General features: G+C 59.1%; 49 protein-coding genes, 2 tRNA genes and 1 pseudogene (1 of these 52 running past the window's edge). 33 read left to right on the top strand and 19 right to left on the bottom strand.

Annotated features, from left to right (window positions below):
• The 3 genes in view from carB to G7025_RS15425 are tightly spaced (at most 28 nt apart) and all read left to right on the top strand, a layout consistent with a single transcriptional unit that may run on beyond the window.
• Nucleotides 1-2,125 carry the 3' portion of a carbamoyl-phosphate synthase large subunit gene (gene carB, locus G7025_RS15435; protein ID WP_181080023.1) on the top strand. Its footprint begins 1,097 nt before the window's first position, so only the last 2,125 of its 3,222 coding nucleotides appear in the window; its start codon lies off the left edge, out of view; the stop codon is at nucleotides 2,123-2,125.
• A gap of 2 nt (nucleotides 2,126-2,127) precedes the next feature.
• Nucleotides 2,128-2,604: a transcription elongation factor GreA gene (greA, locus tag G7025_RS15430; protein ID WP_181080061.1), complete on the top strand. Its 477-nt coding sequence runs from the start codon at nucleotides 2,128-2,130 to the stop codon at nucleotides 2,602-2,604.
• Nucleotides 2,605-2,632: 28 nt separating this feature from the next.
• On the top strand, nucleotides 2,633-3,037 hold the full coding sequence (locus tag G7025_RS15425) for an MFS transporter (protein ID WP_181080022.1): 405 nt from the start codon (nucleotides 2,633-2,635) through the stop codon (nucleotides 3,035-3,037).
• Between the two features lie 9 nt (nucleotides 3,038-3,046).
• Here G7025_RS15425 and G7025_RS15420 read toward each other — a convergent pair whose 3' ends face one another.
• The gene (locus tag G7025_RS15420; protein WP_049711487.1) at nucleotides 3,047-3,355 is read right to left on the bottom strand and encodes a YhbY family RNA-binding protein; all 309 of its coding nucleotides are present in this window, start codon (nucleotides 3,353-3,355) and stop codon (nucleotides 3,047-3,049) included.
• Between the two features lie 105 nt (nucleotides 3,356-3,460).
• Between G7025_RS15420 and rlmE the strand changes: the two genes are divergently transcribed.
• The 16 genes from rlmE to G7025_RS15340 all read left to right on the top strand — a co-directional run bounded on the left by rlmE (nucleotide 3,461) and on the right by G7025_RS15340 (nucleotide 19,656).
• Entirely contained in the window at nucleotides 3,461-4,111 is a 651-nt protein-coding gene (rlmE, locus tag G7025_RS15415; protein WP_010206606.1) for a 23S rRNA (uridine(2552)-2'-O)-methyltransferase RlmE, read from the top strand.
• A 200-nt stretch (nucleotides 4,112-4,311) separates the two neighbouring features.
• A complete protein-coding gene (gene ftsH / locus G7025_RS15410) occupies nucleotides 4,312-6,222 on the top strand; it encodes an ATP-dependent zinc metalloprotease FtsH (RefSeq protein ID WP_181080021.1) in 1,911 nt (636 codons plus the stop codon).
• Nucleotides 6,223-6,230: 8 nt separating this feature from the next.
• A complete protein-coding gene (folP, locus tag G7025_RS15405; protein ID WP_181080020.1) occupies nucleotides 6,231-7,082 on the top strand; it encodes a dihydropteroate synthase in 852 nt (283 codons plus the stop codon).
• A 16-nt stretch (nucleotides 7,083-7,098) separates the two neighbouring features.
• Nucleotides 7,099-8,436 carry a phosphoglucosamine mutase gene (gene glmM / locus G7025_RS15400; RefSeq protein ID WP_181080019.1) on the top strand — a complete coding sequence of 446 codons (1,338 nt, stop codon included), beginning with the start codon at nucleotides 7,099-7,101 and terminating at the stop codon, nucleotides 8,434-8,436.
• 66 nt (nucleotides 8,437-8,502) lie between these two features.
• Complete coding sequence (gene tpiA, locus G7025_RS15395; protein WP_181080018.1) at nucleotides 8,503-9,258, top strand: triose-phosphate isomerase; 756 nt, start codon at nucleotides 8,503-8,505, stop codon at nucleotides 9,256-9,258.
• A 4-nt stretch (nucleotides 9,259-9,262) separates the two neighbouring features.
• Nucleotides 9,263-9,646: a preprotein translocase subunit SecG gene (secG, locus tag G7025_RS15390; protein WP_181080017.1), complete on the top strand. Its 384-nt coding sequence runs from the start codon at nucleotides 9,263-9,265 to the stop codon at nucleotides 9,644-9,646.
• A gap of 22 nt (nucleotides 9,647-9,668) precedes the next feature.
• Nucleotides 9,669-9,754, top strand: a tRNA-Leu gene (locus tag G7025_RS15385).
• Between the two features lie 96 nt (nucleotides 9,755-9,850).
• A tRNA-Met gene (locus G7025_RS15380) sits at nucleotides 9,851-9,927 on the top strand.
• Nucleotides 9,928-10,067: 140 nt separating this feature from the next.
• Entirely contained in the window at nucleotides 10,068-10,526 is a 459-nt protein-coding gene (gene rimP / locus G7025_RS15375) for a ribosome maturation factor RimP (protein WP_181080016.1), read from the top strand.
• 47 nt (nucleotides 10,527-10,573) lie between these two features.
• The gene (nusA, locus tag G7025_RS15370; protein WP_181080015.1) at nucleotides 10,574-12,055 is read left to right on the top strand and encodes a transcription termination factor NusA; all 1,482 of its coding nucleotides are present in this window, start codon (nucleotides 10,574-10,576) and stop codon (nucleotides 12,053-12,055) included.
• A 27-nt stretch (nucleotides 12,056-12,082) separates the two neighbouring features.
• On the top strand, nucleotides 12,083-14,599 hold the full coding sequence (gene infB / locus G7025_RS15365) for a translation initiation factor IF-2 (RefSeq protein ID WP_181080014.1): 2,517 nt from the start codon (nucleotides 12,083-12,085) through the stop codon (nucleotides 14,597-14,599).
• Between the two features lie 159 nt (nucleotides 14,600-14,758).
• Nucleotides 14,759-15,154, top strand: coding sequence for a 30S ribosome-binding factor RbfA (gene rbfA / locus G7025_RS15360; protein ID WP_065883945.1), 396 nt, complete (start codon nucleotides 14,759-14,761; stop codon nucleotides 15,152-15,154).
• Nucleotides 15,155-15,157: 3 nt separating this feature from the next.
• Nucleotides 15,158-16,075 (top strand): tRNA pseudouridine(55) synthase TruB, encoded by a 918-nt coding sequence (gene truB / locus G7025_RS15355; RefSeq protein ID WP_181080013.1) that lies wholly within the window; start codon nucleotides 15,158-15,160, stop codon nucleotides 16,073-16,075.
• Between the two features lie 115 nt (nucleotides 16,076-16,190).
• The gene (gene rpsO / locus G7025_RS15350; protein ID WP_003176135.1) at nucleotides 16,191-16,460 is read left to right on the top strand and encodes a 30S ribosomal protein S15; all 270 of its coding nucleotides are present in this window, start codon (nucleotides 16,191-16,193) and stop codon (nucleotides 16,458-16,460) included.
• Between the two features lie 193 nt (nucleotides 16,461-16,653).
• Nucleotides 16,654-18,759, top strand: coding sequence for a polyribonucleotide nucleotidyltransferase (gene pnp, locus G7025_RS15345; RefSeq protein WP_181080012.1), 2,106 nt, complete (start codon nucleotides 16,654-16,656; stop codon nucleotides 18,757-18,759).
• Between the two features lie 294 nt (nucleotides 18,760-19,053).
• Entirely contained in the window at nucleotides 19,054-19,656 is a 603-nt protein-coding gene (locus G7025_RS15340) for a BON domain-containing protein (protein WP_181080011.1), read from the top strand.
• Nucleotides 19,657-19,925: 269 nt separating this feature from the next.
• On the opposite strand, the gene G7025_RS15335 is transcribed toward G7025_RS15340, so the two are convergent.
• The 14 genes from G7025_RS15335 to dksA form a co-directional block, all read right to left on the bottom strand.
• On the bottom strand, nucleotides 19,926-22,859 hold the full coding sequence (locus tag G7025_RS15335) for a DUF748 domain-containing protein (protein WP_181080010.1): 2,934 nt from the start codon (nucleotides 22,857-22,859) through the stop codon (nucleotides 19,926-19,928).
• An 87-nt stretch (nucleotides 22,860-22,946) separates the two neighbouring features.
• Entirely contained in the window at nucleotides 22,947-23,963 is a 1,017-nt protein-coding gene (locus G7025_RS15330; protein WP_181080009.1) for a class I SAM-dependent rRNA methyltransferase, read from the bottom strand.
• A 65-nt stretch (nucleotides 23,964-24,028) separates the two neighbouring features.
• Nucleotides 24,029-24,898, bottom strand: a complete 870-nt coding sequence (locus G7025_RS15325; protein WP_181080008.1) for an oxygenase MpaB family protein — start codon at nucleotides 24,896-24,898, stop codon at nucleotides 24,029-24,031.
• 16 nt (nucleotides 24,899-24,914) lie between these two features.
• Complete coding sequence (gene acs, locus G7025_RS15320; protein ID WP_181080007.1) at nucleotides 24,915-26,852, bottom strand: acetate--CoA ligase; 1,938 nt, start codon at nucleotides 26,850-26,852, stop codon at nucleotides 24,915-24,917.
• A gap of 105 nt (nucleotides 26,853-26,957) precedes the next feature.
• On the bottom strand, nucleotides 26,958-28,622 hold the full coding sequence (gene pgi, locus G7025_RS15315) for a glucose-6-phosphate isomerase (RefSeq protein ID WP_181080006.1): 1,665 nt from the start codon (nucleotides 28,620-28,622) through the stop codon (nucleotides 26,958-26,960).
• A 222-nt stretch (nucleotides 28,623-28,844) separates the two neighbouring features.
• A complete protein-coding gene (panC, locus tag G7025_RS15310; protein ID WP_181080005.1) occupies nucleotides 28,845-29,696 on the bottom strand; it encodes a pantoate--beta-alanine ligase in 852 nt (283 codons plus the stop codon).
• Nucleotides 29,693-30,493: a 3-methyl-2-oxobutanoate hydroxymethyltransferase gene (gene panB, locus G7025_RS15305; RefSeq protein ID WP_181080004.1), complete on the bottom strand. Its 801-nt coding sequence runs from the start codon at nucleotides 30,491-30,493 to the stop codon at nucleotides 29,693-29,695. The genes panC and panB overlap by 4 nt, the downstream gene beginning before the upstream one ends.
• A 214-nt stretch (nucleotides 30,494-30,707) precedes the next feature.
• Entirely contained in the window at nucleotides 30,708-31,205 is a 498-nt protein-coding gene (gene folK / locus G7025_RS15300) for a 2-amino-4-hydroxy-6-hydroxymethyldihydropteridine diphosphokinase (RefSeq protein ID WP_181080003.1), read from the bottom strand.
• Nucleotides 31,206-31,207: 2 nt separating this feature from the next.
• A complete protein-coding gene (locus G7025_RS15295; RefSeq protein WP_181080002.1) occupies nucleotides 31,208-32,611 on the bottom strand; it encodes a polynucleotide adenylyltransferase PcnB in 1,404 nt (467 codons plus the stop codon).
• 692 nt (nucleotides 32,612-33,303) lie between these two features.
• Nucleotides 33,304-34,743: a sigma-54-dependent transcriptional regulator gene (locus tag G7025_RS15290; protein ID WP_181080001.1), complete on the bottom strand. Its 1,440-nt coding sequence runs from the start codon at nucleotides 34,741-34,743 to the stop codon at nucleotides 33,304-33,306.
• Nucleotides 34,744-34,765: 22 nt separating this feature from the next.
• Nucleotides 34,766-37,720, bottom strand: a complete 2,955-nt coding sequence (locus G7025_RS15285; protein ID WP_181080000.1) for a sensor histidine kinase — start codon at nucleotides 37,718-37,720, stop codon at nucleotides 34,766-34,768.
• Entirely contained in the window at nucleotides 37,704-37,880 is a 177-nt protein-coding gene (locus G7025_RS15280) for a hypothetical protein (RefSeq protein ID WP_003176118.1), read from the bottom strand. The genes G7025_RS15285 and G7025_RS15280 overlap by 17 nt, the downstream gene beginning before the upstream one ends.
• Before the next feature lie 62 nt (nucleotides 37,881-37,942).
• Nucleotides 37,943-38,830, bottom strand: a complete 888-nt coding sequence (gluQRS, locus tag G7025_RS15275; protein WP_181079999.1) for a tRNA glutamyl-Q(34) synthetase GluQRS — start codon at nucleotides 38,828-38,830, stop codon at nucleotides 37,943-37,945.
• A gap of 83 nt (nucleotides 38,831-38,913) precedes the next feature.
• Complete coding sequence (gene dksA, locus G7025_RS15270; protein ID WP_034100675.1) at nucleotides 38,914-39,354, bottom strand: RNA polymerase-binding protein DksA; 441 nt, start codon at nucleotides 39,352-39,354, stop codon at nucleotides 38,914-38,916.
• A 320-nt stretch (nucleotides 39,355-39,674) separates the two neighbouring features.
• Here dksA and G7025_RS15265 point away from each other — a divergent pair, with 320 nt between their 5' ends.
• On the top strand, nucleotides 39,675-40,847 hold the full coding sequence (locus G7025_RS15265) for a pyridoxal phosphate-dependent aminotransferase (protein WP_181079998.1): 1,173 nt from the start codon (nucleotides 39,675-39,677) through the stop codon (nucleotides 40,845-40,847).
• The gene (gene sfsA, locus G7025_RS15260; RefSeq protein ID WP_181079997.1) at nucleotides 40,847-41,557 is read left to right on the top strand and encodes a DNA/RNA nuclease SfsA; all 711 of its coding nucleotides are present in this window, start codon (nucleotides 40,847-40,849) and stop codon (nucleotides 41,555-41,557) included. Before G7025_RS15265 ends, sfsA begins: the two co-directional genes overlap by 1 nt.
• Here sfsA and G7025_RS15255 read toward each other — a convergent pair.
• The gene (locus tag G7025_RS15255) at nucleotides 41,554-41,871 is read right to left on the bottom strand and encodes a Rieske (2Fe-2S) protein (RefSeq protein ID WP_181079996.1); all 318 of its coding nucleotides are present in this window, start codon (nucleotides 41,869-41,871) and stop codon (nucleotides 41,554-41,556) included. The two genes, sfsA and G7025_RS15255, sit on opposite strands and share 4 nt — an antisense overlap.
• Nucleotides 41,872-42,026: 155 nt before the next feature.
• On the opposite strand from G7025_RS15255, the gene G7025_RS15250 reads away from it, so the two are divergent.
• From G7025_RS15250 to G7025_RS15240, 3 genes and pseudogenes are all read left to right on the top strand, one after another.
• A complete protein-coding gene (locus G7025_RS15250; RefSeq protein ID WP_181079995.1) occupies nucleotides 42,027-42,905 on the top strand; it encodes a heme/hemin ABC transporter substrate-binding protein in 879 nt (292 codons plus the stop codon).
• Nucleotides 42,902-43,939 carry a FecCD family ABC transporter permease gene (locus G7025_RS15245; protein ID WP_258197694.1) on the top strand — a complete coding sequence of 346 codons (1,038 nt, stop codon included), beginning with the start codon at nucleotides 42,902-42,904 and terminating at the stop codon, nucleotides 43,937-43,939. Before G7025_RS15250 ends, G7025_RS15245 begins: the two co-directional genes overlap by 4 nt.
• Nucleotides 43,940-43,977: 38 nt before the next feature.
• Nucleotides 43,978-44,706 (top strand): annotated as a pseudogene (locus G7025_RS15240) (heme ABC transporter ATP-binding protein); the annotation flags it as partial.
• Between the two features lie 235 nt (nucleotides 44,707-44,941).
• On the opposite strand, the gene G7025_RS15235 reads toward G7025_RS15240, so the two are convergent.
• The 3 genes from G7025_RS15235 to G7025_RS15225 all read right to left on the bottom strand — a co-directional run bounded on the left by G7025_RS15235 (nucleotide 44,942) and on the right by G7025_RS15225 (nucleotide 47,411).
• Complete coding sequence (locus tag G7025_RS15235) at nucleotides 44,942-45,214, bottom strand: TfoX/Sxy family protein (RefSeq protein ID WP_181079993.1); 273 nt, start codon at nucleotides 45,212-45,214, stop codon at nucleotides 44,942-44,944.
• 203 nt (nucleotides 45,215-45,417) lie between these two features.
• Complete coding sequence (locus tag G7025_RS15230; protein WP_181079992.1) at nucleotides 45,418-45,762, bottom strand: pentapeptide repeat-containing protein; 345 nt, start codon at nucleotides 45,760-45,762, stop codon at nucleotides 45,418-45,420.
• A gap of 92 nt (nucleotides 45,763-45,854) precedes the next feature.
• Nucleotides 45,855-47,411 carry a bifunctional aminoglycoside phosphotransferase/ATP-binding protein gene (locus G7025_RS15225; protein ID WP_181079991.1) on the bottom strand — a complete coding sequence of 519 codons (1,557 nt, stop codon included), beginning with the start codon at nucleotides 47,409-47,411 and terminating at the stop codon, nucleotides 45,855-45,857.
• Between the two features lie 118 nt (nucleotides 47,412-47,529).
• Between G7025_RS15225 and mrcB the strand changes: the two genes are divergently transcribed.
• The 9 genes from mrcB (at nucleotide 47,530) to msrQ (ending at nucleotide 57,346) form a co-directional block, all read left to right on the top strand.
• A complete protein-coding gene (mrcB, locus tag G7025_RS15220; RefSeq protein WP_181079990.1) occupies nucleotides 47,530-49,854 on the top strand; it encodes a penicillin-binding protein 1B in 2,325 nt (774 codons plus the stop codon).
• Between the two features lie 16 nt (nucleotides 49,855-49,870).
• Nucleotides 49,871-50,605, top strand: a complete 735-nt coding sequence (locus G7025_RS15215) for a tetratricopeptide repeat protein (protein WP_181079989.1) — start codon at nucleotides 49,871-49,873, stop codon at nucleotides 50,603-50,605.
• On the top strand, nucleotides 50,605-50,934 hold the full coding sequence (locus G7025_RS15210; RefSeq protein ID WP_181079988.1) for a YqcC family protein: 330 nt from the start codon (nucleotides 50,605-50,607) through the stop codon (nucleotides 50,932-50,934). The genes G7025_RS15215 and G7025_RS15210 overlap by 1 nt, the downstream gene beginning before the upstream one ends.
• 431 nt (nucleotides 50,935-51,365) lie before the next feature.
• Nucleotides 51,366-53,090, top strand: coding sequence for an acetolactate synthase 3 large subunit (locus G7025_RS15205; RefSeq protein ID WP_181079987.1), 1,725 nt, complete (start codon nucleotides 51,366-51,368; stop codon nucleotides 53,088-53,090).
• A 2-nt stretch (nucleotides 53,091-53,092) separates the two neighbouring features.
• Nucleotides 53,093-53,584 carry an acetolactate synthase small subunit gene (gene ilvN / locus G7025_RS15200; RefSeq protein ID WP_003176102.1) on the top strand — a complete coding sequence of 164 codons (492 nt, stop codon included), beginning with the start codon at nucleotides 53,093-53,095 and terminating at the stop codon, nucleotides 53,582-53,584.
• Between the two features lie 47 nt (nucleotides 53,585-53,631).
• On the top strand, nucleotides 53,632-54,648 hold the full coding sequence (gene ilvC / locus G7025_RS15195; RefSeq protein WP_003194132.1) for a ketol-acid reductoisomerase: 1,017 nt from the start codon (nucleotides 53,632-53,634) through the stop codon (nucleotides 54,646-54,648).
• 143 nt (nucleotides 54,649-54,791) lie between these two features.
• Nucleotides 54,792-55,649 (top strand): CDP-diacylglycerol--serine O-phosphatidyltransferase, encoded by an 858-nt coding sequence (gene pssA / locus G7025_RS15190; RefSeq protein ID WP_181079986.1) that lies wholly within the window; start codon nucleotides 54,792-54,794, stop codon nucleotides 55,647-55,649.
• 63 nt (nucleotides 55,650-55,712) lie between these two features.
• Nucleotides 55,713-56,726 carry a protein-methionine-sulfoxide reductase catalytic subunit MsrP gene (msrP, locus tag G7025_RS15185; protein ID WP_181079985.1) on the top strand — a complete coding sequence of 338 codons (1,014 nt, stop codon included), beginning with the start codon at nucleotides 55,713-55,715 and terminating at the stop codon, nucleotides 56,724-56,726.
• The gene (gene msrQ, locus G7025_RS15180) at nucleotides 56,726-57,346 is read left to right on the top strand and encodes a protein-methionine-sulfoxide reductase heme-binding subunit MsrQ (RefSeq protein WP_181079984.1); all 621 of its coding nucleotides are present in this window, start codon (nucleotides 56,726-56,728) and stop codon (nucleotides 57,344-57,346) included. Before msrP ends, msrQ begins: the two co-directional genes overlap by 1 nt.
• The last annotated feature ends 325 nt before the right edge of the window (nucleotides 57,347-57,671 follow it).

The raw sequence follows: 57,671 nt of genomic DNA, 5'->3' as shown, positions 1-57,671 counted from the left end.
GTTCGCCAAGGCGGATGCGCGCCTGACCACCCAGATGAAGTCGGTGGGTGAAGTGATGGCCATCGGCCGGACGTTCCAGGAATCTCTGCAGAAAGCCTTGCGAGGCCTGGAAGTCGGCGTTTGCGGTCTGGACGAGAAACTCGACCTGAGCAATCCGGAAAGCATGAGCGTGCTCAAGCGCGAACTGACCGTGCCGGGTGCCGAGCGTATCTGGTACGTGGCGGACGCGTTCCGTGCCGGCATGACTGTCGAAGACATCTTTGGCATGAACATGATCGATCCGTGGTTCCTGGTACAGATCGAAGATTTGATCAAGGAAGAAGAGAAGGTCAAGACCCTGGGCCTGGCCAGCATCGACCGCGACATGATGTTCCGCCTCAAGCGCAAGGGCTTCTCCGACCAGCGTCTGGCCAAGTTGCTGGGTGTGACCGAGAAGAACCTGCGTACTCATCGTCACAAGTTGGAAATCTTTCCGGTCTACAAGCGCGTCGACACCTGCGCGGCGGAGTTTTCCACCGACACCGCGTACCTGTACTCCACCTATGAGGAAGAGTGCGAAGCGGCGCCGTCGGGTCGCGACAAGATCATGATCCTGGGCGGCGGGCCAAACCGTATCGGCCAGGGTATCGAGTTTGACTACTGCTGCGTACACGCCGCCCTCGCTCTGCGCGAGGACGGGTACGAAACCATCATGGTCAACTGCAACCCGGAAACCGTTTCCACCGACTACGACACCTCCGATCGCCTGTATTTCGAGCCGGTGACCCTGGAAGACGTGCTGGAAATCGTGCGCGTCGAGAAGCCTAAAGGTGTGATCGTTCAGTACGGCGGCCAAACCCCGCTGAAACTGGCGCGCGCCCTCGAAGCGGCGGGTGTACCGATTATCGGCACCAGCCCGGACGCTATCGACCGTGCCGAAGACCGTGAGCGCTTCCAGCAAATGGTTGAGCGCCTGAACCTGCGTCAGCCGCCGAATGCCACTGTGCGCAGCGAAGATGAAGCGATTCGCGCAGCCAGCAAGATCGGCTACCCGCTGGTGGTGCGTCCGTCCTATGTGCTGGGCGGCCGTGCGATGGAAATCGTCTACGAAGAAGAAGAACTCAAGCGTTACCTGCGCGACGCGGTGAAAGTCTCCAATGACAGCCCGGTGCTGCTGGACCACTTCCTTAACTGCGCCATCGAAATGGACGTGGATGCGGTCTGCGACGGCACCGACGTGGTGATCGGCGCAATCATGCAGCATATCGAGCAGGCCGGCGTTCACTCCGGTGACTCCGCATGCTCGCTGCCGCCTTACTCGCTGCCGGCCCACATCCAGGACGAGATGCGCGAGCAGGTCAAGAAAATGGCCCTCGAACTGGGTGTGGTCGGCCTGATGAACGTGCAGTTGGCTTTGCAGGGCGAAGACATCTACGTCATCGAAGTCAACCCGCGCGCGTCGCGTACCGTGCCATTCGTTTCCAAGTGCATCGGCGTATCGCTGGCCATGATCGCTGCGCGTGTGATGGCTGGTAAGACCCTGAAGGAGATCGGCTTCACCAAGGAAATCATCCCGAACTTCTACAGCGTGAAAGAGGCGGTGTTCCCGTTCGCCAAATTCCCTGGCGTGGACCCGATCCTGGGCCCGGAAATGAAGTCCACCGGTGAAGTGATGGGCGTGGGCGATACCTTCGGTGAAGCTTTTGCCAAGGCGCAGATGGGCGCCAGCGAAGTGCTGCCGACCGGCGGTACGGCGTTCATCAGCGTACGCGATGACGACAAGCCGCTGGTTGCAGGTGTGGCCCGTGATCTGATCAACTTGGGTTTCGAAGTCGTGGCCACCGCCGGGACCGCTAAGCTGATCGAGGCTGCCGGCCTGAAAGTGCGTCGCGTGAACAAGGTAACGGAAGGTCGTCCGCACGTGGTCGACATGATCAAGAATGACGAAGTCACTTTGATCATCAACACCACCGAAGGTCGTCAATCGATCGCGGATTCCTACTCCATTCGTCGTAACGCCTTGCAGCACAAGATTTACTGCACCACCACCATTGCTGCTGGCGAAGCTATCTGCGAAGCGCTCAAATTCGGTCCGGAAAAGACCGTGCGTCGCTTGCAGGATCTACACGCAGGATTGAAGGCATGAGCATTACCAAATACCCAATGACCGTCCAGGGTGCCAAGGCCCTGGAAGAGGAGCACGCCCACCTGACCAAGGTCGTACGTCCAAAGCTGAGCCAGGACATCGGTACGGCCCGCGAGCTGGGTGACTTGAAGGAAAACGCCGAATACCATGCTGCTCGCGAGCAGCAAGGTATGGTCGAGGCGCGGATCCGCGATATCGAAGGCCGCATGCAGAATGCTGTGATCATCGATGTGACCACTATTCCGCACACCGGCAAGGTGATTTTCGGTACGACCGTTGAAATTGCCAACGTCGAGACTGATGAGAGCGTGACTTACCACATCGTGGGTGAGGATGAAGCTGACATCAAGCAAGGCAAGATCTCTGTCGGCTCGCCGATCGCACGCGCCTTGATCGCCAAGGAAGAAGGCGACGTGGTCGCCGTGAAAACACCAAGCGGTGTGATCGAGTACGAGATTGTCGAAGTTCGTCACGTCTGAAAGACGGCGCCCGCTCCAGGCGGGCGCAATGCTCTGGCAGCTCACCCAGATGCTCTGGGTGGGTGGCTTGTGGCTGTTGCACCTTGGCGTTTTGCCGGCGTTGGGCCTGATTGGGCTGGCGCCGTTGCTGATCGATGAGCTCGATGGATTACTGAGTGCGTTGCTGGTGGGTTTTGCGGCGGCGTGCGTGATACTTCAAGTGTTGGTGCTGGTAAGGACCGAGGGCTTGGAGAGTCTATGGCGGGATATTCGCGGGCAATTACTGTTGATGGCGCTGTATGGCTGTTCGATGTATTTCGTCGTGCATGTCTGGCTGCCGCAAGCGTTGCGCTGGCAACTATTCAGCTATCTTGTGCTAGGGTTCTCAGGCCTCGTGCTGGTGATACAGCCGGCACCGGGTTGGAGTGGCAGGGCGCGCGAAGCACGCCCTTGACCCTTGCTATCATTTGAAGCGGTGAACATTCGACAATTGCTTGTTGGCGCTGAAGTTCTTGCGATACAGCAGCGCCATCTTGCCGATAACCTGAACCAGGTCCGCTTTGCCCACCTTGCACAGTTCTGCAATGGCGGCCAGGCGTGCTTCGCGGTCAAGGATATTAACCTTGATCTTGATCAGCTCGTGATCGTTGAGTGCGCGTTCGAATTCGGCTAACACACCCTCAGTCAAACCGTTGTCTGCCACAATCAGAACTGGTTTCAGATGGTGGCCAATGGATTTGTATTGTTTCTTCTGCTCTTGAGTGAGCGGCATAATCTGACCCCTGCGTCTGATCTTGTAAAAAGCGGCGGCCAGTTTACCCGAGCGAGTCCGGGACCGCCCAGTTAATCACGACCCGTTTTATTTTCGAGGTGCCCAGTGGCCCGTTCCAAAACCAGCCTTAAGTGGCTACAAGAGCATTTCAACGACCCTTACGTCAAAAAGGCGCAGAAGGACGGCTACCGCTCCCGGGCCAGCTACAAGCTGCTGGAGTTGCAGGACAAGGACAAACTATTCCGCCCCGGCATGAGTGTGATCGACCTCGGAGCGGCGCCTGGCGGCTGGTCACAGGTTGCCAGTCGTCTGATTGGTGGGCAGGGGCGGTTGATCGCTTCCGACATTCTGGAGATGGACAGCATTCCGGATGTAACCTTTGTACATGGGGATTTCACTCAGGATGCGGTACTGGCCGAGATTCTTGAAGCCGTGGGAAATTCGCAGGTAGACCTTGTGATTTCCGACATGGCCCCCAATATGAGTGGATTACCGGCTGTTGATATGCCGCGCGCCATGTTCCTGTGCGAATTGGCGCTGGATCTGGCGGGCCGGGTATTGCGTCCGGGGGGTGATTTCCTGGTCAAGGTCTTCCAGGGGGAAGGTTTCGACGAGTATCACAAGAACATCCGTAAGCTATTCGACAAGGTTCAGATGCGCAAACCGGACTCTTCCCGGGATCGGTCCCGCGAGCAATACCTGTTGGCGCGTGGGTTCCGTGGCATTGAAGGCGCTGCCAGCGATGAGCGTCTTTAAAGGTTTGAAGGGAGTCGATAGGTTTTTTTATATCGCTTTCGTCATGAAGCTTTACGAATATTGTGTAGTCAAAGTTTCACAAAGGGTTACAGACGGCGCCTGCCAGAGTTGTAGGTAATGTAGTAAGTTAGGCCGGTGAATATCATGCGAAGCGCGCGCCAGCAGCGGAGCTTGCTTCAGAGGGTAGTTAATTGAACGATATGGCAAAGAATCTGATCCTGTGGTTGATCATCGCGGCTGTCCTTGTGACGGTGATGAACAACTTCTCCAGCCCTAACGAGCCGCAGACCCTCAACTATTCCGACTTCATCCAGCAAGTCAAGGATGGCAAAGTCGAGCGCGTAGCGGTAGATGGCTATGTGATCACCGGCAAGCGCAACGATGGCGACAGCTTCAAGACCATTCGTCCGGCAATCCAGGATAACGGTCTGATCGGCGATCTGGTCGATAACCACGTGGTGGTTGAAGGCAAGCAGCCTGAACAGCAGAGCATCTGGACCCAGCTTCTGGTGGCCAGTTTCCCTATTCTGGTGATCATTGCAGTCTTCATGTTCTTCATGCGCCAGATGCAGGGCGGTGCGGGGGGCAAGGGTGGACCGATGAGTTTCGGTAAGAGCAAGGCGCGCCTGCTGTCCGAGGATCAGGTGAAAACCACGCTGGCTGATGTTGCCGGCTGCGATGAGGCCAAAGAAGAAGTCGGTGAGCTGGTCGAATTCCTGCGCGATCCGGGCAAATTCCAGCGTCTTGGCGGTCGTATTCCGCGCGGCGTGCTGATGGTCGGCCCTCCGGGTACGGGTAAAACCTTGCTGGCCAAGGCAATTGCCGGTGAAGCCAAGGTGCCGTTTTTTACCATTTCCGGTTCTGACTTCGTCGAGATGTTCGTCGGTGTCGGTGCCAGCCGTGTTCGCGATATGTTCGAGCAGGCCAAGAAACATGCGCCGTGCATTATCTTCATCGATGAAATCGACGCTGTTGGTCGTCATCGTGGTGCTGGCATGGGCGGTGGTCATGATGAACGCGAACAGACGCTCAACCAGCTGCTGGTAGAGATGGACGGCTTCGAGATGAATGACGGCATCATCGTCATCGCCGCGACCAACCGTCCTGACGTGCTTGACCCGGCCTTGCTGCGTCCAGGCCGTTTTGACCGCCAGGTGGTGGTTGGCTTGCCTGATATTCGCGGGCGCGAACAGATTCTGAAAGTGCACATGCGTAAAGTGCCGATGGGTGACGATGTGGCTCCGGCCGTGATTGCCCGTGGTACTCCTGGTTTCTCCGGTGCTGACCTTGCCAACCTGGTGAACGAGGCATCGCTGTTTGCCGCGCGTACCGGCAAGCGCATTGTAGAAATGAAAGAGTTCGAGCTGGCTAAAGACAAGATCATGATGGGCGCCGAGCGCAAGTCCATGGTCATGTCCGAAAAAGAGAAGCAGAACACTGCCTATCACGAAGCCGGTCACGCGATCGTGGGGCGCGTCGTGCCTGAGCACGACCCGGTGTACAAGGTTTCGATCATTCCGCGAGGTCGCGCACTTGGCGTGACCATGTTCCTGCCAGAAGAGGATCGCTACAGCCTCTCCAAGCGTGCGCTGATCAGCCAGATCTGCTCGCTTTATGGTGGACGGATTGCCGAAGAGATGACCTTGGGCTTTGACGGTGTGACCACCGGCGCTTCCAACGACATTATGCGAGCCAGTCAGATAGCGCGAAACATGGTGACCAAGTGGGGCTTGTCTGAAAAACTCGGTCCTTTGATGTATGCCGAGGAAGATGGCGAGGTGTTCCTGGGTCGTGGTGGTGGCGGTCAAAGTGCCAGTTTTTCGGGTGAGACTGCCAAGCTGATCGATTCCGAGGTTCGCAGCATCATTGACCAGTGCTACGGTACGGCCAAGCAGATCCTGACCGATAACCGCGACAAGCTGGATGCCATGGCCGATGCGCTGATGAAATACGAAACCATTGATGCCGATCAGATCGACGACATCATGGCAGGTCGTCCGCCGCGCGAACCTCGCGACTGGGAAGGCGGTTCAGGCACCTCGGGCACTCCGCCCGTGGTTCAGAATGAACGCCCTGAAACCCCGATCGGCGGTCCTGCAGCCGAACACTAAGGTTTGAAATGACTTCTGTGTTGCCCTCCACCCGGTTGCCTTGCGGCAGCCGGGTTCTTGATTTGGCCCATACACACGTCATGGGTATCCTCAATGTAACCCCCGATTCCTTTTCTGATGGCGGCCGATTCAGTCAGCAGGACGCTGCGTTGCGTCATGCCGAGGCGATGGTGGCGGCTGGCGCGACGTTGATCGATGTCGGTGGTGAGTCGACTCGGCCTGGTGCCCGTGTGGTTTCTCCTCTTGAGGAGTTGGAGCGGGTCGCTCCGGTTGTCGAGCGTATTGCCCGGGAGTTGGACGTCATCATCTCCGTTGATACTTCGACCCCCGCAGTGATGCGCGAAACTGCTCGTTTGGGGGCTGGCTTGATCAATGATGTGCGGTCACTGCGGCGCGATGGCGCGTTGGACGCAGCTGCCGCTACCGGGTTGCCGGTGTGCCTCATGCACATGTTGGGCGAGCCCGGCACTATGCAGGACAACCCGCATTACGACGATTTGGTGGGAGAGGTGACAGGCTTTCTCGCTGAGCGGATTGCCCAATGTGCTGCCGTGGGTATTGCGCCGGAGCAGATCATCCTTGATCCGGGTTTTGGATTCGCCAAAACCCTGCAACATAATTTAAGCCTGTTCAAGCACCTGGAGTCCTTGCATGCCCTTGGTCGGCCCCTGTTGGTAGGGGTGTCGCGCAAGAGCATGATAGGGCTGGCGTTGAATCGTCCGGTGGGTGAGCGTCTGTATGGCGGACTTGCACTGGCGGCACTCGCCTTGACCAAAGGCGCGCGAATTCTGCGCGTGCACGATGTCGCCGAGACAGTGGACGTGGTGCGTATGATTGCCGCTGTAGAATCAGCCGAATAAGAATGATGGAGCACTTATGACTAAAAAATATTTTGGCACCGACGGAATCCGTGGTCGGGTCGGCGAGTTCCCGATTACCCCTGACTTTATGCTCAAGTTGGGATGGGCGGCGGGCATGGCGTTCCGCAGCATGGGCGCGTGTCGCATCCTGGTGGGCAAGGACACTCGAATTTCGGGGTATATGTTCGAGTCTGCGCTGGAGGCCGGGTTGTCTGCGGCTGGGGCCGATGTGATGCTGCTGGGGCCAATGCCCACGCCCGCTATCGCCTACCTGACGCGTACCTTCCATGCCGAGGCGGGCATTGTTATCAGTGCTTCGCATAACCCTCATGATGACAACGGTATCAAGTTTTTCTCGGGTCAAGGTACCAAGCTGCCCGATGAGATTGAGCTGATGATCGAGGAGTTGCTGGATGCGCCGATGACAGTGGTCGAATCCAGCAAGTTGGGCAAGGTCTCGCGTATTAACGACGCGTCCGGCCGTTACATTGAGTTCTGCAAGAGCAGCGTGCCAAGCAGCACCAATTTCGCCGGGTTGAAGATCGTTGTCGATTGCGCCCACGGTGCAACCTATAAGGTGGCGCCGAGCGTGTTCAAGGAGTTGGGTGCACAGGTTACTGTGTTGTCGGCCCAGCCTAACGGCTTGAACATCAACGACAACTGCGGCTCTACCCATATGGAGCAGTTGCAGGCCGCAGTATTGGCCGAGCATGCAGACCTGGGTATCGCTTTCGATGGCGACGGCGACCGTGTTCTGATGGTGGATCACACAGGTACCATCGTGGATGGTGATGACTTGTTGTTCATTATTGCTCGCGACCTGCATGAGCGTAACAAGTTGCAAGGGGGTGTGGTCGGCACCTTGATGAGCAATCTCGGGCTCGAGCTCGCCCTGGCAGATCTGGGCATTCCTTTTATTCGCGCCAATGTCGGTGATCGTTATGTCATCGCAGAGCTGCTCGAGCGTAATTGGCAGATAGGTGGTGAGAACTCGGGCCATATCGTGTGCTTCCAGCACACCACGACCGGTGATGCGATTATCGCCGCGCTGCAGGTGCTGCTTGCCTTGCGTCGTCGCGAGGAAAGCTTGGCTCAGGCGCGGCAGGCGTTGCGTAAGTGTCCGCAAGTGCTGCTGAACGTGCGGTTCGGTGGAGGCGAAAACCCGATTGAGCACCCTGCGGTCAAGGACGCTTGTGAGCGCGTAACCCTGGCGATGGAAGGGCGTGGGCGGGTATTGCTGCGCAAGTCGGGCACGGAGCCTCTGGTGCGTGTCATGGTCGAGGGTGAAGATGAAACACAGGTTCGCGGCCACGCTGAAGACCTGGCAAAACTGGTAACTGAAGTTTGCGCCTGAATTCGGCTTGCCAGTGATGAAAGGGTTGGGTAACATCTGCGCCCACTTTGACCGACGAGGTACAGCATGCGTCGCACTATGGTAGCTGGTAACTGGAAGATGCACGGTACCCGCGCCAGTGTCGCTGAGCTGATCAATGGCCTTCGTCACTTGGCCTTGCCTGGCGGTGTCGATGTTGCGGTTTTCCCGCCTTGCCTGCATATCGCCCAAGTGGTTGATGGCTTGAAGGGTAAGTCGATCCAGGTCGGCGCGCAGAATTCTGCGGTGGAAGCCATGCAAGGTGCGTTGACCGGCGAAATTGCGCCGAGTCAGCTGGTAGATGCGGGATGTTCCTTTGTGCTTGTCGGGCACTCCGAGCGCCGTCAGATGATGGGTGAGCGCGATGGGATGCTCAATCGCAAGTTCGCAGCGGCACAGGCATGCGGTCTGATCCCAGTGTTGTGCATAGGGGAAACCCTGGAGCAGCGCGAATCGGGCAAGACTCTTGAGGTTGTCTCGCGTCAGCTGGGCAGCATCATCGAAGAGTTGGGTGTTGGTGCGTTTGCAAAAGCGGTCATCGCATACGAGCCGGTCTGGGCCATTGGCACCGGGCTGACTGCTACACCGCAACAGGCGCAGGATGTGCACGCAGCCATCCGCGCGCAGTTGGCGGCAGAGAATTCTGAAGTCGCACAAGGTGTGCGTCTTCTATACGGCGGCAGCGTGAAGGCGGCCAATGCGGTCGAACTGTTCGGCATGCCGGATATCGATGGGGGGCTCATTGGTGGAGCTTCCCTGAATGCAGATGAGTTCGGTGCGATCTGTCGCGCCGCGGGAAACTGAAAAAATGCTGGAAACAGTCGTGGTCGTTTTTCATCTGTTGGCTGCACTGGGCGTAGTTGCCCTGGTTTTGCTGCAACAGGGTAAAGGTGCGGATGCTGGTGCGTCTTTCGGTGCAGGTGCTTCAAATACTGTATTCGGAAGCCAAGGTTCCTCTACCTTTCTTAGTAAGTTTACTGCTATGCTTGCCGCCGGTTTCTTCATAACCAGCTTGGGGTTAGGTTACTTTGCTAAAGAGAAAGCTCATGTGCTGACTCAAGTAGGTTTGCCAGATCCAGCAGTGTTGGAAGTACCAAAAGCAAAACCGGCTTCTGATGATGTTCCGGTGCTTCAAGAGCAAAAGTCGGCTACTCCAGCGACTGACGTACCTCCAGCTCAAGAGCAGAAGTAAGAAGGGTTGTAAACGTTGTATTGCCGAGGTGGTGGAATTGGTAGACACGCAACCTTGAGGTGGTTGTGCCCATAGGGTGTAGGGGTTCGAGTCCCCTTCTCGGTACCAATTATCAGGAGAGCCCGCTGTTGCGGGCTTTCTTGTAGGTGGAAGGTTACATTGACCCTGCAAGGGATCGGTCGTATACTTCCGCCCCAGCTTTGTCGCGGGGTGGAGCAGTCTGGTAGCTCGTCGGGCTCATAACCCGAAGGTCGTCGGTTCAAATCCGGCCCCCGCAACCAGTTTTAGCGGAGCCCCTTTTAAGGGGCTTTTTGTTAGCTGGACACTTTCAACGCCGCTGTTCGACGGCGTTTCAAGGATGGGCGTTTCGCCCATTTTTTTATTTTGCACAGCATGCACATACATGCACGAGGGGGTTCAGGTGTCGAGCAAGCTAGAAGAGTTGCAGGCCTTGCTGGCCCCGGTGGTCGTGGCCCTAGGCTATGAATGCTGGGGTATTGAGTTTTCGGCTCAAGGTCGCCACTCAATGTTGCGCGTTTATATCGATAAAGAGGGCGGTGTGCTGGTGGACGATTGTGCCATTGTCAGCCGTCAGATCAGTGGTGTGTTGGATGTTGAAGATCCGATCTCCGTTGAATACACCCTCGAAGTTTCCTCGCCAGGCATGGAACGCCCACTGTTCACTCTTGAACAGTTTGCTAAATATGCCGGTGAACAAGTGAAGATCAAGCTGCGATCTCCCTTTGAAGGGCGACGCAACTTTCAGGGCCTTCTGCGCGGTGTAGAAGAACAGGATGTCGTGGTGCAGGTAGAAGACCATGAATTCCTGTTGCCGATCGATATGGTCGACAAGGCCAACATTATTCCCAGTTTTGACTGAGACGCGGATCCCGCGGATCCAATGGCTTGCGAAAGGCGAGGCGTACGATGAGCAAAGAAGTACTGCTGGTTGTTGAGTCGGTATCCAATGAAAAGGGCGTACCGGCAAGCGTGATTTTTGAAGCGTTGGAGCTGGCCCTGGCCACTGCTACCAAAAAACGTTTTGAGGACGAAGTTGATCTGCGTGTGGAAATCAATCGCCACACCGGTGCCTATGAGACTTTCCGTCGCTGGACAGTCGTCGAAGAGGCCGATCTTGACGATCCGGCTATCGAAACCTGGCCGAGCAAGGTTGCTGAAACGCATCCTGGTGCCAAGGTTGGCGATGTGGTCGAAGAAAAAATCGAATCGATCGAATTCGGCCGTATTGCTGCACAGACCGCCAAGCAGGTCATCGTGCAGAAGGTCCGCGAAGCTGAGCGCGCTCAAGTCGTCGACGCCTATCGCGAACGCCTGGGTGAAATCATCTCCGGCACCGTTAAGAAAGTCACCCGCGACAACGTGATCGTCGATCTGGGCAATAACGCCGAAGCGTTGCTGGCTCGGGAAGACATCATCTCTCGCGAAACCTTCCGTGTGGGCGTGCGCTTGCGTGCGCTGCTCAAGGAAATCCGCACCGAGAACCGCGGCCCTCAGTTGATCCTGTCGCGTACCGCTCCGGAAATGCTGATTGAGCTGTTCCGTATCGAAGTGCCGGAAATTGCCGAAGGCCTGATCGAAGTCATGGCGGCGTCCCGCGACCCGGGTTCGCGCGCTAAGATTGCGGTCCGCTCCAAAGACAAACGCATCGACCCGCAAGGTGCCTGCATTGGTATGCGCGGTTCGCGCGTCCAGGCGGTGTCTGGCGAATTGGGCGGTGAGCGCGTGGACATTGTCCTGTGGGACGATAACCCGGCGCAGTTCGTGATCAACGCCATGTCGCCGGCTGAAGTGGCGGCAATTATCGTTGACGAAGATGCCCATGCGATGGACATCGCCGTTGGCGCAGACAATCTGGCTCAGGCCATTGGTCGTGGTGGTCAGAACGTGCGTCTGGCCAGCCAACTGACCGGTTGGACCCTGAACGTGATGACCGAATCGGACATCCAGGCTAAGCAGCAAGCTGAAACCGGTGACATCCTGCGCAACTTCATCGAAGAGTTGGAAGTCGATGAAGAGCTGGCACAGGTGCTGGTAGATGAAGGCTTCACCAGCCTGGAAGAGATTGCCTACGTACCGTTGGAAGAAATGCTCAACATCGACGGCTTTGACGAAGATATCGTCAACGAGCTTCGCGCTCGGGCCAAGGATCGCTTGTTGACTAAAGCCATCGCTACTGAGGAAAAGCTGGCAGACGCCCATCCGGCCGAAGACCTGCTCTCGCTTGAGGGTATGGACAAGGATTTGGCGATGGAACTGGCGGTGCGCGGCGTAATTACCCGCGAAGACCTGGCCGAGCAGTCTATTGACGATCTGCTCGACATCGACGGCATTGACGAAGATCGTGCCGGCAAGTTGATCATGGCCGCCCGAGCCCATTGGTTCGAGTAACTAGGCGCGGCCTGAGGAGAGAAGTGCATGACGCAAGTCACGGTGAAACAACTGGCCGATGAGGTCAAAACACCGGTAGAGCGCCTGTTGCAGCAGATGCGTGAGGCAGGTCTGCCGCACACCGCCGCCGATGAAGGTGTGAGCGATAGTGAGAAGCAGTCTTTGCTGACTCACTTGAAGAGCAGCCACAAGGCGAAAGTGGAAGAACCGCGCAAGATTACATTGCAGCGCAAAACCACCAGCACCCTGCGTGTTGCGGGTAGCAAGAGCATCAGCGTTGAAGTACGCAAGAAGAAAGTCTTCGTACAGCGCAGCCCGGAAGAAATCGAAGCCGAGCGTAAACGCGAACTGGAAGAACGTCGCGCAGTAGAAAATGCTGCTCGTCAGAAGGCTGAAGAAGAAGCCAAGCGTCGCGCCGAAGAAGAAGCGCGTCGCCAGCCTGCTGCTGCGCAACCTGCTAACACTGAAGCGGTTGCCGCTCCTGTTGAAGCTGTGCGTGAGGCCGCTCCGGTGGCTGCAGCACCTGCTCCGGCAGCAGATGCCCGCAAGCGCGACGAGCCTCGTCGTCCGGACAAACCACGTGCCGACGATAACAATCGTCGCGGTGGTGGCGGTGATGGCGAGCGCAAAAACGCTCCGCATCGTGCTTCGGTCAAAGAGAAAGCGCCTGCTCCACGCGTTGCCCCACGTACAACCGACGAAGAAAGCGATGGCTTCCGTCGCGGTGGTCGCGGCAAGGCCAAGCTGAAGAAACGCAACGCCCACGGTTTCCAGAGCCCAACCGGCCCTGTCGTGCGTGAAGTGAAGATCGGCGAGACCATCACTGTGGGCGATCTGGCCCAGCAGATGTCGGTCAAGGCTGCTGAAATCATCAAGTTCATGTTCAAGCTGGGCACTCCGGCTACCATCAACCAGGTACTGGACCAGGAAACTGCTCAACTGGTTGCTGAAGAGCTGGGCCACAAAGTGACCCTGGTCAGCGACACCGCCCTGGAAGATTCCCTGGCCGAGTCCCTGAAGTTTGAAGGTGAAGCGGTTTCCCGTGCACCGGTTGTGACCGTAATGGGCCACGTTGACCACGGTAAAACCTCCCTGCTCGACTACATCCGTCGTGCCAAGGTGGCTGCTGGCGAAGCCGGTGGTATTACCCAGCACATCGGCGCTTACCACGTTGAAACCGACCGTGGCATGGTGACGTTCCTCGACACCCCTGGTCACGCCGCGTTTACCGCGATGCGTGCCCGTGGTGCCAAGGCGACCGACATCGTGATCCTGGTGGTTGCAGCGGACGACGGCGTAATGCCACAAACCATCGAAGCCGTTCAGCATGCCAAGGCAGCTGGCGTTCCGCTGGTAGTCGCCGTGAACAAAATCGACAAGCCGGGCGCCGATCTCGACCGCATCCGTAGCGAACTGTCGGTTCACGGCGTGACGTCGGAAGAGTGGGGTGGCGACACTCCATTCGTACCGGTTTCCGCAAAAATGGGTACTGGCGTTGACGAACTGCTTGAAGCCGTTCTGCTGCAAGCCGAAGTCCTGGAACTGACCGCTACCCCATCGGCTCCCGGCCGTGGTGTTGTGGTTGAATCCCGCCTCGACAAAGGCCGTGGCCCGGTTGCGACCGTGCTGGTTCAAGACGGTACCCTGCGCCAAGGCGACATGGTATTGGTCGGTTCGAACTACGGCCGTGTACGTGCCATGCTCGACGAGAACGGTAAGCCAATCAAGGAAGCCGGTCCGGCCATCCCCGTCGAGATTCTCGGCCTGGACGGTACCCCGGACGCTGGCGACGAGATGAGCGTGGTTGCCGACGAGAAGAAAGCCCGTGAAGTGGCTCTGTTCCGTCAAGGCAAGTTCCGTGAGGTCAAGTTGGCCCGGGCTCACGCCGGCAAGCTTGAAAACATCTTCGAGAACATGGGCCAGGAAGAGAAGAAGACGCTTAACATCGTCCTCAAATCTGACGTACGTGGTTCCCTCGAAGCGTTGAACGGCGCCTTGAACGGCCTGGGTAACGACGAAGTGCAAGTGCGTGTTGTCGGTGGCGGTGTCGGTGGTATCACCGAATCCGACGCCAACCTGGCACTGGCTTCCAACGCTGTACTGTTTGGCTTCAACGTGCGTGCCGATGCCGGCGCTCGCAAGATTGTCGAGCAGGAAGGCCTGGACATGCGTTACTACAACGTCATCTACGACATCATCGAAGACGTCAAGAAAGCCCTTACCGGCATGCTTGGCAGTGACGTTCGGGAGAATATCCTGGGTATCGCCGAGGTGCGTGACGTGTTCCGCTCGCCGAAATTCGGTGCGGTTGCCGGCTGCATGGTTGTCGAAGGTACTGTGTACCGTAACCGTCCTATCCGTGTACTGCGAGAAGACATCGTTATCTTCGAAGGCGAGCTGGAATCCCTGCGCCGCTTCAAGGATGACGCGTCTGAAGTACGTGCCGGCATGGAGTGCGGTATCGCGGTCAAGAGCTACAACGACGTCAAGGTTGGCGACAAGATCGAAGTCTTCGAGAAGGTTCAGGTTGCTCGCAGCCTCTGACTCGCGCACTTCCGGAGCCACGCGGCGCGTGGGCATGCAAATGCCCCGCGCAGCGTACGGACTCTAAACGCAACGCCCGGTCTGGCTTTTGTCAGGCCGGGCGTTTGCCGCTTTCAGACCCCACGGGTTTCACCGTGTGGCAGTAACAGGTAACAAGACATGGCAAAAGAATACAGCCGTACCCAGCGTATCGGCGATCAGATGCAGCGCGAGCTGGCTCAACTGATCCGTCGCGAAGTCAAAGACCCGCGCGTTGGCCTGGTCACCATCACCGCTGTGGAAGTGAGTCGCGACGTGGGTCACGCGAAGATCTTCATCACCGTGATGGGGCAGGACAACAGCGAAGAAATCGCGCAAAGCATCAAGGTGCTTAACGCTGCAGCAGGCTTCCTGCGCATGCAGTTGGCCCGTGAAATGAAGCTGCGCAGCGTTCCTCAGTTGCACTTCCACTACGACGAAAGCGTCGTACGCGGCGCGCACCTGTCGGCACTGATCGAGCGTGCCGTGGCTGAAGACAGCCAGCACCCGTCCACACCTGAAGACGCCAAGGAGTAAGCGGTGGCTCAGGTCAAACGTATCCGTCGCAATGTCAGCGGCATTATTCTGCTCGACAAGCCCATTGGCTTTACCTCCAATGCCGCGCTGCAGAAGGTCCGCTGGCTGCTCAACGCCGAAAAGGCCGGGCACACCGGGAGTCTCGATCCGCTGGCCACCGGTGTATTGCCGTTGTGCTTCGGCGAGGCCACCAAGTTTTCGCAGTACCTGCTCGATTCCGACAAAGGTTACGAAACCCTGATGCAGCTGGGCAAGACCACCACCACGGCCGATGCCGAAGGTGATGTTCTGCAGGTTCGCGATGTGACCGTTGGTCGTGCTGATATTGAGGCTGCTTTACCCGCTTTTCGCGGGGAAATCAGTCAGATACCGCCAATGTACTCGGCCCTCAAGCGTGATGGGCAGCCGCTTTACAAGTTGGCGCGTGCGGGTGAAGTAGTGGAGCGCGAACCGCGTTCTGTTACTATTGCGCGCTTGGAATTGCTCGCCTGTGAAGGGGAGACCGCGCGCCTGGCGGTGGACTGCAGCAAAGGCACCTATATCCGTACCCTGGTGGAAGATATCGGTGAAAAGCTCGGTTGCGGCGCGTACGTTGCAGAGCTGCGACGCACACAGGCCGGCCCTTTCAGCCTGGCACAGACCGTGACCCTGGAAGAGCTGGAAGCGGTGCATGCCGAAGGCGGCAATGAAGCGGTTGATCGCTTTTTGATGCCATCGGACAGTGGGCTGCTGGATTGGCCATTGCTGCACTTCTCGGAGCACAGCGCGTTCTACTGGCTCAACGGCCAGCCGGTACGCGCGCCGGATGCCCCGAAGTTCGGCATGGTGCGGGTACAGGATCATAACGGTCGCTTTATCGGTATCGGTGAAGTGAGCGAAGACGGGCGCATCGCGCCGCGTCGACTGATTCGGTCAGAATGACCGAACGAGTGTGGCTGTTAACAGGCATGGTCAACACTCATTTTTAGATACAGGGATTTGTCCCTGGCCTGTTGAAACCATCCTTTGGGTGGTTTCCTGAAAGAAGGATTGCCTCATGGCTCTCGACGTTCAAGAAAAAGCACAAATCGTAGCTGACTATCAGCAAGCTGTTGGTGACACTGGTTCGCCAGAAGTGCAAGTTGCACTGCTGACCCACAACATCAACAAGCTGCAAGGTCACTTCAAGGCCAACGGTAAAGACCACCACTCCCGTCGTGGTCTGATCCGCATGGTAAACCAGCGCCGTAAGCTGCTGGACTACCTGAAAGGCAAGGATCTGGGTCGTTATCAGGCTCTGATCGGTCGCCTGGGTCTGCGTCGCTAATAAGCGATTGCGCTAGAGGTTGGTTGTCTGCCGTGTGTCAGTGCGATTGCGCTGGCCCATGGCAGGCTCCCAGCCTCAAGTTTTATCTGGATACACGTTTTACCCTGGACGAGCGTCGGGCCGATTCCCGGCATTGCCCAAGAATTTCGCAAGAAGACAAGTTCCCCAAGAGCCACAAAGAAGGTAGGACACCGTGAACCCGGTTATCAAAAAATTTCAGTTCGGTCAGTCGACCGTTACCCTCGAGACAGGCCGTATCGCCCGTCAAGCCTCCGGCGCAGTGCTGGTTACCGTTGATGACGACGTCACCGTATTGGTGACCGTTGTGGGTGCCAAGACCGCTGACCCAAGCAAAGGCTTCTTTCCTCTTTCCGTTCACTACCAGGAAAAGACTTACGCTGCCGGTAAGATCCCTGGCGGTTTCTTCAAGCGTGAAGGCCGTCCTTCCGAGAAAGAAACCCTGACGTCCCGACTGATCGATCGCCCGATCCGTCCACTGTTCCCAGAAGGCTTCATGAACGAAGTGCAGGTTGTCTGCACCGTCGTTTCCACCAGCAAAAAGACCGATCCGGACATCGCTGCGATGATCGGTACCTCGGCTGCCCTGGCCATCTCCGGCATTCCTTTCGATGGCCCGATCGGTGCTGCCCGTGTTGCGTTCCACGAAAGCACCGGCTACCTGCTGAACCCGACTTACGAGCAACTGAAAGCATCGAGCCTGGACATGGTCGTTGCCGGTACCTCGGAAGCCGTACTGATGGTTGAATCGGAAGCCAAAGAGCTGACCGAAGACCAAATGCTGGGCGCTGTATTGTTTGCCCACGACGAGTTCCAGGCCGTTATCAAAGCGGTCACCGAGCTGGCTGCCGAAGCCGCCAAGCCAACCTGGACCTGGGCGCCACAGGCTGAAGCGACCGAGCTGCTGGCTGCGATCCGTTCCGAGTTCGGCGCTGCCATCTCCGACGCCTACACCATCACCGTCAAGGCCGACCGCTACGCTCGCCTGGGCGAGCTGAAGGATCAGGTTGTGGCCAAGCTGTCCGGCGAAGAAGGCCAGCCTTCCGCCAGCGACGTCAAGGCAGCTTTCGGCGAAATCGAATACCGCACCGTTCGCGAAAACATCGTTAACGGCAAGCCACGTATCGACGGTCGCGACACCCGCACCGTGCGTCCGCTGAACATTGAAGTCGGCGTCCTGCCGAAGACTCACGGTTCGGCTCTGTTCACCCGTGGTGAAACTCAGGCGCTGGTTGTTGCAACGCTGGGTACCGCCCGTGACGCGCAACTGCTGGACACGTTGGAAGGCGAGAAAAAAGACCCCTTCATGCTGCACTACAACTTCCCTCCTTTCTCGGTGGGCGAGTGTGGTCGCATGGGCGGTGCCGGTCGTCGCGAAATCGGTCACGGCCGTCTGGCTCGTCGTTCGGTTCAGGCCATGCTGCCGGCTGCTGACGTGTTCCCTTACACCATCCGCGTGGTATCGGAAATCACCGAATCCAACGGTTCCAGCTCCATGGCTTCCGTGTGCGGTGCTTCCCTGGCGCTGATGGACGCTGGCGTACCGATGAAGGCACCGGTTGCCGGTATCGCCATGGGCCTGGTTAAAGAAGGCGAGAAGTTCGCCGTCCTGACCGACATCCTGGGCGACGAAGACCACCTGGGCGACATGGACTTCAAAGTAGCCGGTACCGCCAAAGGTGTGACCGCGCTGCAGATGGACATCAAGATCAAGGGCATCACCGAAGAGATCATGGAAATCGCCCTGGGCCAAGCCCTGGAAGCGCGCCTGAACATCCTCGGCCAGATGAACCAGATCATTGGTCAGTCGCGTACCGAGCTGTCGGAAAATGCCCCGACCATGATCGCGATGAAGATCGACACCGACAAAATCCGTGACGTTATCGGTAAAGGCGGCGCGACCATTCGTGCAATCTGCGAAGAAACCAAGGCCTCGATCGATATCGAAGACGACGGTTCGATCAAGATCTTCGGTGAAACCAAGGAAGCTGCGGAAGCCGCGCGTCAGCGCGTGCTGGGTATCACTGCGGAAGCCGAGATCGGCAAGATCTACGTCGGTAAGGTTGAGCGCATCGTCGACTTCGGCGCATTCGTCAACATCCTGCCAGGCAAGGACGGTCTGGTTCACATCTCCATGCTGAGCGATGCTCGCGTTGAAAAAGTGACCGACATCCTCAAGGAAGGCCAGGAAGTGGAAGTGCTGGTACTGGACGTGGACAACCGCGGCCGTATCAAACTGTCCATCAAAGACGTGGCAGCAGCCAAAGCTTCGGGTGTTTAACCACCCTGGTTTTTAAGCTGAGAAAAGGACTCTACGGAGTCCTTTTTTATGCGCGATGGAAAATGCCTGAAAATCAGACGGTTAATGCGTATTCAAAAGCCGCAACTTGCATGCAGGAGCAGGGGGCTTCATGCAATATGCACGATTCCGAAATTAGCCATGTTTTATAACTCATTGTTTTTTAAGGATTTAATCGTCCGAAAAGAATTGGCACAGTGTCTGCAATATCCCTGTTAACGCTGCAGCATCAAGGTTTACACGCTGCAGACTTTTGATAAAACAGGAGTTACTCGTATGAAGAAGTTCGCTCTCGCTACCGCAACAGCTACCGCTCTGACCCTGGCCATGGCTAACGCCGCCTTCGCCCAACCTACCCAGGCGCCAATGACTCTGGCTGCTGGCGAGATGACCAAGGCTAAAGAGTCCACTTCGGATACCTGGATCACCACCAAAGTCAAAGCTGACTTGCTGACTGAAAAAGGCATTCCAGGTTCGGACATCAAGGTTGAAACCAACAAAGGCGTGGTTTCCCTGTCTTCCGACGTAGCTATCTCGGACTCGCAGAAAGCGACTGCCGTAGCCATCACTAAGAAAATCAAAGGCGTAACCGCTGTTTCCGCTGACGGCCTGTTGGCTGGCGGCGCTGTCAAAGCCGATAACATCGACAAATCCAAAGATGCCACTTCGGACACCTGGATCACTACCAAAGTGAAGGCTGATCTGGTTACCGAAAAAGGTATTCCTGGTACCGACATCAAGGTTGAAACCAACAAAGGCGTGGTTTCCCTGTCGTCCGCTACCCCAGTGACCGAATCGCAGAAAGCCACTGCTGTTGCGATCACCAAGAAAATCAAAGGCGTTAAAGCTGTATCGGCCGACGGCCTGAAAGCTGAGTAACGCTCGACAGTTCGTCTGAACTTAGCGGCGGCGGCGCGTGAGTTAGATATCCACTCAATGCACCTCTGAGGTTCATGCGACCGACCACACGGAAGTGGTCATTACAGGCCCCGGCACTTTGTGTCAGGGCCTGTTCTATTTCACGCAGCAATTAAACGTGGCGATCCAGCGTGCTGTGGTTAGCGAGCTTGCCCCAACCGGAGCCGGCTTCCCCCGCCGACCCTCACCGCACTCAAACCTGTCCTACAGAGGCTGAATGACGCCTTGCATCACTCAGCATCCAGATGCATCGGTGTCACCACCCGACCATCCTTCTCAGCCTGCCCCAGCTGCGCGTCAATGAAGTAAACCCGGTCGTCCTCCAGTTGCCCTTTATCCACAAGGTAATCCTTGATGGTGCTGGCACGGTCTTGTCCCAACTGGCGCAGTAACACATCACTGCCACTCCAGAACTTGATCACGGCGTCCTTGAGTTTGGCCGAGCGTTCGTCTCGGCTCAGGTCTTTCCACTCCGCAGGCGGCTGCTGTTTCAAGCGGGTGCGGTAGATGGCTTCGAGCAACGGGGCTTTTTCGTTTTCCGGGACCTGCAGTAACGACGCCTGGGCCGGAACCTTGTCGCCCCGACGTTGCAGCATCTTGTAGTAGTTGTATTGGTATTCGCGCTCCAGGCGCTGTTCAGCCAGGAATGGCCCGTCGCTGCTGGCTGCGGCGGTGCCTTCGATTTCCAGGCGCAGGGCAGGGCGTTCTTTAAGCGCTGTGGCCAGTTTATTCAGCGCGCCCTCGGCGTCTTTGCTCAATTCACTGGAGCCGGGCGCGAACGATACGTTGCCCAAATCTTCTGAACCGCCGCCGGTGACCAGCCCACCAATGAATTTGAAAGGCGCCGTGGCGGCGCGAACCACCAGGTTACGCAAAGTCTGCCAAACGATCGGCATGACACTGAACTGGGGGTTATTGAGGTCGCCACTGACGGGCAGCTCGATGGAGATCTTGCCATCACTGTCCTTGAGCAGCGCGACCGCGAGACGGATCGGCAGATCCACGGCATCGGCGCTGTCGACTTTTTCGCCCAGTTGCAGCTGCTCTACCACGACTTTGTTTTCGGCCTTCAATTGTCCCTTGATGATTACGTAATGCAGGTCGAGATTCAGGCGGCCCTTACGAATGCGGAAGCCCGCGAATTTGCCCGAATAAGGCGTGAGGGTAGTCAGCTCTACCCGTTTAAAGCTGGTGGCGATGTCCAGCGCCGCCATCGGGTCGAACGGGTTGACACTGCCTTTGATGGTCACTGGCGCATAGCGGTCCACCTTACCCTTGATATCGACGCTGGCAGGCTTGGCCTGGCGACTGTCGATGGTACCGATCTGGCCGTTGAGCTGTTGAATCGCCGTGGCGAAGTTGGGCGTGAGACTGAAGTCGGCGAAATTGGCCGAACCATCGTTGATCGCAATCTGCCCAATGCGAATGCCCAGCGGTTTGTCTTTACTCGCGGCCGGTTTGGCCGCCGACTTGGCGCCAGTGTCCGCCGGCTGCGGGATCAGCAGGTCATCGACGTTGGTGGTGCGGTCATCGTTGATCATGAAACGGGCATACGGTTGCAGCAGGTTGACCTTGTCGATCGACAGGCTTTCGCCATGTTGGTAATTCACGCCTTCGAGCACCAGACGCTGCCATTTGAGAAAGTCGCGGGTCTTGAGGGTGTCGAGGGTATGCAGTTGATCGACCTGCGCCCGGCCGGTCACCTGCAGCGCCAGCGGATCGGTGCTTTTCAGATTGACGGCGAGATTACTGCCCAGCATGCCGCTGCGCAGTTCCAGGCGAATGAAGGGGCTGATATAGGACTGGGCGACGCGCAGGTCGATGTCCTGGGTATTCACGTTGAGCCTGGCGCTGACCGGGTTGAGGTTAACCTCGCCACTCGCCTGGAGCTTGCCTTGTTTACCCACGCCGCTATCGATCTTCAGGTTGAAGGGGCTGCCGTTGAGGCTGTCGAAGTTCTGCATGTCGACGTTCAGCGGGCCCAGCTCCAGTGCGACCGCAGGCTTGGCCTGACGATCGGCCAGATGCACTTGGTAGTTGCGCAGTTGCACATCCTTGAGCAGCACTTGCCAGGGTTTGCTTGGCGCGGCGGGCTCAGCCTTGGGCGAGTCAGCGGTGGCAGGGGCGCTGGCCGGCTCCGCCGCCTTGGCCGGTTTGCTCGGTTGGCCGGCGAACAGTTTCTGCCAGTCGAGTTGCCCGTCGGCCTCACGCGCGGCCCAGGTTTCGAGTTTATTGCTGCGAATCTTGCCGACGACCACTTGTTGTTTGGCCAGGTCCACCGTGGTGTCGCTGACGTCCAGGCGCTCCAGGCGTACCAGTGGCCGCCCGTCCGGCGCCTTGATGGCAAACGGCGCGATACTGGCGGCGGTGTTGGTCAGGTTCAGTTCGGTTTCTTTGGCAAGACTGAATTTATAGTCGGTGCTCAGGTTGAGCACGCCATCCTCAAGCACCAGTGGCAAGGCGTCACGCACATAGGGCCACCAGGCTTTCATCTTGCCGTCGGTGACTTTCAGGGTGCCCTGAGACGTAATCGGCACCAGGCTGAAATTACCTTTCCAGTCGATATGCCCACCCTCGGGGCCGGCGGCGACCAGGGTCATGTCGGCGTTGTCTTCGGGCAGGGTACTGAGGTTCTTCAGTTCGAAGTCGAGCTTGTCGTAGAGGAATTCGATGGGCTCGCTGGGGCGCAAGTCCTCAAAGTGCACATAGCCACCGGCCAGCTTGATGCTGTCGATACGCAGCGGAAAGGGCTTGGCGTCAGGATCAGTCGGCGTTGGCTCACTGGGTGGCAGTTTGAACAACTGCGCCAGGTTCAGTTGGCCGGATTTGTCGAACAGCAATTCGGTTTTAGGCTTGTCCAGTTGCACATCGGCCAGGTGCAGGGCGCGGGACCATAAGCTGTCGAGTTGAAGATTGGCGTACAGGCGCTCGAAACCCACATGCTCCTTGCCCGGTTCTCCGATTTTCAGGCCCCAGACCGTCAGCTCAAGGCTGAACGGGTTGAGTTCGATCCGCTCGATGCGTGCCGGCACCGTGGCGTACTCGGCCAATTGTTGGTTGGCAATGCGAAGGCCAATGCCGGGGAGGATCAAAAAGCCCAGTAAGCTGTACAAGGCCAGGGCAGTCAACAAGGCGCCGGCGGCGCGGATCAATCCTTTGGGCATGGGTGACGCCATCTATGTCGAACAAGGAGTGCCTTGGAGTATGGCACGGGTTTTCGGTTCCGAAGAACCGGGCGTTTGAGACAAGTCTTACAGCTGCAAGATCAGCGTTTTCAGGGGCGGCTGGTGATCCTGGGAAGGGAAATCCGCGCCCGGAGCCATCACTTTCCAATCACGTACCGGGCGTCCGGCTTTTTCCGCGCAGCGCAGCACCTGTTCACGCCAGTCGTCCATGCTGACCTTTGCCAGGTTATTGCAGCAGATCAGCACGCCGTTGTCGGCCGTCGCAAGCAGAGCGGGCTTGAGCAGGCTCTGATAGTCGCGAAGCAGGTCGACGGTGCCGAAGGCGCTCTTGGCCCACGCGGGTGGGTCGAGCACGACCAGGTCGTACTGGCGCTGTTCCAGGCGTGGATAGCTCGGCAGTTTATGCCCGCGCCGCTGGGTGATCGGCAGGCCGGCCAATTGGCGGATCGCCGGGAAGTAATCCGACTGCACGAAATGCATGGGCGGTAGTTGAGGGTTGAGCTGGCCGTTTTCGCGTCCGACCGCCAGGTTGCCCTCGGCGAAGTCCAGGTTGCACACTTCGCTCGCGCCACCGGCGGCGGCGCTCAGGCCCACGCCGCAGGTATAGGCGAACAGGTTCAGCACGCGCTTGCCGGCAGCCTGTTCCTTGACCCAGCCGCGAGTGTTGCGCAGATCGAGAAACAGCAGCGGGTCCTGGCCGGCATGCCGACCACGCACGCGGTACTTGAGACCCCATTCATGGCCCACCAGATCTTCCAGCGCGGCGGGTTCGGCGCGGTATACCGTGTCTTCGCGATCGATCCGCGAGTTGCCGCGAGAGCGGTCGTTGTACACCAGCAGCAATTCCAGGCCCATGTGCTGATTGATCTGTCGATGCAGGTCCAGCAGCTCGGTGGTTGGCAGCGATTGATGAAAACTCTGCACCAGCAATTGCGGGCCGTAGCGATCGATGGTCAAGCCGCCCACGCCTTCCTGGCTACCGTGAAACAGTCGATAGCAGTCGGTGCCTTGAGCATGCAGTTCGTTGATCAGCGCCTGGCGGTGATCGAGGGCGGCGCGCAGCGCCTGATTCAATGAAGACATGGAGCGCGCCTTGCGTAGGGGATGTGGGCAGAAGGGCGCGCAGTTTAGCAGCTATGGCAGGCCGGCTACAGCAACCCCATCCGGCGATGGGCACGTTGCACCGAGCCGTTGCGCATCGCCCAGCGCAGCAACGGTGCACTGCGCTTGACCCCGGCGCGGATCATCCGCCGTTGCAGCGGGCTCTGATGCTGGTCGAGCAGGGCGCTGGCCCAGTCCGGCAGCAGGTCGATGCCGGCCTGCATCATCAAGGCGCCCAGCGGTCTGGCCAGTGGGCTTGGCGCAGGCGCATTGAGCAGAAGGTGCAGCACCTCCCGGCTGCGCTCGTCGCACAGCAGCTGTGGGCGGATTCGCTGCAGATACTCGGACATTTGCTGCCTGGAACGCGGTACGTCCTGCGCGCCCAAGCGTTCGGCAACCAGTGCGATTTCGCTGTAGTAACGGTCCTGATCGGCGCCCGAAAGATGCGGGTTGCGGTAGCGCAGATGGGCGGCGAGAAAGTTGCTCACTTCCGCCACATGCACCCAGGTCAGCAGTGCCGGATCGCTCGCCGCGTAAGGGCGCCCGTCCGGCGCATGGCCGACCACTTGCAGGTGGATGGTGCGCACTTTTTCGATCAGCCACTCGGCATCCTTGCGTGAGCCGAAGGTAGTGCCGGAAATGAACTGCGAAGTACGGCGCAGACGTCCGAGCATGTCCTGACGGAAGTTCGAATGGTCCCACACCCCGGCGAGAGCCAGTGGGTGCAAGGCTTGCAGCATCAACGCGCTGATCCCGCCGATCAGCATGCTGCTGAAGTCGCCATGCACTTGCCAGCTGACGGAGTCTGGCCCGAATAGGCCCGGATCGCCCTTGGGGTTTTCCAGGTCCAATTGGCCTAGAGACAGGCCCGTCATACTCATCAACTGGGTTTCGATACGGCTGCGGATAAATTCCATGACGACTTGAGGCTTCCTATCGGTTCAGGCGTTTGTCGATCAGGCCATCCACTACGCTCGGATCGGCCAGGGTTGAGGTGTCGCCGAGGCTGTCCAGTTCGTTACAGGCGATTTTGCGCAGAATTCTGCGCATGATCTTGCCGGACCGGGTTTTCGGCAGGGCCGGTGCCCATTGAATCAGCTCCGGTTTGGCGAAACTGCCGATTTCCCGGCTGACCAATTCCAACAGGTGTTGTTTCAGCGCCTCGCTGGGCTCCACACCGTTCATGGGCGTGACAAACGCATAGATACCCTGGCCCTTCACATCATGGGGGTAGCCCACCACGGCGGCTTCGGCCACTTGATCGTGCAGGACCAGTGCGCTTTCCACCTCGGCAGTGCCGATACGGTGGCCGGAGACGTTGATCACATCATCGATGCGCCCGGTGATCCAGTAATCGCCGTCCTCATCGCGTCGTGCCCCGTCACCGGTGAAGTAGTAGCCGGGATAGGGTTTGAAATAGGTGTCGACCATGCGCTGCGGATCGCCGTATACGCTGCGGATCTGCCCCGGCCAACTGGCTTTGATTGCCAGCACACCGCTGCCAGGGCCGGTAATGACGTTGCCTTGTTCGTCCAGCAGCACCGGCTGCACGCCAAACATCGGCTGGGCAGCGCAGCCGGGTTTGATGCGCTGGGCGCTGACCAACGGGCTGAGCATGATGCCGCCGGTTTCGGTCTGCCACCAGGTATCGACAATCGGGCAGCGTTGTTCGCCCACGGCGTTGAAGTACCAGTCCCAGGCTTCCGGGTTGATCGGCTCGCCTACGCTGCCCAGCAGCCGCAGGCTGGCGCGCGAGGTGCTTTCCAAGGGGCCGTGGCCTTCACGCATCAAGGCGCGCAACGCGGTGGGCGCGGTGTAGAAGATATTGACCTGATGCTTATCGATCACTTGCCAGAAGCGTGAGCTGTCGGGGTAACTGGGCACGCCTTCGAACATCAGCGAGGTGGCACCGTTGGCCAGCGGCCCATACACGATGTAACTGTGGCCGGTGACCCAGCCGACATCGGCGGTGCACCAGAAGACTTCGCCAGCGCGGTAGTCGAGCACGTACTTGAAGGTCATCGCCGCCTGCAGCAGGTAGCCACCAGTGGTGTGCAGCACGCCTTTGGGTTTGCCGGTGCTGCCGGAGGTATACAGGATGAACAGCGGGTCTTCGGCATCCATCGGCTCGGGTGGGCAATCATCGTTGGCGGCGGCCAGGGTTTGTTGATATTTCAGGTCGCGACCATCGCTCCAGTTCACGGCCGCCCCGGTGCGTTCCACCACCAGCACGGTGCTGACATCCGGGCAACTGGCCAGGGCTTTGTCGACATTGTTTTTCAGTGCCACCGGCTTGCCGCCGCGCACGCCCTCGTCGGCGGTGATCACGGTGCGGCAATCGGCATCCAGGATGCGGTCACGCAGGGCGTCCGGCGAGAATCCACCGAACACGACCGAGTGCACCGCACCGATGCGCGTGCAGGCGAGCATGGCGTAGGCGGCCTCGGGAATCATGGGCATGTAGATGCACACCCGGTCACCTTTTTTCACGCCACGGCTTTTCAGTACGTTGGCCAGGCGGCAAACGTACTGGTGCAGTTGGCGGTAGGTGATTGTGCTGGAGTTTGTCGGATCGTCGCCCTCCCAGATAAAGGCCGGCTGATCGGCGCGTTTTGCCAGATGGCGATCAATGCAGTTATAGCTGACGTTCAACTGGCCGCCGGCAAACCATTGGGCGGCGCCGGTAGTGATGTCTGACTGTTGGACGGTATGCCATGGGGTTATCCAGTCGAGAAAAGCGCTGGCCTGTTCGGCCCAAAAGCTATCGGGTTGCTCGATGGATTGGCGGTACAGGCGCTGATAGTCCTTTTGACTGAGTTGCGCAGCCCGGCGGACGGCATCGGCGGCGGGAAACGTGCTGATATCGAACATGAGCGGTCCTTATTCTTGTTGTCGGGACAAGGCATAAAGATGCACCCAGTGCGGGGAGGGGGCAAGGCCAACGTCCAAACGACGTTGGCCCGGCAGGCACTGCTATCAGCCGCGGTGACGGCCGCGGAAGTAGTTGATCAAGCCCTGCGTCGAAGCATCCTCGGCCGAGGTTTCTTCGGCGCCGGTCAGGCGGTTGTACACGCCTTTGCCCAGTTCTTTGCCCAGTTCCACACCCCATTGGTCGAAGGCGTTGATCCCCCAGATCACACTTTGTACGAACACCTTGTGTTCATACATGGCGACCAGAGCACCCAGGCGCCGCGGGCTGATACGCTCGACCACCAGGGTGTTGCTCGGACGGTTGCCGGGGATCACCTTGTGCGGCGCCAGCTTCTGCACGTCGTCTTCGGCGATGCCTTTGTCCCGCAACTCGGCTTCGGCTTCACTGCGGGTTTTACCCAGCATCAGCGCCTGGCTCTGGGACAGACAGTTGGCGTACAGCCACTGATGGTGGTCGGATACAGGATTGAAGCTGACGATCGGCACGATAAAGTCGGCCGGGATCAGTTGGGTCCCTTGATGCAGCAACTGGTGGTACGCATGCTGACCGTTGCAGCCCACGCCGCCCCAGATGACCGGGCCGGTGTCGGTAGCCACTGGCGTACCGTCCTGGCGCACGCTCTTGCCGTTGGATTCCATGTCCAACTGCTGCAAGTGCTTGGTGATGTTACGCAGGTAGTGGTCGTACGGCAGGATCGCATGGCTCTGCGCGCCCCAGAAGTTGCCGTACCACACGCCCAGCAGGCCCAGCAGCACCGGCATGTTGGCCTCGAACGGCGCATTCTGGAAGTGCTGGTCCATGGTGTAGGCACCGGACAGTAGTTCCTTGAAGTTGGACATGCCGATGGCCAGGGCGATTGGCAAGCCAATGGCCGACCACAGCGAGTAACGACCGCCGACCCAGTCCCACATCGGGAAGATGTTTTCTTCGCGGATGCCGAAGGCCACGGCCGCCGCGTTGTTGCTCGATACGGCAATGAAGTGGCGGTACAGCTCAGCTTCCGAACCACCCTGGGCCAGGTACCAGGCGCGGGCGGCCTGGGCGTTTTTCAAGGTTTCCAGGGTGTTGAAGGATTTCGACGAGACGATAAACAGCGTGGTCTCGGCGCGCAGCTTCATGGTCAGTTCGTGGAACTCACTGCCGTCGATGTTTGCCAGGTAGTGGCAACGTACGCCTTTGTGGGCGTAGGACAGCAGGGCTTCGGAGACCAGCTCCGGGCCTAGGAACGAGCCACCGATGCCGATGTTCACCACGTCGGTGATCGGCTTTTCGGTGTAGCCACGCCACAGGCCGTCGTGGATGCGGCCGACCAGGTCGGTGATCTGGTTCAGCACCTTGTGCACGTCCGGCATGATGTTCACGCCATTGACCGACAACTTGTCGCCTACCGGGCGGCGCAGCGCGGTGTGCAGGGCAGGGCGGCCTTCGGAGGAGTTGACCGGTTCGCCGGCGTACAGCGCGTCGATGGCGTCCTTGAGGTTGACTTCCTTGGCCAGGGCTACCAGCAGGTCGCGGGTTTCGCTGGTGATCAGGTTTTTCGAGTAATCGAGGAAAAGCCCGCAGCTGCTCAAGGTGAATTGGGAAAAACGCTGGGGATCGGCATTGAATGCTTCGCGCATGCTGAAATCCTGCATGGCTTGGCGGTGTTGAGTGAGCGCTTGCCAGGCGGGCAGAGCGGTAACGTCATGAGGGGTGCGGTAGTACGCCATCGCTGCGGGTTTCCTTTTATTACGGGGACTGCCTTTAGGACACTTCAAAGCCCGGAACGTCCAGTCTTTTATCAAGGGCTGGGTGCCAGACAGCGCTAACCATAGCGCAGGGCGATTACATTAAACCTCGCGTGTGCATATGTCTTGGCTTTGTCTGTGCTGTAGCCGGTACTTTTTTATACCGGCACAGCGGACGGGGCAATGGCGGGGCGTCGGGAGGGGTCAGTCGAGGGTCAGGTGCAGGTTATCGATCAGGCGCGTCGTGCCCAGGTAGGCCGCGACCAGAATTACCACGTCACGGTCTTCGGCCGTGGCCGGGCGCAGGTGTACGCCCTGGCGCACTTCCAGGTAATCCAGGCGCAGGCCGGCAGCTTCGATGTGCTGGATCTGCTCGGCGCGCAGCCTGGCGAAATCGCGGTCTCCGGCTCTGATCGCCGCGGCCATCTGGCTGAGGCTGCGGTACAGCACTGGTGCGATGGCACGTTGTTCGTCACTCAGGTAGCCGTTGCGCGACGACAGCGCCAAACCGTCGTCGGCGCGGACCGTCGGTTCACCGATGATCTGGATCGGCATATTCAGGTCGCGCACCATCGCGCGGATCACGGCCAATTGCTGGTAGTCCTTCTGACCGAACACGGCCATGTCCGGCTGGACCATGTTGAACAGCTTGCTGACCACCGTGGCCACGCCCTCGAAGTGCCCGGGGCGACTGGCGCCGCACAGGCCTTCGGACACTTGCGGGACGCTGACGCGGGTCTGGCCGGCCATGCCGTCGGGGTACATCTCTTCAACAGTGGGGGCGAACAGCAGGTTGCAACCGGCCTGCAGGAGTTTTTCCTGGTCGGCGGCCAGGGTGCGCGGGTATGTGTCCAGGTCTTCGCCGGCACCGAATTGCAGTGGGTTGACGAAGATACTGGCGACGACGAAGTCGGCCTGCTGCGCAGCCTTGGTCACCAACGTGGCGTGGCCGCTGTGCAGGTTGCCCATGGTGGGCACAAAGCCGATGCGCTTGCCGGCCTTGCGCGCATGGGCCACGGCGGCGCGCAGTTCTCTTACGGTTTTTACGGTGTTCATGCAGAAAATCCGTGTTCGGCGCCCGGGAACGTCATGCCTTTGACTTCGGCGACATAGGCGCTCAAGGCGGCGTGAATGCTGTCCTGGCCGACCATGAAGTTCTTCACGAACTTGGGTACGCGGCCGCTGATCGACAACCCGAGCATGTCGTGCAATACCAGCACCTGGCCATCGGTGGCGGAGCCTGCGCCGATTCCAATCACAGGCACTTTGACCGCTTGGGTGATTTCCGCCGCCAGTTCGCTCGGCACGCACTCGAGCAGAATCATCGCGGCGCCGGCTTGCTCCAGCGCGATGGCATCGGCGCGCATCTGCCGCGCTTGGGCTTCCTGGCGGCCTTGCACTTTGTAACCGCCGAGCAGGTTGACCGACTGCGGGGTGAGGCCCATGTGCGCACACACCGGCACGCCGCGCTCAGCCAGCAGGCGGATCGAGTCGGCAAGCCACACGGCGCCTTCGACCTTGACCATGTGCGCACCGGCCTGCATCAGCTTGCCGGCATTCGCGAACGTCTGCTCCAGGGTGGCGTAACTCATGAACGGCAGGTCGGCGATGATGAACGCGCCGTCGTTCCCGCGCTTGACGCTGGCGGTGTGGTACGCCAGTTCATCCGTGGTGACTGGCAGTGTGCTGTCATTCCCTTGAAGAACCATGCCCAGGGAATCACCTACCAGCAACACCTCGACGCCGGCCTGGCAACTGGCGTGGGCGAAGGTGGCGTCGTAGCAGGTGAGCATGGTGATTTTTTCACCTTTGAGCTTGAGGCTCTGCAAGGTGGTCAGGGTAATGTCTGGCATGAAAAGGGTCCTCGTTCAGGCGCTTGGAAACAGCGAGTAACGCGCGTGAGTCTTCGTTTATACAGGCGCACCGTCTTGATAGCAGTGCTTATAAGGCCTGGATTGCGCCCTTTAGCGCCGGGTTGGCGGCAGCAGGACGCCTATAGTCGTGAGGAGGACACGGGAAGTCAATTGGATGTGTTACCGCATTGTTACGATGGCGGTGTTACCGCTGTTACTGACGCGATTCAGCAACGGGGAGCCGTTCCAGGCCGACAAACGGGCAGGCTTCCAGCAAGGCGCTGAGGCGTCTGCCATCCGGCAATTGCAGCTCGGCAGGCGCCAGTTCCGCCAATGGATACAACACGAACGGACGCAGGTGCAGCTGGTAATGGGGCACCTTCAGGCGCGGCTCGTCGATCAGGCGATCGCCAAATAACAGGATGTCCAGGTCGAGCGTGCGAGGGCCCCAGCGCTCGAGGCGTTCGCGACCCTGGTCATTCTCGATGGCTTGCAGTGCATCGAGCAGGTCCAGTGGCGCCAGATCGCTGTCCAAGGCCGCGACCGCGTTGGTATAGCGCGGTTGGCCGGGCAACAGGGAATCGCTTTGATAGAAAGCGGACACGCCGGCGAGGGCAGTGCCGGGCAGGCCGGCCAGTGCTTGGACTGCCCTGTGCAGCTGCTGGTCCGGGGCAGCCAGGTTGCTGCCCATGCCGATGTAGATACGTTCCACGCTTATTCGCCTGCGGCGCCCGAAGCATCGGCGGCGCTGCGTTTGCGCTTGGCGCCGCTGCGACGCCGTTTTTTCGGTCCTTCGCCGGCGGCATCACCTTTGCTGCCCAGCTCACGGATCATCTCGCGTCGCCCGCTGTCGTTGGCGTCCTGATAGTCGGTCCACCATTCGCCCAGGCCGTCGGTCTGCTCCCCGGCACTTTCGCGCAGCAGGAGAAAGTCGTAGCCGGCGCGGAAGCGTGGGTTTTCCAGCAATAGATCGGCGCGTTTGCCGCTGCGACGCGGCAGGCGCTCCTGCATGTCCCAGATCTCGCGGATGGGCAGGGTAAAACGTTTAGGGATGGCGATGCGCTGGCACTGCTCGGTGATCAATTCGTGAGCGGCTTCCTGCATCGCCGGAATCGGCGGCATGCCGCGTTCCTGCAGGCGCAGCACGCGTTTTGGCAGGGCGGGCCACAACAGCGCGGCAAACAGGAAGGCCGGGGTCACCGGTTTGTTCTGTTTGATGCGCAGGTCCGTGTTGATCAGCGCTTCACTGATCAGCGTGTGGGTGTAAGTCGGGTTGTATTCCAACGCTTCGGCACTGGCCGGGAACAGCGGATCGAACAGCTGCAGGTCGACAAGCATTTCGAACGTGTCGGCGGCGTAGCCTGAGAGGAACAGCTTGAGGACTTCCTCGAACAGGCGTGCCGAGGGGATTTCCCGCAGCATCGGCGCCAGGTCGCGGATCGGCGCGGCGGTGTGTTTTTCGATACCGAAGTTCAGCTTGGCGGCGAAGCGCACGGCGCGCAGCATGCGTACCGGGTCTTCCTGGTAGCGCTGGGTCGGGTCGCCGATCAGGCGGATCAGGTTGTTGCGAATGTCGTGCACGCCGTTGGCGTAGTCGAGGATGCGCTCACTGACCGGGTCGTAATACAACGCGTTGATGGTGAAGTCGCGGCGCTGCGCGTCCTCTTCCAAAGTGCCATATACGTTGTCACGCAGGATGCGTCCGCTTTCGTTGCGGGAAGACTGGTTGGTGTCTTCCTCTTCATCGTTTTGCGGGTGGCCTGCGCGGAACGTGGCGACTTCGATGATTTCTCGGCCAAAGTGGATATGCACCAGCTTGAACCGGCGACCGATGATCCGCGCATTGCGAAACTCGGCACGCACTTGTTCGGGCGTGGCGCTGGTGGCCACGTCGAAATCTTTAGGCGTGATATTGAGCAGCATGTCGCGTACGCAACCGCCTACCAGGTAAGCCTGGTAGCCGGCGTTCTGCAAACGTTCGACGATATTCACCGCATAACGACTGAATTGAGCGCGCTGCAACGAATGCTGGCTGCTGTTGAGCACTTCAGGCGTGCTGCGTTTGTGTTGCGTACGACGCAAGGGAGAACGGAATGACTGGAACAACTTCTTCAGCATGGGATGCACTGTTTGAAGGAATGTTCGGCCATAACGAAGAATGACCGCATGATGGGCCGGGATTCTAGCATTTAGTCAGGGGATGGTGTAGGAACAAGCTACAGGCATTGCGCCATAGGCTCTGGAACGTCAAATCGCGGAAACTACAAGGGGAGCCGAAGCTCCCCCAGAAGTAGTTGCGTGCTCTATTTTTATTATTGGTCGGGCTTCTTGTTTTTGTTGATCGCCCTCGCCATGAAGCTTCACCTTCATGACACTCCCAATCGGGAGTCAAGAGCAAACGGATTGCTTTGGTCGCTGTGTTGCTGATCTACGATCCAACCAGTTCAGGCTCTGCCTTAGGGCAGTTTTTGTTGTTCTCGGCCTGGTTGCGGGGCAAGCCCCAAATGCAACGCCTCTCCAAAAGAATCAGTTAGCTGCGCCTCCGCCGTGTTGTTTTTGTTATGCGTGAGTCGATTCGTCTTATTTTTATTGTCTTGTACAAAGCTTGTTATTGTTTTTGTACTAAGCATATAGCAGGGTGCGTGCCAACTTTTTCAAAGCCCAGTAAAACCGGGGGTTTGAGGTGGTTTCGGCTTTTTGACGGACGAAAAAAAGCCGGGGCTTCGTTACCGTAAGCCCCGGCTTTTGTTACGCGAATTGTCTGCGGTAACAGTTTTTTCACATTCTTGGGTGTTACCTGCGTACGCGCCTCAGCTTTCGCTGGCCACGCCGGTCTTGCGCCGCGGAATGCCCAGGCGCTGACGTCGTTCCCACAGGCACTTGCGGCTTACGCCTAATTTGCGCGCCAGCTCGGTCTCGGTCATATGGTCCTGATGCTCCAGGACGAAATGCTGGAAGTAATCTTCCAGCGACAGATCTTCCGTCGGCTCATGGCTGGTGTTACTGGCCGCGCCCTGCTGTGGGGCAAGGCCGATGAACTCATCGTCTTCCAGGTCACTGAGTTCAATATCGATGCCCAGCAGCTCGGCGGAGATTTCCGGGCTTTCCGATAGGATCACCGCGCGCTCCACGGCGTTTTCCAGCTCGCGCACATTACCCGGCCATGAGTAATGCCGAATAGCCTGTTCGGCATCCGGAGCAAATTTCAGGTCGGTTCGGTTGATGCGCGCACTCTGGCGTTGCAGGAAGGCACTGGCGATTTCGTTGACGTCGGCGCCGCGCTCACGCAGCGCCGGCAGTTTGAGGGCGATCACGTGCAGGCGGTAGTACAAGTCTTCACGGAACTGGCCAATCTTGGCCAGGCTCTTGAGGTCGCGGTGGGTCGCGGCGATCAGACGCACATCGACCTTCTGCGATTGCACCGAACCGACCCGGCGAATTTCGCCTTCCTGCAGCACACGCAGCAAACGCGCCTGGGCTTCCAAAGGCAGTTCGCCGATTTCGTCGAGGAACAACGTGCCGCCGTCCGCCGCTTCCACCAGGCCGGCGCGTCCAGCGCTCGCACCGGTGAAGGCGCCTTTTTCGTGGCCGAACAGCTCGGATTCGATCAGCGATTCCGGGATCGCCGCGCAGTTCACCGAAATCATCGGTGCCTTGGCGCGCTTGGACAAGTTGTGCAGGGCGCGGGCTACCAGTTCCTTACCGGTCCCGGACTCACCCTGGATCAGTACATTGGAGTCAGTAGGCGCGACTTTGCGGATCTTGCTGTACAGGTCCTGCATCGGCGGGCATGAGCCGATAATGCCGATCTCGCCATTGCTGTTGTCCACACCGGGCTTTTCGGCACCGTTGGTGGCTTTGCCGGCGGGGCGTTGTTCGGCCTGCACGCTGCCGGCCGACTGCCGGTCGCGCAGGATGCGGGCGACTGCCTGAAGCATTTCGTCATGGTCGAAAGGCTTGGCGATGTAGTCCACCGCGCCCATCTTCATGGAGTCCACCGCCGAGCGCAGGCTGGCGTAGCTGGTCATGATCAGCACCGGCGTGCCCTGGCCGAGTTTTATCAACTCGGTCCCAGGCGCGCCCGGCAGGCGCAGGTCGCTGACGATCAGGTCGAACGTAGGAATGCTGAAGCGCTCCTGAGCTTCCTGTACCGAGCCGGCTTCGCTGACCTGGTACTGATTACGTTCAAGCAGGCGACGCAGGGCAGAGCGGATAATGGTTTCGTCTTCGACGATCAAAATGTGCGGCATTGATTCAATTCTCTCGACGGTCTCAGTTCACAGCGGACGTCGCTTCGACATGACGCGGCAAAGTCACCCGAATACGGGTGCCACGTTGGCTTTCGGTGTCAGCCGGGCTGTCGATGGTGATTTGTCCATAATGCTCTTCAACGATGGAATAGACCAGTGCAAGGCCCAGACCGGTGCCTTCACCCGGATCCTTGGTGGTGAAAAAGGGTTCGAACAGTCGGTCCATGATGTTCTGTGGAATGCCGCTGCCTTCGTCTTCCACGATCAGGTCGATCGTGTGCTCGAAAGCCTCGCTCTTGACGCGTACCGCACTGTGGGGCGGTGAGGCGTCACGGGCGTTGGACAACAGGTTGATCAGTACCTGGGCCAGGCGTTGTGAGTCGCCGTCGACCCAATGATCCGGGTCGCACAGGTTGAAGAATTGGACTTCGAAATTGCGCCGGTTCAAGGCCAGCAGCCCGATGGCATCCTGTGCCACCGCGGCCAGGCACACCGCTTCGTCCTGATTCTGATGAGCGCCGGAGTGAGCAAAACTCATCAGCGACTGCACAATGCGTGAAACGCGCTTGGTCTGCTCAAGGATCTGCCCGCTGATCTCGGTGATTTCGCCGTCTTCCTCGCGTTCTTCGCGCAGGTTCTGCGCCAGGCAGGCAATGCCCGTGATCGGGTTGCCGATCTCGTGCGCGACGCCCGCTGCCAGGCGACCAATACTGGCCAGGCGCTCGGAGTGCACCAGTTTGTCTTCGAGCATCTGGGTTTCGGTCAAGTCTTCTACCAGCAATACCAGGCCGCTGTTGCCGGGGGCCAGGGGCTCATCGATGGCGGCTTTGTGCAGGTTGAGCCAGCGGGTCTGGCCGTCGAGGGCCAGGTGCTGTTTATGCAAATGCTCATCCGGCAGGTTGATAAAGCCCTGCAGCAGTTCTTTCCAGGGTTCGGCCAACGTATTCAGGCGCGAGCCCACCACGCGCTGCGCGGCGATGCCGGTCAGTTCTTCCATGGCTTTGTTCCACATCAGGATCTCCTGATCCTTGGCCAGGGAGCAGACGCCCATGGGCAATTCCTGCAGGGTCTGACGGTGGTAACGGCGCAGTGCATCGAGTTCGGCCGCCAGGCCGGTGAGGCGTGAGTGGTAATCCTCCAGGCGGCTCTCGATGAAATGGATGTCTTCGGTGACGTAGTTTTCGCCCCCGGCCTTGTAGGGCAGAAACGTTTCCACCATGTCCTGGGACACACTGGGGCCCATCAGGCCGGACAGGTTGGCCTCGATGCGGTCACGCAGGCGGCGCAGTGCGTAGGGCCGGCGCTCGTCGAAGGGCAGGTACAGATCGCGCAACGCTTGTTCGACTTCTTTTTGCGCGGCTTTGGCACCCAGGGGTTTGGCCAGTTGCGTGGCGAATTCCTGGGGCGAGGCAGCGTGCAATTCGCGGCGTTGCGGGCGGCGCACGTTGTCCACCGCACAGGCTTCGGCGGCGCTGGTTTCCTCGGGGCTGGCGTTAGTGAACAGCGAGATCAGCGTAAACATCAAGACGTTGGCGGCGAGCGAGGCAATTGCGGCCATGTGCCAGCTGGTGTCGTCGAGTACATAGATCATGTTCAGCAAGGGAATGTAGAAGCCCTGCAGGTTGCCGACCAACGGCAGCAGCATGGTAACGACCCACACCAGGATCCCCGCGAGCAGCCCGGCGATGAAGCCGCGCCGGTTGGCCGTCGGCCAGTACAGCACTGACAGCACTCCCGGCAGGAATTGCAAGGTGGCGACAAATGCCACGATGCCCAGGTTGGCCAGGTCTTGCCCGGCGCCGAGCATCAAATAGAAACCGTAGCCGGCCATGATGATGGCGACGATCAGTGCGCGACGCGTCCATTTCAGCCAGCGGTAGATATTGCCTTCCGCCGGCGGCTGGTACAGCGGCAGCACCAGGTGGTTGAGGGCCATGCCCGACAGCGCCAGGGTGGTGACGATGATCAAACCACTGGCCGCCGACAGACCGCCGACATAGGCCAGCAACGCCAGGGCCGGGCTGTTGGCGGCGATGCCGATGCCGAGGGTGAAGTATTCCGGGTTGGTGGTGGCGCCCAGTTTCAGACCGGCCCACAGGATCAGCGGCACCGCCAGGCTCATCAGCAGCAGGAACAGCGGCAGGCCCCAACTGGCACTGACCAGTGCGCGGGGGTTGAGGTTCTCGGTAAAGGTCATGTGGTACATGTGCGGCATCACAATCGCCGACGCGAAGAACACCAGCAGCAACGTACGCCACGGACCTTCCTGCAAGGGCGTGTGCAGGGCGGCGAGGGCGGTCTGGTTCTGCAGCAGCCACAGCTCCAATTGCTGCGGGCCATCGAACACGCCGTACAGCGCATACAGGCCGACACCGCCGATAGCGATCAGCTTGATCACCGATTCGAAGGCAATCGCAAACACCAGGCCTTCGTGTTTTTCGCGGGTGGCGATGTGACGGGAACCGAAGAAAATCGTGAACAGGGTGATCAGCGCGCAAAAGGCCAGGGCCACGCGATGCTGTACCGGCTCATGGGTGAGGATGCTGATGGAGTCGGCCACTGCCTGGATCTGCAGGGCAAGCAAGGGCAGCACACCGATCAGCATGAACACCGTGGTCAGCGCGCCGGCCCAGGTGCTGCGAAAGCGAAACGCAAACAGGTCGGCCAGGGACGACAGTTGATACGTGCGGGTGATTTTCAATATGGGGTACAGCAGCACCGGCGCCAGCAGGAACGCGCCGGACACGCCGAGGTAGCTGGACAGAAACCCGTAGCCGTACTGATACGCCAGCCCCACCGTGCCGTAGAAGGCCCAGGCACTGGCGTAGACCCCCAGGGACAAGGTGTAGGTCAACGGATGGCGAATGATCGCCCGCGGAATCATTCCGCGCTCACTGATCCAGGCGACGCCGAACAGCGCGGCCAGGTAGGCGGCGCTGATCAGCAGCATCTGGGTGAGGCTAAAGCTCATCGGCATCTTTTTGGCTCTGCAGGATGAAAGTCACGACGATCAGGATCAGCCACAGCAGATAGGGGCGATACCAGGCGCCCGTGGCGTCGATCCACCAATCCATGATGGCGGGGGAAAACAGGTAGATCCCGACGACCAGCAGCAGGACCAATCGATAGATGTACATGTTGGCCTCTGAGTAAAAAACTGCCGCGATGGTAACGGATGGCTGGCAAGCTGCAAGCGCCTTCAGCTCAAGTGCGCTTCCGCCAACGTGAGTGTGCGCGGGATGCGCGTGGCATCCCAGTGCTGGATACCCCAATCGAGCAACTCGCGCGCGCTGGCGTAGAGCAGTTCGCTGCCCGGTTGCTGCCCGAGGGCGCGCAGGGCTCTTAACAGCAACGGCGTGGCCTGGTCGGGTGTCAACGGCGGCGAGCGGTAGGACTTGCCCAATTTGTTGCCATCGGGCTGCACGATCAGCGGTACGTGCAAGTAGCGCGGTTGGCGCAGGCCCAGCAGTTCCTGCAGGTACAGCTGGCGCGGTGTGGAGTCGAGCAGGTCGGCACCGCGCACGATGTCGGTCACGCCTTGCCAGGCGTCATCCAGCACCACGGCCAATTGGTAGGCGTAGAGGCCGTCGCGCCGACGAATAACAAAGTCGCCGACCTCGCGACCCAAGTGCTGTCGGAAGTTGCCCTGCACTCGGTCAGTAAAGTGGTATTCCAGCTCGGGAACGCGCAAACGGATGGCCGCGTCGTGCAGGTCATGGCCGGCGTTACGGCACAAGCCGGGGTAGATGCCGTTGTAAGGCTCCAGTTGTTTGCGCGAGCAGGTGCAAGCGTAGGCCAGTCCATGGTTGAACAGGTCGTTCAGCACTTTGGCGTAGGCAGCATGCCGCTCGCTTTGTCGGACCAGTTCACCGTCCCACTCAAAGCCATAGCTTTCCAGTGCATGAAGAATCGCGGCCTGGGCGCCGGGTTCTTCGCGCGGCGGGTCCAGGTCTTCCATGCGCATCAGCCAGCGGCCATGGTTGGCGCGGGCGTCGAGGTAGGAGGCGAGGGCGGCGACCAGGGAACCAAAATGCAGATGGCCGCTGGGCGTGGGGGCGAAACGCCCGATATAGGTAGAGGCAGTCATGGGCCGGATACTACTGGAAAATCGGCAAACGCCAGAAACAAAAATGGAGCGTTAGCACGCCCCATTCGTTCAGCCCGGCAGGATTATTTGCCGACCTGTTTTTCCTTGATTTCGGCCAAGGTTTTGCAATCTACGCACAGGTCCGCGGTTGGGCGGGCTTCCAGGCGACGAATGCCGATCTCGACGCCGCAGGATTCGCACCAGCCATATTCTTCGTCTTCGATCAGTTGCAGTGTTTTATCGATCTTCTTGATCAGCTTACGTTCGCGATCACGGGCACGCAGCTCGAGGGCGAATTCCTCTTCCTGGCTGGCACGGTCGGCCGGGTCAGGGAAGTTGGCCGCTTCGTCCTTCATATGGTCAACCGTACGGTCGACTTCCTGCATCAAGTCCTGCTTCCACTTTTGCAGGATCTTGGTGAAGTGCTGGCGCATGGGCTTGCCCATGTACTCCTCACCCTTCGTTTCGACGTAAGGTGTGAAGCCGCTGAGGCTCTGCTGCTGTTGCTTTGCTTGGGTGGACATGAATAGACCGCCTCTCACTCTTCTAATCCATTGCGCAGGATTGCAACGTCACCGACACCTGCCGGCCCTGCGGCTGCAAGCGGGCGAACTTACCAGATAGATTCAGGGTGCGCCACTCCCGGTTGTCGAAGCCCTCCGCCCAGGGGTTGCAAACTGCAGCAGCCCGCTGTGGCTGGGTATGGATCGCCTCGAATGTTGATTTTAGTCGTTTTGCTGGCGCGTGCCGGGTTCATCTCGAACGACCGAGCAGGCAATAGAGCATGTTTTACCGTGAGGGTTCGGTAGAATCCTGATTTTGTCCTCACCGTTAAGGAAGGCTAATGGCCCAGCCCTACAGTGCGCGCAGTCGCGCCATCGAACCTTTTCATGTCATGGCGTTGCTGGCGCGCGCCAACGAGCTGCAGGCGGCGGGCCATGATGTGATCCACTTGGAAATCGGCGAGCCGGATTTCACCACGGCCGAGCCGATCATTCGGGCCGGCCAGGCTGCGTTGGCCAACGGCAAAACCCGCTACACCGCCGCCCGTGGCCTGCCGGAACTGCGCGAGGCCATCAGTGGGTTCTATCAGCAACGCTACGGTTTAAGTGTCGATCCCGAGCGGATCCTGATCACGCCCGGTGGCTCGGGTGCGTTGCTGCTGGCCAGCAGTTTGCTGGTGGACCCCGGCAAGCATTGGCTGCTGGCAGACCCGGGTTATCCGTGTAACCGGCATTTTCTGCGGTTGGTGGAAGGCGCGGCGCAACTGGTACCGGTGGGCCCGGACGTGCGCTATCAACTGACGGCGGACCTGGTGGCCAAGCACTGGGACCAGGACAGCGTGGGCGCCCTCGTGGCATCGCCGGCTAACCCGACCGGCACGATCCTGACCCGTGACGAACTGGCCGGGCTATCGAGTGCGATCAAGGCGCGCGATGGCCATTTGGTGGTGGACGAGATCTACCACGGCCTCACTTACGGCACCGACGCCGCCAGTGTGCTGGAGGTCGATGATGACGCCTTTGTCCTGAATAGTTTTTCGAAGTATTTCGGCATGACCGGTTGGCGCTTGGGGTGGCTGGTGGCGCCATCCGCTGCGGTGGGTGAACTGGAGAAGTTGGCGCAAAACCTCTACATCAGTGCGCCAAGCATGGCTCAGCATGCCGCGCTGGCGTGTTTTACCCCGCAGACGCTGAGTATCCTGGAAGAGCGCCGCGCCGAATTCGGGCGCCGTCGCGATTTCCTGCTGCCGGCATTGCGCGAGTTGGGCTTCGGTATTGCCGTCGAGCCCGAAGGCGCCTTCTATTTGTACGCTGATATCAGCGCATTCGGCGGCGATGCCTTCGCATTCTGCCGTCATTTCCTGGAAACCGAGCACGTCGCATTTACGCCCGGCCTGGATTTTGGTCGTTACCAGGCCAGCCACCACGTACGGTTTGCCTACACGCAGAACACCGAGCGCCTGCAGGAAGCAGTGCAACGCATCGCCCGTGGTCTGCGGAGTTGGCAAGGCTGATGCGTTTTTATCCTCCCCTCGAAGAAGGCCGCTTGATTCGTCGTTACAAGCGTTTTCTTACCGATATCGAAACCGTTACCGGCGAGTTACTCACGATTCACTGCCCGAACACCGGCTCGATGCTCAATTGCATGGTCGAAGGCGGGCAGGTCTGGTTCAGCCGCTCCGATGATCCCAAGCGCAAGCTGCCCGGCACCTGGGAAATCGCTGAAACGCCTCAGGGCCGCCTGGCTTGCGTGAACACGGCGCGCGCCAATCAGTTGGTGGAGGAGGCGTTGCGCGCCGGGGTCATCATCGAGCTGGATGGTTTTACCGCTCTGAAGCGCGAAGTCCCGTATGGTCAGGAGAAAAGCCGTATCGACTTCCGTTTGGACTATCCCCACGGCGCGGCCTACGTGGAAGTCAAAAGCGTCACCTTGGGGTTTGATGATTCCAGAGTGGCGGCTTTTCCCGACGCGGTGACGCAGCGCGGGGCCAAGCATCTGCGGGAGTTGGCGCACCTGGCGCGGGATGGCGTGCGGGCCGTGCAATTGTATTGCGTCAATCTGTCGGGGATCGACGCAGTGCGCCCGGCCGTGGAAATCGATGCGGCCTACGGTGCGGCATTACGCGAGGCCAAGGCCGCCGGGGTGGAAGTGCTGGCGTATGGCGTGCGCGTCACGGCGCAGGAGATTTGCGTGGAGCGCCGCCTGGACGTGTTGCTCGACTAGGCATCCACCCAAAGGCCATGGGCGTCTTCGCGGCCGGGCACGGCGACCAGGCTTCTACCGGCGCACGGCCCGGCGATGCATTCACCGGTTTCGATCAGAAACAACGCGCCGTGGGTGGCACACCGTATCAAGCTGGCGCTGTCGTCGAGAAACTGGTCCGGCTGCCACTCCAGCGCGACACCGCGATGGGGGCAGCGGTTGATATAGAAGTAAGCGATGCCATCGCGGCGCACGGCCAATAACGTGCAACCGTCGATATTGAAACCGAGGCTGGTGTTGGGCGCGAGCGCGGCGGAGGAGCAGAGAAACTTCATTTCAATCCTTAAGTGCCTTGACGTTCAAATGCAAACAATTATCAAATGCCGGCTTCGCCCGTTGGCTGACGGGGTGCTACGTTCGATGCCAGTCGGGACCCGTCTGTCACCTCGGACAAGCCTCAAAAGCCCTGCCCCTGGAAGGAAACCCTGTTATGCGCCTGAGTGCCAGCGCTATTGCGCTTGTTGTCGGACTGCTGGTCAACCACGGGGCGCTGGCCTCTGAACTGCCGCAACGCTGGGTGAGTGCCGGTGGCGCGTTGTCGGAGTGGGTGGTGGCGTTGGGCGGCGAGCCGAAACTGGTCGGTGTGGACACTACCAGCCAGCATCCCGCAACGCTCAAGGCATTGCCAAGCATCGGTTACCAGCGGCAATTGTCCGCCGAGGGAGTTCTGAGCCTGCGCCCGCACTTACTTGTAGGCACAGAGGAAATGGGGCCGCCGGCGGCGCTGGCACAGATGCGCAATGCAGGTGTGCAGGTGGAGCTGTTCTCGGCGCAGCCGGATTTGCAGACGTTGAAGAGCAACCTCGGTCACTTGGGTCAGTTGCTCGGCAACGAAGCCCAGGCTGACGCGGTGTTCAGTGAGTACGAACACGCGCTGGCTCGGCACGAAGCCCACGTTGCGACGATGCAGGCCACTCACAAGGCGCCGGGCGTGTTGTTGCTGGTCGGCAATGCCGGTGGCAAGCCGCTTGTGGCCGGTCGGGGCACGGTCGCGGATTGGGTGTTGCGGCACGCGGGTGGGCGGAATCTGGCGACGCACTCCGGTTACAAACCGTTTTCTGCGGAATCGCTGGCGGGGTTGAGCCCGGATGTCCTGGTGTTCGCGGATCGCGCGCTCGGCGGTGATGCGGCGCGTGCCGCGTTGTTCAAGGAAAACCCGATTCTGGCGGCCACACCGGCGGCCAAGCGTGGGCGAGTGCTTGAGCTGGACCCTACCCTGCTGGTCGGCGGGCTGGGACCGCGTCTGCCGCAGAGCCTGCAAGCCTTGTCGGCGGTGTTTTATCCAGACTCGACTGAATCCGCCCGATGACCACTCTGGTAAAACCGCGCACCTTGTTTATCGGCTTGACGCTGCTGTGCGGCTTGGCGATCTGGCTGTCTTTGGCATTGGGGCCGGTGAGCCTGCCGTTGTGGGACACCCTGCGTGCGGCTTTGCGCTTGCTGGGCGTGCCGCTCGATGCCCAGGGGCTTGAGCAGGCTGAGCTGATTCTGGGGCAGATTCGTCTGCCGCGCACTCTGCTGGGCCTGGCGGTCGGAGGAGTGTTGGCGCTGTCGGGCGTGGCGATGCAAGGGCTGTTTCGCAACCCGTTGGCGGACCCCGGATTGGTCGGGGTGTCCAGCGGGGCGGCCCTGGGAGCGGCGGTCGCCATAGTCGGTGCTACGTTGCTGGGCGGTTTGCCGGAAGTGTTCGGCCCTTACCTGTTGTCGCTGTGTGCGTTTCTGGGTGGGCTGGGGGTGACTGCGCTGGTTTATCGCCTGGGGCGACGCAATGGTCAGACTCATGTAGCGACCATGCTGCTGGCGGGTATTGCTCTGACTGCGCTCGCCGGTTCGGCCGTCGGATTGTTCACCTACCTGGCGGATGACGCGACGTTGCGTACGCTCACGTTCTGGAACCTGGGCAGCCTGAACGGCGCCAGTTATTCGCGGCTGTGGCCATTGCTGCTGGTGAGTGCCGGCGTGGCGCTATGGTTGCCGCGCCGGGCGAAGGCGTTGAATGCGCTGCTGCTTGGCGAATCCGAAGCGGGTCATTTGGGCATTGATGTTGAACGTCTCAAACGCGAGTTGGTGTTCTGCACTGCCTTGGGGGTGGGCGCGGCGGTGGCTGCGGCGGGCATGATTGGCTTTGTCGGGTTGGTGGTGCCGCACCTGGTTCGGCTGTTGGCCGGGCCCGATCATCGGGTGCTGTTACCTGCTTCGGTGTTGGCGGGCGCAAGCCTATTACTGTTTGCCGACCTGGTCGCACGGCTGGCCTTGGCACCTGCTGAGTTGCCGATTGGAATTGTGACTGCGTTTATCGGTGCGCCGTTTTTTCTCTACTTGCTGTTACGAGGACGCGCCTGATGTTGCGGGTTGAAGCCTTGCAGATCCGCCGTGATCGCAAAACCGTACTGGAGGGCGTCACCCTCGACCTGCTGCCGGGTGAAGTGCTTGGCGTACTGGGTCCCAATGGTGCTGGTAAAAGCACATTGCTGGGGGCGTTGTCGGGTGAATTGCAGGCGGATCAGGGCGCAGTGTGGCTGGATCAGAAAGCACTGGGCGCGTGGAGTGGGGCGCAGCGTGCGCAACGCCTGGCGGTGTTGCCGCAGGTGTCCACGCTGGACTTCGCTTTCCGTGTCCAGGAGGTGGTCGGCATGGGGCGCCTGCCTCATCAGACGGGCAAGGCGCGTGACGACGAGATTATCAAGGCGGCGTTGCAAGCCGCCGATATCGGGCATTTAAGCGCGCGCAGTTACCTCGCCTTGTCCGGCGGTGAGCGTCAGCGTGTGCACCTGGCGCGCGTATTGGCGCAGGTATGGCCAGGTGAAGCGGGGCAGACCCTGCTGCTGGATGAGCCCACATCGATGCTCGACCCTTTGCACCAACACACCATTTTGCAAGCGGTCCGCTCCTTTGCTGATCAAGGGGCGGCGGTGCTGGTGATCCTGCATGATCTGAACCTGGCCGCACGTTACTGCGACAGGATTCTACTGCTGGCGCAAGGGCGCCCTCATGCACTGGGCACGCCGGTGCAGGTGCTGCAGCCTGAGGCCCTTAAAGCGGTGTTTGGGCTTGAAGTGCTGGTTCAGCCGCATCCGGAACGCGGGCATCCGTTGATCATCGCGCGCTGATACGGGTTTGGCAGGCAAAAAAAGACCCGGCAAGAGCCGGGTCAAATAACCGTGATTAGCCTGATGAGGAGATAATCTGAGCGCCCGAACCAAGGGCCTTTCAGTTATCGGCTGATCTCGCGACCAGTTGTGATAATCATAACGATTCTCATTTGAGAGTCAACCGTTGTTTCGGCTCGCATCAGAGCTTTTCTCAAACGCTCGTTCGAAACATGGGGGTTGGAGGGTGAAAGGTTCAGCTTTTCTGTCGTGCCGCAATTGCATCTACCTGGCGATTCAGTGCTTCCTTGCGCTCGGCAGGTATGTCATTCCAGTGCACATCCAGCAATGCCCCTTCAATCGCATATAACAGCACTTTAGACGCCCGAAATCCGCGGGTCCTGACGGCTCTGTACGCGTCGACCGCGCCCAGGCGACGCAAGTCGGATGCACTGTGGATGCCCACCGCATGCAACCACTGTGCTGAAGTCTTGCCGAGGTTTTTCAGGTGTTGCAGCTCATCGTTCATCAAGCCTCCTTGCGACGGCCGAATGGTTCGGTGGGTATCGTGACCAGGCAAGCCTGAAAAGGAGTGTAGCGCTCAGTAGGAAAAGTGCAGTTCTTTGCTCCGAAGCGGCTTAAACGCTTATAAGAATGGAGTGGTAGCCATGACTGACGCAGCCGCAAGCTCCCGGTTATGCGCTTGCATGACCGGGGCTTAGGTCGTTGGGATCACTTGGTGCGGTAGCGCAGGCGGGTGCCGAAATTGACCGACATGAGGATTTCATCCGCGGTCAGCTCAGGCGGAAAGTAGGCGCCTGAAATCTGCGCATGCGCCAGGCTGGCGCCTTCCAGCGAGCAACCGCGCAAATCCACGCCGCGCAAATCGGCGGAGCGGAAATACGCGTCGGTGAAATCCACGCCATTGGCGTTCAGCTCGCGCAGGTCCAGCCCACGGAAGTCGCCGCCCCGCATATCGACAATGCCCTCTGTCGGGCGCTCGTGGTTGAAGCCGCGAATATCATCTTTATGCAGGAGCGAGTAGAGCGGAGAATCGAGAAGCTTGGGCTGACTCATGAAGGCGACTCCTGTTGGAATTATGACGCCATTATAGTGCCACTATTTACAGGTCGCGCGCCTCAAGCAGCGACACGACCAAGAAATATTTCTTACAAGCCTGGCAGACGTTGGCGAATGTTCGCGACCAACGCATCCAATGTCCCGCTCTGATTGGTCTCTACGCGCTTGCTCTGCAGCAGTTCTTCGGCCGTCAGCGGATCGCGGTTGGCCTGTTGTTCCTCAATAACGGCGAGGGTCGCGTCGGAAGGGTCGTTTTGTTCCGCCTGACGTTGTGCCAGCCAGCTGGCGATTACCGCGGGTGGCGCATTGCAATCCAGAATCAGAAAAGGCGCACCGGTGGCTTCGGCGACTTTGGCGGCGGCATCGCGCTGTTCGCGTTTGAGGAATGTGGCATCCAGCACCACGGGGAAACCGGCGCGCAGCACGATGGTGGCGATTTCATTCAGGCGTGCGTAGGTCTTGATGCTGGCATCGGCGGCATAGATACCGGCCTGGGGCGTGTTTTCTATCTGCTGTTGGCCGAACAGGCGCTTGCGCTCCACGTCCGAACGCAGGCGTACGGCGCCCAAGGCTTCCACCAGGCGCATGGCAACGTGGCTCTTTCCAACCGCCGACACACCGTGGGTGATCGCCAGAAAGCGCGATGGAATGGTGCTGTAGCTTTCCGCCAGATTGGCGTAGTTGCGGTACTGGCGCAGGGTGGTGGCGCGTTGCACCGGGCTGGCCTCGCTCGGCATGCTGAACAGCGCAACTTTGGCACGGACCAGGGCGCGGTAGGCTTTGTAGAAGTTCAGCAACTCAAGGCCCTGATAGTCACCGGTCAGCTCCAGGTATTGGCTGATGAAGCGGCGAGCCAGGGACTTGAGCCCGCGATCTTCCAGGTCCATGGCCAGGAAGCCGGTGTCGGCGTAAACGTCGGTGAAGCGAAACGGCTCGTTGAATTCGATGCAGTCAAAAATGACCACCTGACCATCGATCAGCGTAGCGTTGCCGAGGTGGATATCACCATGGCATTCGCGGGTGAACCCATCGAGCTTGCGTTGCGCGAGCAGTGGCTTGAGGCGCTCGAAGCTGCTTTCGGCCCAGGCTTGCAGGGCGTCGAGTTGAATCAGGTCGGCCTTATCGCTGAGGAAAGGCCGAATTTGTTCGAAGTTCTGTCGCACCGGCGCCATCACCTCGTCCGGGGTGCCGGCGGGGTGAGCTTGCGGTACGTGTGGGGCGGTGAGATGAAAGTGCGCGATCTGCCGGGCCATCTCATCGATGTGCGCACTGGTCAGTTCGCCATTGGCCTGCAAGGTGCTCAGCAGCTGGCTTTGCGGAAACTGGCGCATTTTCAGCGCGTATTCGATCACCGGGCCATCACCGCCCAATTGCGGCGATTCGGTGGTGCCGGTAATCGGCAGTACGTCCAGATATAAATCTGTTGTCAGGCGTTGGTTGAGACGCAGTTCCTCTTTGCAAAAGTGCCCGCGATCGTCCAGGGCGGTGAAGTCCAGGAATCCGAAGTTCATCGGCTTCTTCAGTTTATAGGCATAAGGGCCGGTCAAAATGACCCAGGAGATATGGGTTTCGATGACTTGGAACGCTTCTACCGGATGCGGGTACAACGCCGGGTTTTGCAGGGCTGCGATCAGGGACTGGCTCACGGGCGATCCTTCAGAGTCTGGGGGAAATCATGGTGGGCATTATGGCCGCTGTGGGCGGTCGTGCAAACCGCTGTCCGGCTCATGTTGATCATCGATAAAGTGCGTATAATCCGCCGCCATGACTCGAACCCGATCTCCCCGTTCCCGTAAAAAAACACCCTCCCGCAGCCTGCGCCCCTGGTTGGGCTGGGCGCTCAAGCTCGGCCTTGTCGGTCTTGTCGTGCTCGCCGGCTTTGCGGTGTACCTCGACGCCGTGGTCCAGGAGAAATTCTCCGGTAAACGGTGGACCATTCCGGCCAAGGTCTACGCACGCCCGCTGGAGTTGTTTACCGGCCAGAAGCTGAGCAAGGACGACTTCCTCACCGAGCTCGACGCGCTCGGTTATCGTCGTGAACCCGTCAGCAATGGCCCCGGTGCCGCCGCCGTCAGCGGTAACACCGTCGATTTGAACACCCGTGGTTTCCAGTTCTATGAAGGTCTGGAAAAACCTCAGCCGGTACGTGTGCGCTTCTCCGGCGACTATGTAGCCGAACTGTCGTCGCTCAACGGCTCGAAGCTGCCGGTGGTTCGCCTGGAACCGCTGATGATCGGCGGCATTTACCCCAAGAATCTCGAAGATCGCATCCTGATCAAGCTGGACCAGGTGCCGCCGTACCTGCTCGAAACGCTGGTTGCGGTGGAGGATCGCGATTTTTACAGTCACTGGGGCGTCTCGCCCAAGTCGATTGCCCGCGCCATCTGGGTAAATACCTCCGGCGGCAAAATGACCCAGGGCGGCAGTACGCTTACCCAGCAATTGGTCAAGAACTTCTACCTGACCAACGAGCGCAGCCTGACCCGCAAGCTCACTGAAGCCATGATGGCGATGCTGCTTGAGCTGCACTACAGCAAGCAGGAAATTCTCGAGGCTTACCTTAATGAAGTCTTCGTCGGCCAGGACGGCCAGCGCGCGGTGCATGGTTTTGGCCTGGCCAGTCAGTTCTTTTTCGGTCAACCGCTGTCCGAATTGAAGCTGCATCAGGTCGCACTGCTGGTCGGCATGGTCAAGGGCCCGTCCTATTACAACCCGCGTCGCAACCCGGAGCGCGCGCTGGAACGCCGTAACCTGGTGCTGGACGTGCTGGAGCAGCAGGGTGTCGCAACCGCCGAGCAGGTTGCCGCAGCCAAGAAAATGCCGCTGGGCGTGACCTCGCGTGGCAAGTTGGCGGACAGCTCCTTCCCCGGCTTTATCGACCTGGTCAAACGCCAGTTGCGTGAAGACTACCGCGACGAAGACTTGACCGAGGAAGGCCTGCGGATCTTCACCAGCTTCGATCCGATCCTGCAGATGAAGGCCGAAGCATCGGTCAACGACACCTTCAAGCGCCTGACCGGCCGCAAGGGTTCCGATGAAGTGGAAGCGGCAATGGTCGTGACCAATCCTGAGACGGGTGAGGTGCAGGCCATGATCGGCAGTCGTCAGGCCAGCTTCGCCGGATTCAATCGGGCCTTGGATGCTGTGCGTCCGATTGGCTCGCTGGTCAAGCCGGCGGTGTATTTGACGGCGTTGGAAAAACCGAACAAGTACACGCTCACCAGCTGGCTCTCGGACGATCCGCTGTCGGTCAAGGGCGCCGATGGCCAGGTCTGGACCCCCCAGAACTTTGATCGCCGTTCCCATGGCACGGTATTTCTGTACCAGGGGTTGGCGCACTCCTACAACATCTCCACGTCTCGGCTCGGCTTGGAAGTCGGGGTGCCGAGCGTGCTCAAGACGCTGGCGCGCCTGGGCATCGAGCGGGAATTCCCGGCGTTCCCATCGATCCTGCTGGGCGCCGGCGCCATGACGCCAATGGAAGTTGCAACCATGTACCAGACCCTGGCCAACGGTGGCTTCAACACGCCGATGCGCGGTATTCGCAGCGTATTGACGGCCGAGGGTGAACCGCTCAAGCGCTATCCGTTCCAGATTCAGCAGCGTTTCGACGCGGGTTCCATCTACCTGATCCAGAATGCTATGCAGCGCGTGATGCGCGAAGGTACTGGCAGTTCGGTCTATAAAGTGCTGCCTTCGAATCTGACGTTGGCGGGCAAGACGGGTACCAGTAACGATTCGCGCGACAGCTGGTTCGCAGGTTTTGGACAGGATGTGCTGGCTGTCGTGTGGTTGGGCCGTGACGATAATGGCAAGACGCCGTTCACCGGTGCCACGGGGGCGTTGCAGGTCTGGACCAGTTTCATGCGCAAGGCCGACCCGCTTCCGTTGAACATGCCGCAGCCGGACAACATTGTGCAGGCCTGGATTGATCCACACACCGGCCAGGGCTCCGATGCGAACTGTCCGGGGGCGGTGCAGATGCCGTATATTCGCGGCAGCGAACCACCACCCGGTGCCGCGTGCGGTGGCGGTGCCCCTGCTGACGCGGAATCGGTGATGGACTGGGTCAAGGGCTGGATGAATTAAGCAAAGAGGGTTTCAAGTGAACAAGTGGTGGATTCCAGCTATTACAGCGCTGGCTTTGCTCGGCGGTTGCTCCAGCGTGCAGCGCGGTTCCATTCCCGTGGTGGACTCGAGCACAGCCGTTTCCAATAGCGACCGTATCTCGGCCAATGGCGGCTTCCGCCAGACCGTAACCAAGCGTCCTGTGCAGGCCGCGGCCCAAGCGGTGCCGCAGGATTCGGGCGTGGTAGTGATGGTTCCCGGCGGCGGTGCTGCCACAGCGGCGCCGATCAGCGCTGAGCCGTGGACGCCAGGGCCAAGCACTTCCGGGCCGATCGATGCCACGCCGATTCAGACGGCGCCAGTCAATCAGGGCACCTATAACATGCCATCGTCGCCGAGCGGCATTCCGTCGTCTTCCAATGCGGCTGGCCTGTCGGCTGATGAGCAGTTGGACGGGCCGGTGCTGGCCTTGCTGACTACCGCGCAACAGCAGCAGGCAGGCGGCGATTTGAATGGCGCATCGTCCAGCCTTGAACGTGCGCAACGTGTTGCGCCGCGTGAGCCTCAGGTTCTGTATCGCTTGGCGCAGGTGCGCATGGCCCAGGGCGACGCGCCGCAGGCTGAACAGTTCGCGCGTCGCGGTCTCAGCCTGGCCAATGGTCGGCCTGACCTGCAAGCCAGCCTATGGGCTTTGATCGGTGATGCGCGCGCGGCGCAGGGTGATGCCGCCGGTGCGGCCCAGGCTCGGCAGAAAGCCAAGGTCAACCTCTGATGGATGGGCGTTTTCATGCGATTGCCGAACAGTTATTGCTGATCGAGCGGGAATTGCGTGTGCAGGGCTGGTGGGACGAGACGCCTCCCAGCCCTGAGGCGCTCAGGAGTGTCGAGCCGTTTTCGGTGGACACGCTGGACTTTCATCAATGGCTGCAGTGGGTTTTCCTGGCGCGCATGAAGCACATCCTTGAGCAGGATCTGCCTCTGCCCGGCGCATCGGGAATTCTGGAAATGGCCGAGATGGTCTACGCCGACCGGCCTGTGGAAAGCCTCGGGCTGCGCAATGCGCTGAAAAAGTTCGATCAATTGATCGTCGGCGCTCGTTAATTGCCTGACTGCCGGCTTTTTCGGCAGTCTTGCGCATATTTCTACCGCTTGACGACATTCAGGCGAGTTTTATCCCTCCTCACAGCCCTTTCTTATGCGTTCTCATGCGCTTAGTTGGAAAAAAGCGCAATTATTGCTTGACTTGAACGGCCTGAAACAGAAGAATCCAAAGTCCGCTGTATCGGGACTGCCAGAAGCAGGCCCGCTCAGCAGATCATGAGGTGCACATCCGCGCCGACCTGTTACACCCGCAACGCGTTACCTCGCGCTGGGTGGGAAAAGCCCGCAACACTTGGGACGATCCCAATACTTGCTCAGTCAGTGCTGACGTAGTCGGCGACCACCGTCGCTCATGCTCTGTTGAGAAGTAAACCTATTAAGACCCGTCGGTTTTCAACGGACGGTATTCTGGCGTTTTAGAGGTGAACAACGTGGAGCTTTTATCTGGTGGTGAGATGCTCGTCCGCTTTTTGCGTGACGAAGGCGTCGACTATATCTACGGGTACCCAGGTGGTGCTCTTCTGCATGTTTACGACGCGCTGTTCAAGGAACCGGCTGTTACCCACATCCTGGTTCGCCACGAACAAGCCGCGACCCATATGGCTGACGGCTATGCCCGTGCCACCGGTAAAGCCGGTGTGGTGCTGGTAACGTCAGGCCCAGGCGCAACCAATGCCATTACCGGCATCGCGACTGCTTATATGGACTCCATCCCGATGGTGATCATTTCCGGCCAGGTTGCCAGCACCATGGTCGGTACCGACGCATTCCAGGAAACCGACATGATCGGTATCTCCCGGCCGATCGTGAAACACAGCTTCATGATCAAGCATGCCTCGGAAATTCCGGAAGTCATGAAAAAGGCGTTCTACCTCGCGCAGTCCGGTCGTCCGGGCCCTGTGGTGGTCGATATTCCGAAAGACATGACCAACCCGGCGGAGAAATTCGAATACATTTTTCCGAAGAAAGCCAAATTGCGCTCCTACAGCCCGGCCGTCCGTGGGCACTCGGGTCAAATTCGCAAGGCAGCGGAAATGCTCCTGGCGGCCAAGCGTCCCGTGCTGTACTCGGGTGGTGGCGTGATCCTGGGCGGTGGCTCCGCGCCGCTGACCGAACTGGCCAAGCTGCTCAACCTGCCGGTAACCAATACCTTGATGGGCCTCGGTGCATTCCCGGGTTCGGATCGTCAGTTCGTCGGCATGCTCGGTATGCACGGCAGCTACACCGCCAACCTGACCATGCACCACGCGGATGTCATTCTGGCGGTTGGCGCGCGGTTCGACGACCGTGTGATCAATGGCGCGAGCAAGTTTTGCCCGAATGCCAAGATCATCCACATCGACATTGACCCTGCATCCATCTCCAAGACCATCAAGGCCGATGTGCCGATCGTGGGGCCGGTGGAAAGCGTATTGACTGAAATGGTGGCAGCGCTCAAGGACATCGGTGAAACGCCGAACAAGGAGTTTGTCGCCAGTTGGTGGAAGCAGATCGACGAATGGCGCGGTGATCGCGGCCTGTTCCCGTACGACAAGGGCGACGGCAGCATCATCAAGCCCCAAACCGTGATCGAAACCCTCTGCGAAGTGACCAAGGGCGACGCCTTTGTGACCTCCGACGTGGGGCAGCACCAGATGTTCGCTGCGCAGTACTACAAGTTCGACAAGCCGAACCGCTGGATCAACTCCGGTGGCCTGGGCACGATGGGCTTTGGTTTCCCAGCGGCCATGGGGGTGAAGCTGAGCTTCCCGGAGGCGGACGTTGCGTGCGTCACCGGCGAAGGCAGCATCCAGATGAACATCCAGGAGCTGTCGACGTGCCTGCAGTACGGCCTTCCCGTGAAGATCGTCTGCTTGAACAACGGCGTGCTGGGCATGGTTCGTCAGTGGCAGGACATGAGCTACGGTAGCCGTCACTCCCATTCCTACATGGAATCGTTGCCGGACTTCGTCAAGTTGGTTGAAGCCTATGGCCACGTCGGCATTCGCATCACCGATCTGAAAGATCTGAAGCCTAAGATGGAAGAGGCGTTCGCCATGAAGGATCGCCTGGTGTTCATCGATATTCAGGTGGATACCAGCGAGCACGTCTACCCGATGCAGATCAAAGACGGCTCTATGCGCGACATGTGGCTGAACAAGACGGAGCGTACTTAATCATGCGGCATATTATCTCCCTGCTTCTGGAGAACGAACCCGGCGCCCTGTCGCGTGTTGTCGGCCTGTTTTCACAACGTAACTACAACATCGAAAGCCTGACCGTGGCCCCAACCGAAGATCCGACCCTGTCGCGTCTGACGTTGACCACCGTCGGCCACGATGAGGTGATCGAGCAGATCACCAAAAACCTCAACAAGCTGATCGAAGTGGTCAAGTTGGTCGACCTGTCGGAAAGCGCCCATATCGAGCGCGAGCTGATGCTGGTTAAAGTCAAGGCCACGGGCGCCCAGCGTGCCGAGATCAAGCGCACTACCGATATTTATCGCGGGCAGATCGTCGATGTGAGCGCCAGTGTTTATACCGTTCAACTGACCGGTACGAGCGACAAGCTGGACAGCTTCATCCAGTCGATCGGGACGGCCTCGATTTTGGAAACCGTCCGCAGTGGTGTCACCGGGATTGCCCGTGGCGACAAAGTACTCAGCATCTAAACCAAATTAGCGAATGGCCTTACGGCCTGGATATATAGAGGAACCTCATGAAAGTTTATTACGATAAAGATTGTGACCTGTCGATCATCCAGGGCAAGAAAGTCGCCATCATCGGCTACGGCTCCCAAGGTCACGCGCAAGCCTGCAACCTGAAAGACTCCGGCGTTGACGTGACTGTCGGCCTGCGCAAAGGCTCGGCCACCGTGGCCAAGGCTGAAGCCCACGGCCTAAAAGTGACGGACGTCGCTTCCGCCGTTGCTGCTGCCGACCTGGTCATGATCCTGACCCCGGACGAGTTCCAGTCTTCGCTGTACAAGAACGAAATCGAGCCGAACATCAAAAAAGGCGCCACCCTGGCGTTCTCCCACGGCTTCGCGATCCACTACAACCAGGTTGTGCCGCGCGCCGACCTCGACGTAATCATGATCGCGCCGAAAGCACCGGGCCATACCGTGCGTTCCGAGTTCGTCAAAGGCGGTGGTATCCCTGACTTGATCGCGATCTACCAGGACGCGTCGGGCAACGCCAAGAACGTTGCGCTGTCCTACGCCGCCGGCGTGGGTGGCGGTCGTACCGGCATCATCGAAACCACCTTCAAGGACGAGACCGAAACCGACCTGTTCGGCGAGCAAGCCGTTCTGTGCGGCGGTACCGTTGAGCTGGTTAAAGCCGGTTTCGAAACCCTGGTTGAAGCTGGCTACGCGCCGGAAATGGCCTACTTCGAATGCCTGCACGAACTGAAGCTGATCGTTGACCTCATGTACGAAGGCGGTATCGCCAACATGAACTACTCGATCTCCAACAACGCCGAATACGGCGAGTACGTGACTGGCCCGGAAGTCATCAACGCCGAGTCCCGTCAGGCCATGCGTAACGCCCTGAAACGCATTCAGGACGGCGAGTACGCCAAAATGTTCATCAGCGAAGGCGCTACCGGCTACCCTTCGATGACCGCCAAGCGTCGTAACAATGCTGCTCACGGTATCGAAGTCATCGGCGAGCAACTGCGCTCGATGATGCCGTGGATCGGTGCCAACAAGATCGTCGACAAAGCCAAGAACTAAGTCGTACGCATCAGCGAAAAACGCGGCTTAGGCCGCGTTTTTTCGTTTGGGTCGCCGGTTCTGGTATAAAGCTGCATCGTTTGCCGGCGAACACTCGCCGCACGTCTTTGTTGAATTTTTCAAACTGTTGCAAGGTAAAGTCCATGAGCGAACGTCCCGAAGAGCCAAGCCAGGCTTCTGACGCCGAAAGCCTGCTGCCGATCGATGAACATGTCGAAGAAGGGCATGACGCGGAAGGTCGCAAGGTCCGGCATCGTGGCATCTATCTTCTGCCCAACCTGTTTACGACTGCGAACCTGTTTGCTGGGTTCTACTCCATCATCAACTCCATGAGCGCGCAAAGCGCGTTGGCGGCGGGTGATGCCGTAAGCGCCAGCAAATATTTCGGCTTTGCCGCCATCGCGATTTTCGTGGCCATGGTGCTCGACGGCCTGGATGGTCGTGTGGCGCGAATGACGAATACGCAAAGCGCTTTCGGGGCCGAATACGACTCGCTGTCGGATATGGTCGCGTTTGGTGTTGCCCCGGCCTTGCTGGCATTTGCCTGGGCGTTGGGTGATATGGGCAAGGTCGGCTGGATGGTCGCCTTCATTTATGTCGCGGGTGCCGCGCTGCGTCTGGCGCGCTTCAATACTCAAGTGGGCACCGCCGACAAGCGTTATTTCATTGGATTGGCCAGCCCTGCCGCTGCGGGTGTGGTAGCGGGCATCGTCTGGGCGTTCAGTGACTACGGCATCCAGGGGTCGAAAATGTCGTTCCTGGTGGCACTGATGGTTGCCGCTGCTGGGATGCTGATGGTGAGTAACATCAAGTACAACAGCTTCAAGGAGCTGGATCTCAAGGGGCGGGTGCCTTTCGTGGCGATTCTTGTGGTGGTGTTGGTGTTCGCTGTGGTGTTCAGCGACCCGCCGCGTATTCTGCTGCTGGCGTTCCTGGCTTATGCAGCGTCGGGGCCGATTCAATATCTGCTGCGTCTGCGTCGGGACAAAACGCTGCCTTAATGTAATTTCGCCCATACTCCGCAGTCTATTGGTGCATCAGTTCTCCAACGCTGCGGAGTTGCCATGTTAATTAAATCGCCTAAAGCGTCCGATTGCCACGAGTCGGATGTCACCCCCGAGTCCTTCTACCTCTCTCGCCGCAGCTTGCTCGGTGGTGCGCTTGCCAGCATTGCCACCAGCAGCTTGCCACGCTGGGCGAGCGCGGATGAAGCTGCCCGTTATGCCGACGTCGAGCCGGGCAGGGCGCCTGGCTGGTTTGCCGAGAAGCTGCCTGCTACAAAGTGGCAAGCGATAACGGTCAAGGATGAGGCCATCACGCCATTCAAAGACGCAACGCACTACAACAACTTCTACGAGTTCGGTACCGACAAGGGGGATCCGGCGAAAAACGCCGGTTCGCTCAAGACTGAGCCCTGGAGTGTTGTGATTGATGGTGAGGTTGCAAAGCCTGGGCGTTATGCCCTGGAAGATTTCATTAAGCCTTATCAATTGGAAGAGCGCATCTACCGGCTGCGGTGTGTCGAAGCGTGGTCGATGGTTATTCCATGGATAGGGTTTCCGATTGCAGCCCTGCTCAAGCAGGTCGAGCCGACTTCCAAGGCCAAGTACATCCGTTTCGAAACCCTGCAGGATCCTAAGAGCATGCCGGGTCAACGTTCCAGCTTCGCCTTGATTGATTGGCCATATGTAGAAGGTTTGCGTCTGGACGAGGCAATGAACCCTTTGGCGATTCTTGCCGTGGGCATGTATGGGCGGGAGCTGCCTAACCAGAATGGCGCACCCTTGCGTCTTGTTGTGCCTTGGAAGTATGGCTTCAAGAGTGTGAAGTCAATTGTCCGCATCAGTCTTGTCAGTGAGCAACCGAAAACCACCTGGCAAAGCATCGCTGCGGATGAGTATGGGTTTTATGCGAATGTGAATCCTACGGTCGATCATCCTCGTTGGACACAGGCCCGTGAGCGTCGGCTGCCGAGCGGCCTATTCAGTCCCAATGTGCGTGAAACGCAAATGTTCAATGGGTACTCGCAAGAGGTGGCGTCTCTTTATACGGGCCTCGATCTGCGGAAGAACTATTGATGCGTCAACTTATCTGGCGTGTTGCCGTCTTTATAGCCGTGGCGATATGGCCGTTGTATTGGCTATACCAGGCATGGAGTTCTGCACTGGGCCCCGATCCGGGCAAGGTGTTGGTTGATCGGTTGGGTCTGGGGACCTTGATCCTGCTACTGATCACTCTGGCAATGACCCCGATGCAGAAGCTCACTGGATGGTCGGGATGGATAGCGGTGCGCCGGCAGTTGGGGTTGTGGTGCTTTGCTTATGTGGTGCTGCACTTGGCGGCCTATGGTGTCTTTGTTCTGGGGCTGGATTGGTCGCAACTGGGAGTGGAGCTGCGCAAGCGCCCGTACATTATTGTCGGAGCGTTGGGTTTCCTGGGTTTGTCAGCGTTGGCAGTGACATCGAATCGCTATAGTCAGCGCCGGCTGGGTAAGCGTTGGAAGAAGCTGCATCGTCTTGTGTACGTAATTCTTGGGCTTGGCTTGTTGCATATGCTGTGGATCGTGAGGGCGGATCTTAAAGAATGGGCCGTCTACGCCTCTCTAGGTGCGGCGCTTCTGGTCTTGCGAATTCCGCCGGTTATGCGGCGTATCCCGCGGGTTATCGCGAAAAAATCATCTTTCGCGACAAAAGCATAATTAACGCTTGACGGCAGATTCCAGAAGTCTATAATTCGCCCCACTTCCGGCGCAGTCGAAACGGAAAACTCCTTGGTAAACAAAGAGTTACGCAGAATTCGACAGCGGATCGCTTCAGTTCATCGAAGCTCAGAAGGAGTTGGTAGAGCAAGGTTGTTTGGCTCTATTAACGTTTCGATCTTCTCGGTCGAAAGCGGAGAAAAAGAGGTGTTGACAGCAGCGTGTAACGCTGTAGAATTCGCCTCCCGCTAACGAGAGATCGGAAGCGCAAGTGGTTGAAGTTGTTGAAGAAATCTTCGAAAACTTCTGAAAATAATCACTTGAC

The sequence above is a fragment of the Pseudomonas lurida genome (assembly GCF_013522705.1).
Lineage (GTDB): Bacteria > Pseudomonadota > Gammaproteobacteria > Pseudomonadales > Pseudomonadaceae > Aquipseudomonas > Aquipseudomonas quebecensis.
Note: the sequence above shows the minus strand (reverse complement) of the source record. Positions and strands in the feature narration are given on the sequence as shown.

Bases quoted from the DNA above. Each gene is read 5' to 3' on its own strand.
- G7025_RS15210 (WP_181079988.1), top strand. From the start codon at position 50,605: ATGGATGGGCGTTTTCATGCGATTGCCGAACAGTTATTGCTGATCGAG.
- G7025_RS15280 (WP_003176118.1), bottom strand. From the start codon at position 37,880: ATGTACATCTATCGATTGGTCCTGCTGCTGGTCGTCGGGATCTACCTG.
- G7025_RS15235 (WP_181079993.1), bottom strand. From the start codon at position 45,214: ATGAACGATGAGCTGCAACACCTGAAAAACCTCGGCAAGACTTCAGCA.
- G7025_RS15325 (WP_181080008.1), bottom strand. From the start codon at position 24,898: ATGGAATTTATCCGCAGCCGTATCGAAACCCAGTTGATGAGTATGACG.
- G7025_RS15255 (WP_181079996.1), bottom strand. From the start codon at position 41,871: ATGAAGTTTCTCTGCTCCTCCGCCGCGCTCGCGCCCAACACCAGCCTC.
- rpsO (WP_003176135.1), top strand. From the start codon at position 16,191: ATGGCTCTCGACGTTCAAGAAAAAGCACAAATCGTAGCTGACTATCAG.
- msrQ (WP_181079984.1), top strand. From the start codon at position 56,726: ATGCGTCAACTTATCTGGCGTGTTGCCGTCTTTATAGCCGTGGCGATA.
- G7025_RS15230 (WP_181079992.1), bottom strand. From the start codon at position 45,762: ATGAGTCAGCCCAAGCTTCTCGATTCTCCGCTCTACTCGCTCCTGCAT.
- nusA (WP_181080015.1), top strand. From the start codon at position 10,574: ATGAGCAAAGAAGTACTGCTGGTTGTTGAGTCGGTATCCAATGAAAAG.
- acs (WP_181080007.1), bottom strand. From the start codon at position 26,852: ATGTTCGATATCAGCACGTTTCCCGCCGCCGATGCCGTCCGCCGGGCT.
- rbfA (WP_065883945.1), top strand. From the start codon at position 14,759: ATGGCAAAAGAATACAGCCGTACCCAGCGTATCGGCGATCAGATGCAG.
- secG (WP_181080017.1), top strand. From the start codon at position 9,263: ATGCTGGAAACAGTCGTGGTCGTTTTTCATCTGTTGGCTGCACTGGGC.
- G7025_RS15265 (WP_181079998.1), top strand. From the start codon at position 39,675: ATGGCCCAGCCCTACAGTGCGCGCAGTCGCGCCATCGAACCTTTTCAT.
- infB (WP_181080014.1), top strand. From the start codon at position 12,083: ATGACGCAAGTCACGGTGAAACAACTGGCCGATGAGGTCAAAACACCG.
- G7025_RS15245 (WP_258197694.1), top strand. From the start codon at position 42,902: ATGACCACTCTGGTAAAACCGCGCACCTTGTTTATCGGCTTGACGCTG.
- G7025_RS15295 (WP_181080002.1), bottom strand. From the start codon at position 32,611: ATGCTGAAGAAGTTGTTCCAGTCATTCCGTTCTCCCTTGCGTCGTACG.
- tpiA (WP_181080018.1), top strand. From the start codon at position 8,503: ATGCGTCGCACTATGGTAGCTGGTAACTGGAAGATGCACGGTACCCGC.
- dksA (WP_034100675.1), bottom strand. From the start codon at position 39,354: ATGTCCACCCAAGCAAAGCAACAGCAGCAGAGCCTCAGCGGCTTCACA.
- G7025_RS15290 (WP_181080001.1), bottom strand. From the start codon at position 34,743: ATGCCGCACATTTTGATCGTCGAAGACGAAACCATTATCCGCTCTGCC.
- pgi (WP_181080006.1), bottom strand. From the start codon at position 28,622: ATGGCGTACTACCGCACCCCTCATGACGTTACCGCTCTGCCCGCCTGG.
- ftsH (WP_181080021.1), top strand. From the start codon at position 4,312: ATGGCAAAGAATCTGATCCTGTGGTTGATCATCGCGGCTGTCCTTGTG.
- ilvC (WP_003194132.1), top strand. From the start codon at position 53,632: ATGAAAGTTTATTACGATAAAGATTGTGACCTGTCGATCATCCAGGGC.
- G7025_RS15425 (WP_181080022.1), top strand. From the start codon at position 2,633: ATGCTCTGGCAGCTCACCCAGATGCTCTGGGTGGGTGGCTTGTGGCTG.
- G7025_RS15335 (WP_181080010.1), bottom strand. From the start codon at position 22,859: ATGCCCAAAGGATTGATCCGCGCCGCCGGCGCCTTGTTGACTGCCCTG.
- mrcB (WP_181079990.1), top strand. From the start codon at position 47,530: ATGACTCGAACCCGATCTCCCCGTTCCCGTAAAAAAACACCCTCCCGC.
- gluQRS (WP_181079999.1), bottom strand. From the start codon at position 38,830: ATGACTGCCTCTACCTATATCGGGCGTTTCGCCCCCACGCCCAGCGGC.
- G7025_RS15420 (WP_049711487.1), bottom strand. From the start codon at position 3,355: ATGCCGCTCACTCAAGAGCAGAAGAAACAATACAAATCCATTGGCCAC.
- panC (WP_181080005.1), bottom strand. From the start codon at position 29,696: ATGAACACCGTAAAAACCGTAAGAGAACTGCGCGCCGCCGTGGCCCAT.
- panB (WP_181080004.1), bottom strand. From the start codon at position 30,493: ATGCCAGACATTACCCTGACCACCTTGCAGAGCCTCAAGCTCAAAGGT.
- G7025_RS15250 (WP_181079995.1), top strand. From the start codon at position 42,027: ATGCGCCTGAGTGCCAGCGCTATTGCGCTTGTTGTCGGACTGCTGGTC.
- ilvN (WP_003176102.1), top strand. From the start codon at position 53,093: ATGCGGCATATTATCTCCCTGCTTCTGGAGAACGAACCCGGCGCCCTG.
- sfsA (WP_181079997.1), top strand. From the start codon at position 40,847: ATGCGTTTTTATCCTCCCCTCGAAGAAGGCCGCTTGATTCGTCGTTAC.
- G7025_RS15330 (WP_181080009.1), bottom strand. From the start codon at position 23,963: ATGTCTTCATTGAATCAGGCGCTGCGCGCCGCCCTCGATCACCGCCAG.
- pssA (WP_181079986.1), top strand. From the start codon at position 54,792: ATGAGCGAACGTCCCGAAGAGCCAAGCCAGGCTTCTGACGCCGAAAGC.
- msrP (WP_181079985.1), top strand. From the start codon at position 55,713: ATGTTAATTAAATCGCCTAAAGCGTCCGATTGCCACGAGTCGGATGTC.
- folP (WP_181080020.1), top strand. From the start codon at position 6,231: ATGACTTCTGTGTTGCCCTCCACCCGGTTGCCTTGCGGCAGCCGGGTT.
- G7025_RS15340 (WP_181080011.1), top strand. From the start codon at position 19,054: ATGAAGAAGTTCGCTCTCGCTACCGCAACAGCTACCGCTCTGACCCTG.
- G7025_RS15285 (WP_181080000.1), bottom strand. From the start codon at position 37,720: ATGCCGATGAGCTTTAGCCTCACCCAGATGCTGCTGATCAGCGCCGCC.
- glmM (WP_181080019.1), top strand. From the start codon at position 7,099: ATGACTAAAAAATATTTTGGCACCGACGGAATCCGTGGTCGGGTCGGC.